Below are 57,671 nucleotides of genomic sequence, written 5' to 3' on the forward strand. Positions count from 1 at the left end.
GCGCGCAGCGCCCCGTCCCGCTCGGTCACCGACACCGGCACCTCGCCGGCCCGCGTCGCGAACACCAGGTCGCCCGGGCCGGTCCGCTCGCCCAGCGCGACGGCCGCCGCGACCGTGGCGTGCCCGCAGAACGGGACCTCCGCGACCGGGCTGAAGTACCGGACGGTGAACGCCCGCCCCGGCTCGCCCAGGCCCTCGGGCGGCGGCGTCAGGAAGACGCTCTCGCTGTAGCCCAGCCGGGCGGCGACCGCCAGCATGTCCGCGTCGTCCAGACCGGTGGCGTCCAGGACGACACCGGCCGGGTTGCCGCCCGCCGGGTCGGCGGAGAACGCGGTGTAGTGCAGGATCTCGGGGGTGCCCTCGCCGGTCGTCATGATCCCCGCAACCCGCGCGTGCCCCCCGTTTGTTCCCGGCCGGGCCCGCTGTTCCCGGCTGCCCTCCGCCGTTCCCGGCCGGCCCCGCCGTTCCCGGCCGTCCCGGCTGTTCCCGGGCGGCCCCGCTGTTCTCTGCTGTTCCCGGCCGGTTCCGCTCGGCGGCGGGTGTCAGCCCCGGCCCAGGTACGGCATCCCCGTCGCCATCACCGTCACGAACGGGATGTTCGCCTCCAGCGGCAGCGACGCCATGTGGACCACCGTCCGCGCCACGTCCGCCGCGTCCATCACCGGCTCCGGGGCGAACGTGCCGTTCGCCTGGAGGATGCCCTCCTCCATGCGCCGCGTCATCTCCGTCGCCGCGTTGCCGATGTCGATCTGGCCGCAGGCGATGCCGTACGGGCGCCCGTCCAGCGCCAGCGCCTTCGTCAGGCCGGTGACCGCGTGCTTGGTCGCCGTGTACGCCACCGAGTGGGGGCGCGGCACGTGCGCCGAGACGGAGCCGTTGTTGATGATCCGCCCGCCGCGCGGCGACTGCTCCTTCATCTGTCGGTACGCCGCCTGCGCGCACAGGAACGCCCCCGTCAGGTTCACGTCCACCACCTGCCGCCACGTCGCGGGGTCCAGCTCCTCGACGGGCGTCCCGCCGCCGGCGAAGGAGCCCGCGTTGTTGAACAGCAGGTCGACCCGGCCGAACCGGTCGCGGACCGCCGCGAACAGCGCCGCCACCTCCTCGGGGGACGTGACGTCCGTCGGGACGCACAGCACCCCGCCGCCCGCCGCCCCCGCCAGCTCCGCCGTTCCCGCCAGGGCCTTTGGGCGCCGCCCGGCCAGGGCGAGCGACCACCCGGCCTCCGCCAGCGCCACCGCCACGCTCCGGCCGATGCCCGAACCGGCCCCGGTCACCACCGCGATCCTCCGCACAGCGTCCATGGGCGCGCAGCGTACGGGACGGTCCGGCACCCGGACCTCACGCGCCCGCCATGTGGATGTCGCGTCCCGGACGATCCGCGGCGGTGTACTCGGCGCATGACGTCCGACACCTCCGAACTCCGCGCAGCCGCCCGCCACTTCGGCAGACGCGGTTTCCTCGCCGGCACGGGCGCGGCCGCCGCGCTCGCCTTCGCCGTCGGCATCCCGGCCGCGGGCGCCGCCCAGGCCGCCGAACTCGACGGGCGCCGGATCGCCGACGACCCGTTCACGCTCGGCGTGGCCTCCGGCGACCCGCACCCCACGTCCGTCCTGCTGTGGACGCGCCTCGCGCCCCGCCCGTACGAGCCCGGCGGCGGCCTGCCCGCGGCGCGCGTCCCCGTCCACTGGGAGCTCGCCCACGACGAGCGGTTCACCCGCGTCGTCCGGCGCGGACGGGCCACCGCGCACCCCGAGTTCGACCACACGGTCCACGTGGAGGTGGCCCACCTCGAACCGGGCCGCGTCTACCACTACCGGTTCCGCGCCGGCACCTGGACCAGCCCCGCCGGCCGCACCCGCACCGCCCCGCACCCGGGCGCCCGCCCGGCCGCGCTGCGCATCGCCGCCGTCTCCTGCCAGGCGTACCACGACGGGTACTTCACCGCGTACCGCCACCTCGCCGACGAGCCGGACCTGACCGCCGTCGTCCACCTCGGCGACTACCTGTACGAGTACGCCGTCAACGCCACCGGCGGCGCCCGCGCCTACACCGACCGCCGCCTGCCCGCCCACTTCAACCGGGAGACGGTCACGCTGGAGGACTACCGGCTCCGGTACGCCCTCTACAAGACCGACCCGGACCTGCGGGCCGCCCACGCCGCGCACCCCTTCGTCGTCACCTGGGACGACCACGAGACGGAGAACAACTACGCCGGCGGCACCCCCGAGAACGACGTGCCGCCCGAGGAGTTCCTGCTGCGCCGCGCCGCCGCGTACCGCGCGTACTGGGAGAACCAGCCGCTGCGCCCGCCCCAGCGGCCCACCGGCCCCGACATGCGGGTCCACCGCCGGCTGCGCTTCGGGCGGCTCGCCCAGTTCGACGTGCTCGACACCCGCCAGTACCGCTCCGACCAGGCGTACGGCGACGGCTGGCGGGTCCCCGGCCCGGAGTCGCAGGACCCCTCGCGCACCATGCTCGGCGCCGAGCAGGAGCGTTGGCTGCTCGACGGCTGGCGGGCGTCGGACGCGCTGTGGAACGTCGTCCCGCAGCAGGTCGTCCTCGCCCAGCGGCGCAACGTCCCCGGCCCGGACTTCAAGCTCTCCATGGACGCCTGGGACGGCTACCCCGCCGCCCGTCGCCGCTTCCTCGACGGGGCGCGGGCGGCGGGCGTGGACAACCTGGTGGTCCTCACCGGCGACGTCCACGTCGGCTACGCCCTCGACCTGAAGGCCGACTTCGACGACCCCGCCTCGCCGACCGTCGGCACCGAACTCGTCGCCACCTCCGTCAGCAGCGGCAAGGACGGCGCCGACCGGCCCGCCAACTGGGGCGACCTGACCGCCGCCAACCCGCACATGAAGTACTACAACGGGCGGCGCGGGTACCTCCGCGTCACCTTCGACGAGCGGCAGGCCCGCGCCGACTACCGGACGGTCGCCGCGGTCACCGTCCCCGGCGCGCCCGTCGCCACGGCCGCCTCGTTCGTCACCGAGGCGGGCGCGCCCGGGCTGCGCCAGGTGTAGGCGCGGCTACTCGCCGGGGTAGCGGACGCCGATGCGGTCCCGGACCGCGTCGAGCGTCCGCATCACGGCGAGCGTGCCGTCCAGGGGCACCAGCGGCGACTCCTTCTCACCGGCCCGCAGGCAGCGCATCACTTCCGCCGCCTCGTACTGGTAGCTGTCCCGGCGGAGCTCCACCCGGAACTCCTCCGGCTCCCGGCCCTCCCGGTGCAGCGTGAACCCCTCCGGGAAGAAGAAGCCGCGCGGGAACTCGATCCGGCCCGCCGTCCCCGTCACCGACGCGGTCAGCGGGGTGTCCGCGACGACCGAGCAGGACAGCAGCGCCTGGGCCCCGGAGTCCCAGCCGAGCAGCACGCCCGTGTTCAGGTCGACGCCCTGCGGCGACAGCAGCGCGTCGGCCCGGACCCGGTCCGGCTCGCCGAGCAGCAACTGCGCGAACGCGACCGGGTACACCCCGAGGTCCAGCAGCGCCCCGCCGCCCGCGGCCGGGTCCCGCAGCCGGTGCCCCGGGTCGTCGGCCGTGACCAGGCCGAAGTCGGCGTGGACGGTGCGGACCTCACCGATCGCCCCGTCCCGCACCACCTCCACCAGCCGCCGCACGACCGGGTTGCAGTACATCCACATGGCCTCCATCAGGAACGTCCCGCGCTCCCGGGCCAGGTCCACCAGCTCCTCGGCCTCCCGCACGTTCAGCGTGAACGGCTTCTCGCACAGCACGGCCCGGCCCGCCTCCAGGCACAGCCCGGCCGCCGCCCGGTGCGCGGAGTGCGGGGTCGCCACGTACACGACGTCGACCTCGTCGTCGGCGGCGAGCTCCGCCCACGTCCCGTACGCGCGCGGGATCCCGAACCGCTCCGCGAACGCCTCCGCCGGGGCCGCCGACCGCGAGGCCACGGCCACCACCTCGGCCTCGTCCGGCATCTCCAGCAGGTCCCGCGTGAACGACGCGGCGATCCCGCCCGTCGCCAGCACACCCCAGCGCACCTTCCGCCCCACGCCCCGACCCCTTCGCTTGACGTTTAAACCATCCTGGTCGAGCTGAGAGCATAGGCGGGAACCACCCAGGACAGGAGACGAGATGCCGGAGAGCGGCCCGAGCACGCAGGGACAGACCGTCCGAGGACCGATACCCACCACCCGAGCCGAGACCCCGACCGCTCCGCCGCCCCCGGCCGCGCGCCGCGCCGTCGGCCTCCTCGTCACCCTCGTCCTCGGCGGGCTGACCGCGCTGCCGCCGCTCTCCATGGACATGTACCTCCCGGCCCTCCCGGAGGTCACCGGGTCCCTGCGGTCGCCCGCCGCGACCGTCCAGCTCACCCTCACCGCCTGCCTCGCCGGCATGGCGCTCGGCCAGCTCGTCGTCGGCCCGATGAGCGACAAGTGGGGGCGCCGCCGCCCCCTCCTCGCCGGCATGGCCGTGTACGTCCTCGCCACCGCCGCCTGCGCGCTCGCGCCGAACGTCGCGCTGCTCATCGCGTTCCGGCTGCTCCAGGGCCTCGCGGGCGCGGCGGGCATCGTCATCGCCCGCGCCGTCGTCCGCGACCTGTACGACGGCGTGGAGATGGCCCGGTTCTTCTCCACCCTCATGCTGATCTCCGGCGTCGCCCCCGTCGTCGCGCCGCTCATCGGCGGGCAGATCCTGCGGACCACGGACTGGCGGGGCGTCTTCCACGTCCTCACCGCGGTCGGCGCGCTGCTCACGTTCGTCGTGTGGAAGTGGCTCCACGAGACGCTGCCGCCCGCCCGGCGGCACGGCGGCGGCGTGGGGTCCGCCCTGCGCACCATGCGCGGGCTGCTCGCCGACCGGGTGTTCACCGGCTACATGCTGTCCGGCGGCTTCGCCTTCGCCGCGCTCTTCGCGTACATCAGCGCCTCGCCGTTCGTGGTGCAGGAGATCTACGGGGCGTCGCCGCAGACGTTCAGCCTCCTGTTCGGGATCAACTCGATCGGCCTGGTCGCCGTCGGCCAGATCAACGGCAAGCTGCTCGTCGGCCGCGTCAGCCTCGACAAGGCCCTCGCCACCGGCCTCGCCGTGATCGTCGCCGCCGCGACCGCGCTGCTCCTGATGACCGGCGGCGTCTTCGGCGAGGTGGGCCTCGTCCCGGTCGCCGCCGGACTGTTCGTCCTCATGTCGGCGATGGGCCTCGCCATGCCGAACACCAACACGCAGGCCCTGATGCGCACCCCGCACGCCGCCGGCTCCGCCTCCGCGCTGCTGGGCACCTCCTCGTTCCTCGTCGGCGCGATCGCCTCGCCGCTGGTCGGCATCGCCGGGGAGCACACGGCCGTGCCGATGGCCGTCGTCCAGCTCGTGTGCGCGCTGGCCGCCGTCGCCTGCTTCCTCGGGCTGTGCCGTCCCTGGCGGCACACCGGCACCCCCGCCGGCCCGCCTACCATGGGTCGGTGAACGCCACCCTCCCGACCTCGGACGCCCTGCGCGCCGCCCTCGCCGGGCTGCTCGACGGGCTGCCGCCCACCAAGGCGGCGCAGGCCGTCGACCGGCTCATCGCCAGCTACCGCGGCACCACCCCCACCGACGCGCCCGTGCTGCGGGACCGCGCGGACGTCGCCGCGTACGCCGCGTACCGCATGCCCGCCACGTTCGAGGCGGTGCGGTCCGCGCTGGCCGCCCTGCGCGATGCCGCGCCCGGGTGGCGGCCCGCCACCCACGCCGACGTCGGCGGCGGCACCGGAGCGGCGAGCTGGGCGGTCGCCGAGGCGTGGGGGGAGGAGGGCGGCGGGGCGCCCCGCACCACCGTCCTCGACTGGTCCGAACCCGCCCTCGCTCTCGGCCGGGAGCTGGCCGCCGCGTCCGGCGCGCCCGGCCTGCGCGGCGCCGAGTGGCGGCGGGCCCGCATCGGCGGGGCGCTGCGGCTCGACCCGGTGGACCTCGTCACCGTCTCGTACGTGCTGAAGGAGCTGGCCCCGGCCGACCGGGCGGCGCTCGTCGCCGAGACCGCCCGCGCCACCGCGGCCGTGCTGATCGTCGAGCCGGGCACCCCCGACGGGTACGAGCGGATCATCGCCGCCCGCGACCAGCTGACCGGGGCGGGCCTGCGGGTCGCCGCCCCCTGCCCGCACAGCGCCGCCTGCCCGATCGCGCCGGGCACCGACTGGTGCCACTTCTCGGCGCGGGTCAGCCGCTCGTCGCTGCACCGGCAGGTGAAGGGCGGCTCCCTCGCGTACGAGGACGAGAAGTTCGCGTACGTCGCGGCGGTCCGCTTCCCGGTGGAGCCGGCGGTCGCGCGGGTGGTGCGCAGGCCACAGATCCGCAAGGGGCAGGTCCTGCTCGACCTGTGCACCGCGGAGGAGGGCCTGCGGCGCGACACGGTCACCAAGCGGCACGGCGCGCGGTACAAGGAGGCCCGGGACGCCGAATGGGGCGACGCCTGGTAGGGCCCGCTCCGCCCCGGGGCGCCCAGGGGGTGCCGGGAGGACGGACGCCCAGCGCCGCGCGCCCGCGCGCGATCGTCCTCCCGGCCCCGCGCGTCCTCCCGGCCCCGCGTGCCTTCCGGCACCCGCATGCCCTCCCGGTCCCCGCGCGTCCCTCCGGCTCCACGGGGCGGACCACGGGGCGGCGCCCCGGCGCGCGTCGCACGCGCCTGACGGCCGCGCGCCCCTCGGCTCCCGGGCCGCCGCGTCAGGCCGCGCCGGACGGGGTGCCGCGCAGCTCCTGCGTGCAGCACTTCACGCTGCCGCCGCCCTTGAGCAGCTCGCCCAGGTCCATGCCGACGGGCTCGAACCCGCGCCGCCGCAGCGGCGCGAACAGGCCGACCGCCGCCTGCGGGAGCAGCACGTGCCGCCCGTCGCTCACGGCGTTCAGCCCGAGCGCCGCCGCGTCCGCCTCCTCGGCGACCAGCGCGTCGGGGAACAGCCGGGCCAGCACCCTGCGGCTGCCGGGCGAGAACGCGCCCGGGTAGTACATGACCTCGTCGGCCGCGTCGTCCAGGACGCACAGCGCCGTGTCCAGGTGGTAGTAGCGCGGGTCCACCAGGTCCAGCCCGATCACCGGCCTGCCGAAGAACTCCTGCGCCTCGTCGCCCGCCAGGGACGTCGAGCGGAAGCCCCGGCCGGCCAACAGGTAGGAGGCCGTGACGGCGAAGTCGCCCTCGCCCTCGTTGACGTGCTCGGGCTCGTGGACGTCCGGGTAGCCGCGGGCGCGGAACCAGGCGCGGTGCGCCTCCGCCTCGGCCGCCCGCTCCGGGTACAGGAAGCGGGCGCCCAGCACGCGGCCGTCGACGACGGTGGCGCCGTTGGCGGCGAACACCATGTCGGGCAGGCCGGGTCGGGGCTCCAGCAGTTCGACGGTGTGGCCGAGGGCGCGGTAGCGGTCCCGCAGGTCCTCCCACTGGGCGAGGGCGAGCGGGAGGTCGACCGGTTTCGCCGGATCCATCCAGGGGTTGATGGAGTACGTCACCCTGAAGTGCGTGGGTGGGCACATCAGGTAGCGGCGGGGTGAAGCGTCACGAGGCAACGGGGGCTCCTCACGAACGACCGGCGCACGCGGTGTGCGCGCACCGCCATGGTGCGCCGCGGAGCGCCCGCGCGCAGCGGACCGTACGCACGGTCACCGGAGGTTCACCGGAGCGGCCCGAGACGAGACGTACCGGTCCGCCCCCTTGGTAGATTGACCGCCATGTCCGAGCCCCCGGCGGCGTCCCCGCGGACGCCCGACGCCACGCGCCGCAGCGAACGCTCCCGCCGCGCCATCTTCGACGCCGCCCTCGCCCTCGTCGGCGAGGTGGGGTACGCCCGGACCACGGTCGAGGGCATCGCCGCCCGGGCCGGCGTCGGCAAGCAGACCATCTACCGCTGGTGGCCGTCGAAGGGCGCCGTCCTCCTCGACGCGTTCCTCGACCTGGCGGGCCGGTCCGGCGGGGCGGAGGCGGAGACGGCGGGCGGGCTGCCCGACACCGGGGACCTCGCCGCCGACCTCAAGGCGGTGCTGCGCGCCACCGTCGACGAGCTCAACGACCCCCGCTTCGAGGCCCCCACCCGCGCCCTCACCGCCGAGGGCGTCGTCGACCCGGAGCTCGGGGCCCGGTTCGTCGAGCGGCTCCTGGAGCCCCAGCTCCAGTTGTACGTGGAGCGCCTCACCGCCGCCCGGGAGGCCGGCCACGTACGCCCCGGCGTCGACCCGCGCATCGCCCTGGAGCTGTTCGTCGGCCCGCTCACCCACCGCTGGCTGCTGCGCACCCGCCCGCTCACCCACGCCTACGCCGACGAACTCGTCGAGTACGCCCTCCACGGCATCGCCGCCCGCTGAACCCGACGCGTGGACCACCTCACGGTGAACGACGGACGAACGGCAGGCATACCCGGACGAAATCCGGCAACCCGGCCGGTTCGGCGGCCCGCCCGGTCGCGACGGCCGCCCCCGGGTCGAGGAGTCCTGTCACCCGCGGCGCGGGATGGTGGGACCATGGCAGGGACCACAGGGGCTCGTACGCAGGTGTGAGGGGATAGATGGGCGACGGCATCGGCCGCTACCGCGGCACGGAGAGCAAACTCGCGCAGTGGCTGCGCCGCCGCCCGAGGAGGTCCGCCGCCGACACGCCGGGCCGGGAGGAACTGCTCCTGGCCGCGGCCGCCGCGGGACTGCCGCTCGCCCCCGCCGCGTACCCGGTCGGCTACCGCTGTTCGTGCGAGCGCATCGGCTGTCCCACGCCCGCCCGCCACCCCGTCTCCTTCGCCTGGCAGACGCAGTCCACCACCGACCGGGCCCAGATCGAGCGGTGGGCGCACGGCCAGCCGCAGGCCAACTTCATCACCGCGACCGGCATGGTCCACGACGTCCTGGACGTTCCGTTGGAGGCCGGTCGCGCCGCGTTGGAGCGGCTGCTCGCCGAGGGCGTCGAGGTGGGCCCGGTCGCGGAGTCGGGGGACGCGCTGGGCGGGGGCCGCGCGCTGTTCTTCACGGCCACGCGCGGCACGCCCGAGGACGAGGACGAGTGGTGGCCCTGCGAGCTGGACTGCCACCCCGAGACGATGGACGAGCACCCGGGCCTGCGCTGGCACTGCCGCGGCAGCTACGTCCTCGTACCGCCGGCGCGGCTGCCCGGCGACCACGCGGTGGAGTGGGTGCGGGGGCCCGAGCACCCGCTGCCGGACCCGCTGACCCTGCTGGAGGCGCTCACCGACGCCTGCGCCCGCCACGCCGAGCAGTACGACGACGAGCACGGCCACCACGCGGTGGCGTGGCCGCTGACCCGCTGACCCGCTGACCCGCCGGCGGCCGGCGCGCGTGCCGCTGACCCGCCGGCGCGCGTGCCGCCGGCGCACCGGGGTCAGGACGCACCGGGGTCAGGAGCCCTTGAGGGCCGTCACGCCCTGGATGCGGTTCACGATCGTCACCTGGTCCGCGTCGGCGGGGCCCGGCTTCACGAGGGCGGTCAGGCTCGTCACCCACTCCTTGGTGAGCGTGTCACGGACCTCGCCGGTGAGCAGCGGCTTCTCCTCGGGCGTCACCCGGGGCCGGTAGCCGCGGGCGGTGGTGGCCCGCTCGTAGACGCGGTTCGAGAAGAACACCAGCGCCCCGCCGTCCTCGGTGACCAGCCCCACCGGCGCGAACGCGCCCGTGTCCAGGGCCTGGTCGGCGAACTGGAGCGAGAGCCCCGGCCGGTTGGCGATCTTCGCGCGGTCCTCCCGCAGCCGCGAGGTGTGCGGGCCGTCCGCGAACACCTTCGGCTCGCCGGACTTCATGTACGCGGCGTAGTCCCGGCCCAGATCGCGGGGGGCCGCCGCCAGCGTCGCGCCGTCCGCCGGGGCGGGCGCGGCCCAGCCGTCCGCGTCGGTCCGGAACGCGGGCACCCGGTCGGGGGCGAGGATCGCGAGGTGCGCCGCCTCCCACATCCGGTCGGCCCCCTCGCGGACGAACAGCAGCAGCCAGCGGTTGTCGCCCTCGCCCTCGTCGGTGTCCCGGTTCGAGTCGGTGTCGGCGACGAACCAGCGGGGCCAGCCCGCCTTCTTGGGGATGACGAACTTGGCGTCGCCCAGCTCCAGCGGTTGGTGCCGGGGGTTGCCGTCCGGGTCCGTCACCGACCGCGCCTTCAGACCGGCCTGGTTGATGGCGCCGAGCGAGCCGGTCACCCGGTGCGCGTCGAGGGTCGGGTCGTACGCCTTGTCGGCGGCGTTGTACGCCTCGGTGAAGTCCTTCAGCGCCCGTGCGGCCTCATCGCGGGTCGCCGTCGGCACGACCGCCAGCTCGCCGTGCACCGTCACGCAGCCGCTCGCCGCCAGCGTCAGCGCCGCCACCGCCGCGACCGCCGACAGCGGACGCCGGCCCCTGCGGACCAACCCCCGGCCCAGCACCTTCACCAGCCCTCGCATCGGTTCTCTTCTGCTCCTCGACCCCGACCGGCACCGACCGACCGAACCCTACCGGTGACAGGGCGAGCACGAGTGCCGGCACCAGGTACAGGGCCCACACCGCGACCTGGAGCACCGACGGGTCGGGCCGTACGTTGAGGGCGCCCTCCAACAGCGCCCCCGGCCAGTGGTCCGGCGACACCGCGCCGCCCAGGTCGACCGCCCGGTCCGCGAGCAACCCGCCCAGCGGGCCCGCGTCCTGGAGGTCGCGCACCCCCCGCGCCAGCACCCCCGCCGCGACGACGAGCAGCGCGCCGCCCGCCCAGGCGCGGAACCGGGCCGGCGGCAGCCGCCGTACGCCGAGGTGGGCGGCCCAGCCGAGGAGCGCGGCGACGGCGAGGCCCAGCAGCACCATGCCCAGCGGGCCCGCCGACCCGGCCTCGTCGAGGGCCGCCGACACGGCCGCCCACACGAACAGCGCCGTCGCCAGGCCCTCCCGCGCCACCACCAGGAACCCGGCCGCGCCCGCGAGTCCGCCGCGCGCCCCGCACGGCCGGAACACCACCCGCGTGACGCACCCGGCCGCCGCCACCGACAAGACGCCCCCGAGCACCGTGCCCGCCTCCCGCGTCACCTCCCGGTCCCCGTACGTGAACAGCCATCCGAGGCCCAGGGCCAGCAGCGCCGCCGCTGCGGCCCCGCCCCACAGCGCCCGCCCGCCGCCGCCCGCCCGGCCGGGCGCCCCGGCGGCCCCCCGGCCGCGCCCGAGCCACGCGGCGAGCAGTCCGAGGAGCAGGGCGGCCTCCAAGCCGCCGCGCAGCCCTGCCAGATGGGAGCCGAGCACGGGGAGCCTTTCGACGGGTCTTCGACGGGTCCGGCACACGCGCCCGCCGACGACGTGCTCCGCGGCGGGTCCGCCCACCGTACCGACCGGGCCCCGTCCGCGGACGCCCGCCCCGCGTCCCGGCCCCGTGCTTGAATGCCCCGGTGAACACTGCATACGACGTCCTGGCCGTCTTCTGCGGCCCCGACGGGCGGCACGGCAACCGGCTCGGCGTCGTACGCGACGGCCGCGCCCGCCCCGACGAGGCGTCCCGGCAGGCGCTCGCGAAGGAACTCGGCCACAGCGAGACGGTGTTCGTCGACGACCCCGAGCGCGGCGTCCTCGACGTCTACACGCCGAGCGTCCGGCTGCCCTTCGCCGGCCACCCCGTCGTCGGCGCCGCCTGGCTGCTCGACCTGGAGGTGCTCGACCTCCCGGTCGGCGAGGTGTGGGCGCGCCACGACGGGGAGTTCACCTGGATCGGGGCGCGCCCCGAGTGGGCGCCGCCGCGCACCCTGCACCAGTACGGCTCCGCCGCCGAGGTGGAGGCGCTGGACGTGCCGCCGCCGGGGGTGGGGGCACCTCCCGCGGAGCGGGGGAGGTTGTACGCCTGGGCGTGGGAGGAGGAGGCCGCCGGGCGGGTCCGCGCCCGCGCCTTTCCCGGCCGGGGCGACGGCGTGGACGAGGACGAGGCGACGGGCGCGGCGGCGCTGCTGCTGACGGCGCTGCTGGGCCGGGCCCTGAACATCACGCAGGGCCGAGGCTCGCAGATCATGACGGCCCCGGGCCCCGACGGCGTGATCGAACTGGGCGGACGGGTCCGCCACCTCGGCTCCGGGCCGCTCACGCGCTGAGCGGGTACTCCTCGCCCAGCTCGCGGAAGACGGCCGTGTTGAAGGCGAAGGCGCGCCTGCACTCGTCGACGATCCGCTGCTTCTCCAGGTCGTCGACGTCCACCGAGTCCAGCAGCTCGCGGTAGGCGCGCTTGAACGCCGCCGGGTTGGCGATGGCGTCGAAGACGTAGAAGCGGACGCCGTCGCCCTTGCGCGCGAAGCCCCACTGGCGCTCCGCCCGGTCGCGGATGACCTGGCCGCCGGAGAGGTCGCCGAGGTAGCGCGTGTAGTGGTGGGCGACGTACCCCGCCGGCCAGGTGCGGGCGCACTCCTCGACGCGGGCGGCGTACGCGGCGGTCGACGGCAGCGGCGAGGCGAGGGTCCGCCAGCCGGTGCCCCGCAGGTGCGCGAGGTCCCGCTCCAGCTCCCGGGTGCGGTACAGCTCGGGCCGTATGAAGGGCCCGGCGACCGGGTCGTCGGCCAGCCCGTCCGCGGCGGCCTCCAGGGCCCGGTACACGAACCACAACTGCTCGGTGTAGCGGGCGAAGGCGTCCACTCCCAGGCGACCGCCGAGCAGGTCGCTCATGAAGGTCGAGTTCTCGGCCTCCGTGTGCGCTCCCTGGGACGCGGTGCGGATGAGGGTCGAGAAGGGGATGGCGGCGGGGGTGGCGCTGGCGTCCAAGGCGGGCCTCCGGGGACCGATGGGGCGGAAAGTCGCGTGGTGGACGAGCGGGCGTGCGGCGCCGGCGCGCGCTGTCACGCGTGCGCGCCGGGGCGCCGCCGCACCCGATCCTCCTGCTCGGGCGTGCCCAAGTCACCTGCTTTCCGACGGCCTGTCGGTAAAACGGTACCCCTCGGGGACGTCAGGGCAACGTGAGGATCTCCGCCCCGCCGTCCGTCACCACGAGCGTGTGCTCGAACTGCGCGGTCCGCTTGCGGTCCTTCGTCACCACGGTCCAGCCGTCCTCCCACATGTCGTACTCGTGGGTGCCCAGCGTCAGCATCGGCTCGATCGTGAAGGTCATGCCGGGCCGCATCACGGTCGTGGCGTGCGGCGAGTCGTAGTGCGGGATGATCAGGCCGGAGTGGAACGACGTGCTGATGCCGTGCCCGGTGAAGTCCCGCACGACGCCGTAGCCGAAGCGCTTGGCGTACGACTCGATGACGCGCCCGATCACGTTGACCTGCCGGCCCGGCCTGACGGCCTTGATGGCCCGGTTGAGCGCCTCGCGGGTCCGCTCGACGAGCAGCCGCGACTCCTCGTCGACGTCGCCGCACAGGTACGTGGCGTTGTTGTCGCCGTGGACGCCGTGGATGTACGCCGTGACGTCCAGGTTCACGATGTCGCCGTCCCGCAGGACGGTCGAGTCGGGGATGCCGTGGCAGATGACCTCGTTGACCGAGGCGCACAGCGACTTGGGGAAGCCCCGGTAGCCCAGCGTCGAGGGGTAGGCGCCGTGGTCGCACATGTACTCGTGGGCGACGCGGTCCAGCTCGTCGGTGGTGACGCCGGGCGCGATGTGCTTGGCGGCCTCCTCCATCGCCCGCGCGGCGATGCGACCCGCGATGCGCATCCGCTCGATCGTGTCGGAGTCCTGGACCTCGGGGCCGTCGTACGGCTTCGGAGCGGGCTTCCCGACGTACTCGGGCCGCCGGATGGATCCGGGGACGGAACGGATGGGGGACAGCTCCCCCGGGACGAGCAGCGACTGGCCAGACATGCCAGCGAGTCTAACCAGGGCGGGCCGGGGCACCATGGCGACAGAGGAAGGAGCGGGACATGGCCCTGTTCAAGAAGCGCACGGCGGGCAAACCGGGCGAGTGGTACTACTGCCTGGAGCACCGGAAGGTGGAGGAGGGGCCGGAGTGCCCCGCGAAGGACAGGTTTGGCCCCTACGCGTCGCCGGAGGCGGCGGGGCACGCGATGGAGACCGCGCGCGAGCGGAACGCCCAGTGGGAGACCGACCCCCGCTGGCACGACACCCCCGGAGCGGGGCCCCGGGAGGGATAGCCGCGCCCGGACCGCCGGGCCGCCGGTGTGCCGGGCGGGCTCGGCGGGTGCGGCGGGCCGCCCCCGGCGCCCGTCCGGAGCGGCGGGGGCGGCCCCGTGACGCGCGGGCCGTCCGACGAGGTGGTCGCGGTGCCCGCCGGGGTCTCCCACCGGGCCCTACGGCGCCCCGGCCGCCCGCCGGCGCCGCGCGTCGGGGTCGGTCGCGGCGTCGTACGACACGAGCCGCGGCAGCGCCGCGGCCAGCAGCCCCACCGCCGCGACGCACGCCAGCCCGCCGCCCCACACGGCCCCGCGCGTGCCGGTCCACCCGGCCATGGCGCCCGCCCGCACCTGCCCCAGTTGCGGGCCCACGCTGTACGACAGCACCTCGATCCCGGCCAGCCGCCCCCGCAGGTGGTCGGGGATCGTCTGGTTCCAGATCGTCGACCGGCCGAGGCCGCTCAGCATGTCGCCCGCGCCCGCCACCGCCAGGCACAGCAGCACCACCCACACGTCGTCGAACCAGCCGGCGCCCGCGACCGCCAGCCCCCACCCGGCGGCGCCGACCACCACCATCAGCCCGTGCCGCCGCACCCGGGACGTCCACCCGCTCGTCAGGGTGAGCACCACCGACCCCGCGGACCCCGCCGCGTACATCAACCCCAGCGACCACGGGGCACCCAGCTCGTCCGCGAGGAACGGGTACAGCGTCGGCGGGTACGCCAGCAGCATCGCGGCGAGGTCGACCGCGTACGTGCCGAGCAGCACGGGCCGCGACCAGGCGTACCGCGCGCCCTCCGCGATGCCCCGCAGCGACGGCCCGCCCGCGCCGCTCACGGGCGGGGCGGGGGAGAGGCGCAGGCACAGCAGCACGGACACGGCGAAGCAGCACACCGTCGTGGCGTACGCCGTGCCGTGCCCCGCGTACGCCACGACGAGGCCCGCCAGCGCGGGCCCGGCGACGGCGCCCAACTGCCAGCGCAGCGCGTTGAGCGCGGCGGCGGCCGGGAGCTGGTCGTGCGGCACGATCCGGGCGATCAGCGCGTCCAGCGCGGGCCGCTGGAGCCCGGCCATCGCGGAGACCCCGGCCGCCACGGCGTACAGCGGCCACAGCATCGGCTCGGGCAGCAGCGCGTTCAGCAGCAGGACGGCGGCGAGCAGCGCCAGCCCCGCCTCCGTGGCGAGGATCATCCGCCGCCGGTCGACCGCGTCGGCGAGCGCGCCCCCGTACAGGCCGAACACGACCAGCGGGACCAGCTCGACCGCGCCCATGGCACCCACGGCGAACGGCGAACCGGTGAGCTCCTTGATCTGGAGCGGCAGCGCGACCATCGCCGTGAAACTGCCGAAGTAGGCGACGAGCCCCTGCACCCACAGCAGACGGAAGTCGCGCGAGGCCCGCCAGGGGGAGAGGTCGGGCAGCACGGCGGACAGCTTCGAGGTCACGGGGCGCCATGCTGCGCGCGGGCCGCTGCCCCGGGCAACCGGTTTTACCGGCGCGCGCCTACCAGCGCGTGGGCGGCGGCGACGTCAGGTGGTCGGCGAGCCGGGACAGCCGGTCGCGCAGCCGGGCTCGGCCCCGGGGCGCGGGCAGGCTGTTCTCCCCGGCCGCCGCGCTCACCAGGTGCTGCACCGTGTCCAGGTCGACGCCCTCGTCGCGCGCCGGGTCGACGGTGAGCGACTCGTGCGCCAGGCCGTGGACCTCCCGGTCGCCGCCGTCCAGCGACAGCACCGTCGCCCCGGCCCGCCGCGCCCCGTGCACCCGCTCCAGCAGGCCGCCGTCCGGCCGGTCCGGCGCCACGACCAGCAGCGTCGCGCCCCGCCCGGCCGCCTCCAGCCGACCCAGCCCCACCGCCAGGTGCGCCGGGTCCGAGGGCCGCACCCGGTGCCGTACGAGAGTGGGCGCCAACTCCGGAAGGCCCGCCCACATCGCCTCGTCCACCAGGTGCGCGGCCAGGTGCCACGGCTCGTACTCCGCGGTGCCCACCAGCAGCAGCCCGCCGCCGTGCCGCGTGACGGACGAGCGCAGCGCCCCCGCGAAGCCGCGCGCCGCCGCCGGCCACGCGGTCCCGGCGAGCACGTCACGGAGCAGGGCGACCCGTACGGCATCCATGGCGCCGCATCCTGCCCGCCCCGGCCCGCCCGGCGCGGCGCTTCGCGGGGCTGTCACCCGTACGGGGGCGGTGGCACGTAGTGTCGGCACCATGAGTGAGACGGAGACCAAGAAGCCCGCCCGGGACCCCTGGGACCTGCCCGACGTGTCCGGCCTCGTCGTCGGCGTCCTCGGCGGCACCGGCGACCAGGGGCGCGGCCTCGCCTACCGGCTGGCCCGCGCGGGCCAGAAGGTGATCATCGGTTCGCGCGCCGCGGAGCGGGCCCGCGAGGCCGCCGCCGGACTGGGCCTCGGCGTCGAGGGCGCCGACAACGCCGAGTGCGCCCGTCGCAGCGACATCGTGATCGTGGCCGTGCCCTGGGAGGGCCACGCCGCGACCCTCGCGGCGCTGCGCGAGGAGCTGCGCGGCAAGCTCGTCGTCGACTGCGTGAACCCGCTCGGCTTCGACAAGCAGGGCGCGTACGCGCTCAAGCCGGAGGAGGGCAGCGCCGCCCAGCAGGCCGCCGCGCTGCTCCCCGAGTCGCGGGTGACCGCCGCGTTCCACCACCTGTCGGCCGTGCTGCTCCAGGACGAGACGGTCGACGAGATCGACACGGACGTGATGGTCCTCGGCGAGAAGCGCGCCGACACGGACCTCGTGCAGGCCCTCGCCGCCCGGATCCCCGGCATGCGGGGCGTCTACGCGGGCCGGCTCCGGGGCGCCCACCAGGTCGAGTCGCTCGTCGCCAACCTGATCGCCGTCAACCGCCGCTACAAGGCCCACGCCGGGCTGCGCGTCACCGACGTCCAGGAGACGCGGGACCGCTGAGCGGGCCACCGGGGCGCATGGGGGACACTGGACGGGACCGCCCCCCGCACCGGACAGGAGCCGACCCCCATGCCCCGCCTCGCCCTCTACGCGCTCGCCGTCTGCGTCCTCGCCGCCGTCGCGGCCGTGGTCTCGTTCGTCCAGGGCAACTGGCTCGGCATCGTGTGGGTGCTGCTCGCCGGTGTCTCCTCCAACATGTCCTGGTACTACTGGCGGCGCTCCCGCCAGGTCACCGGGTGACGTCCACGAGGAACGCGCAGACCGGGTCGGCCTCCTGCCAGAAGCGGTAGAGGTCCCGTCCGCAGGACGACTCCGCCCCGGCGACGCCCAGCGCGCCGAGCACCCCGTCGACCAGGCCGAAGAACACCTGGTTCACCTCCGGCGCGAGCAGCAGCACGAACACGGCGAGCAGCCCGTACGGCGCGAACGGCTCGACCCCCCGCCGGACCCGCTCCGGCAGCCACGGCTCCACCACCCCGTACCCGTCGAGCCCCGGCACCGGCAGGGCGTTCAGGACCGCCGCCGTCACCTGGAGCAGCGCCACGAACGCCAGCGCGAACCGGAAGCCCACCGGGGCGCCGTCGAGCGCGCCCAGCCAGAACGGCGCCGCGCACCCGAGCGCGAACAGCGCGTTCGCCAGCGGCCCCGCCGCCGAGACCAGGCTGAGCCGCAGACGGCCCCGGATGCGGTGCCGCTCGATGAACACGGCCCCGCCCGGCAGCCCGATCCCGCCCATCACCAGGAACAGCACCGGCAGCAGGACGCTCAGCACGGCGTGGGTGTACTTCAGCGGGTCCAGCGTCAGGTAGCCCCTCGCCGCCACGGACGCGTCGCCGCCGTGCAGCGCGGTCCGGGCGTGCGCGTACTCGTGCAGGCACAGCGACACGACCCACGCCCCGGTGACGAACAGGAACACCGCGACGCCGAGCCCGGGTCCGGCCCCGGGGCGGCCCCAGACCGCCCATCCGGCGACCGCGGTGACGGCGGCGATCCCGAGGAACACGGGGCTGATCCGGCGGGATGCTGCGACGGCCACGGGCGGAGCCTCCTCGGTCGGGGACGACGACCGTACCGCCCCGCGCCGGAGGGCGGACCGGGCCGGAGGGGCCCCTCGCCGGCGGCGGGGCCGCGGCGTGCCGACAGCCCGCCGATGGGGGAAGTCGGCGGGCTGTCGTCCGTGCCGCAGTGGCTCGGTGGAGGGTGTGCTCCTCGACGGGGCGGGGCGGGGCGGTTCGGTGGAGGGTGCGCTCCTCGGCGGGGCGGCTCAGTGGAAGGTGTGCTCCTCGGCGGGGAACGCGCCGCCGGCGACGTCCTGCGCGAACGCCTGCGCCGCGTCGCCCAGGGTGCGGCGCAGATCGGCGTACTGCTTGGTGAAGCGCGGCACCTTGCCGCCGGTCAGGCCGGCCATGTCCGTCCACACGAGGACCTGCGCGTCCGTGTCCGGGCCCGCGCCGATGCCGATCGTCGGGATGTGCAGGGAGCGGGTGACCTCGGCGGCCAGCTCGGCCGGTACGAGCTCCAGGACGACCGCGAACGCGCCCGCGTCCTGCGCCGCCTTGGCGTCCCGCAGCAGCCGGTGCGCGTCCTCGTCGGCGCGGCCCTGCACCCGGTAGCCCATGGTGTTCACGGACTGCGGGGTCAGGCCGAGGTGGGACATCACCGGGATCCCGGCCTGGACCAGCATCCGCGTCTGGGGCAGCGAGCGCTCGCCGCCCTCCAGCTTGACCGCGCCGACGCCGGCATCCTTCACCAGCCGCGTCGCCGACCGCAGGGCCTGTACGGGGCCCTCCTGGTAGGAGCCGAACGGCAGGTCGCCGACGACGAGGGCGCGCTTGGTGCCCCGGACGACGGCGGCGGACAGGAGGGCCATCTCGTCCATCGTGACGGGCACGGTGGTCTCGTAGCCGAGGTGGCAGTTGCCCATGGAGTCGCCGACGAGGAGGACCGGGATGCCGGCCTCGTCGAAGACCGACGCCGTCATCGCGTCGTACGCGGTCAGCATGGGCCACTTCTCGCCGCGCTCCTTGGCGGCGGCGATGTCGTGGACGGTGATGCGGCGCGTGCCCTTACCGCCGTACAGCGCCCTGGGGTGGGTGGCGCCCTGCTCCGCGCTGCTGTCGCCGGGCTGTTTCCGGGCAGGCTGAAGCGTCATGTGAAACGGCTCCTTCGTCATCTCGAGGCGCCCTGACGGCGTCCCCGGACCACGTCCATGGTGGCACTTCGTGCCGTACGGGGGGAAGTGGGGGAGCACGCGGGGGGAGCAATCCGGGACGGCGCCGTCCCGGAATCCGTCCTACGGTGGGCCCATGGACCGGCCCCCGCCCCCGCCGCACGCCCCGCGCCCCTCCCACGACGGCGTACCGGACCGGGTGCCGGAGGTGCCGCCGGACGTGCACCGGCGCCGCTGGGCGATCCTCGCGGTGCTGATGCTGAGCCTGCTGTTCGTGGTGCTGGACAACTCGATCCTCAACGTGGCGGTGAAGACCGTCGCGAGCCCGCCGCCCGTCGGGATCGGCGCCACCCAGAGCCAGCTGGAGTGGGCCGTCAACGCGTACGCCTTGGTCTTCGCGGGACTGCTGTTCACGGCGGGCCTCCTCGGCGACCGGTTGGGCCGCCGCAGGACGCTGCTGTTCGGCACGGTGGTCTTCGGGATCTCCTCGGCGCTGGCCGCCTTCGCGGACTCGCCGGTCGAGCTGGTCGCCTACCGGGCGGTGATGGGGTTCGGGGCCGCGTTCGTGATGCCGGCGACGCTCGCCATCCTGATGAACGTCTTCGAGCGCGACGAGCAGCCGCGGGCCATCGGCGTGTGGGTCGGCGCGGTCGGCGTGGCCATCGCGGTCGGCCCGGTCCTGGGAGGGCTCCTGCTGGAGCACTTCTGGTGGGGGTCGATCTTCCTGGTCAACGTGCCGGTCGTGGCGGTCTCGCTGGTCGCCGTGGCGCTGCTGGTGCCGGAGTCCCGCGACCCCGCGCCCGGGCGGGTCGACCCGGGCGGGGTGGCGCTGTCGATCGTCGGCCTGGTGCTGCTGGTGTTCGGCATCATCCGGGGCGGCGAGCTGGCCGACCTGACCGAGCCGACCGTGCTGCTGCCCGTCGTGGGCGGGGTGCTGGTCCTGGCCGGGTTCGTCGTCCACGAGCGGCGCAGCCCGCACCCGGCGCTCGACATGGCGTACTTCCGCAAGCCCGTCTTCTCGGCGGCGGTGGGCGGGATCGCGCTGGTCTTCTTCGCCCTGATGGGCGTGACCTTCGTCTCGGTGTTCTACCTGCAGAGCGTGCGCGGCTTCAGCCCGCTCCAGGCCGGGCTGCTGCTCCTGCCGCTGGCGGTGACGCAGCTCCTGTTCGCGCCGCGCTCCCGGCTGGTGGTGCGGCGGTTCGGGGCGCGCACGGTGTGTGCGGCGGGGCTGTTGGTGGTGGCCGCGTGCCTGGCCGCGTTCGCCGGTTTCGACACGGGCACGCCGGTGTGGGTGGTGGAGCTGGTGCTGTTCGCCCAGGGCGCGGGCATGGCCCACGTCATGCCGCCCGTGACGGTCGCCGTGATGCAGGCCCTGCCGCGCGAGAAGGCCGGCTCCGGGTCGGCCGTCAACAACACGTTCCGGCAGATCGGCGGGGCGCTCGGCGTGGCCGTGCTCGGCTCGCTGTTGTCGGCCGTCTACCGGGGCCGCATCGAGGGGCACCTGGGCGCCGTGCCGCCGGGCGAGCGGGCGGCGGCGGGCGAGTCCGTCGAGGCCACCCTCGCCGCCGCGCGGCAGCTCGGCCCGGCGGGGGAGGCGCTGGTCGCCCCGGCGCACGCGGCGTTCCTGGCGGCGATGCACGTGACGGCCCTGTGCGCGGCCTGCGTCGCCGCGCTGGGGGCGGCGGTGGTCGCCGCGTTCCTGCCGGGCCGCCGCCCGGCACCGGGGGGCCGGGAGCGGGCGGCGGAGGGCGGCGCGCGGGAGGCGGTCCCCCGGTAGCCGTACGCGCCGGGGGAGGCGTCCGGCGCCTTGTCGGCGTGGACGTCCTCGCGCCCGGCAGCCGTGTGCGCCCGGGGCGGCGCGGCGCGGACTCCACCGGCCCGGCCGGCCGGGCTCGGGGCAGCCGTACGCGTTCGGGAGGCGCCGCCGCGCCGCCCCCGCGGGTTCCCGGTCGGCCCTCTCGCGGATCCCGGTCCCTGCGGCCCCTCGTCCCGCCCTCGCGGGCCCTCGACCCGTCCTCGCGGATCCCGGCCCCGCGGGCCCTCGCCCCGTCCCGGCCACCGGTCCCGGTCGTGAATGTGCGCGTTTCGTTACAACCCGCCCGCTGCCCGTACCCCCAGGAACCCGCCCGGGGGCCGCCTTCGTCCCCCAAGCAGTACGGCCGTGCGGTGATCCCCGGACGATCCCCTAGGGTCGGGATCCGGCACGCGAAGGAACCAGAGGCACGTGAGGACGACGGAATGGCGCGGGTGGACGGCATGACGGAGACGGGGAGCGGCGCCGCGGAGGACCGGCGCGCGGGATCCCGGGTCCGCTCGGCGGTCGCCCGCCGGTGGCGGGGCCCCGGCGTCTGGCGGCGCGGCACGGTGCTGTCCGCGTGCGCGCTCCTGCTCGCGCTGCTGATGGGCCTGCACCGCCACATCCCCAACGCCATCGGCAACCTGGGCAGCCTCATCGAGACGTTCCTGCCCTGGTTCGGCCTGTGCGTGCTGTTCCTGGCCGGCCTCGCGCTGCTGCGCCGCTCGGCCACCGCGCTGATCGCCGTCCTCGTCCCGGCCGTCGTGTGGTTGAACCTCTTCGGCGGCCTCGTCACGGACAAGAACGGCGCCGGCGGCGACCTCATGGTCGTCTCGCACAACGTGAACGCCGACAACCCGGACCCCGAGGGCACCGCCCGCGCCGTCGCCGCCTCGGAGACGGACGTGCTGGCCCTGGTGGAGCTGAAGCCCGCGATGGTGCCCGTGTACGAGGAGGCGCTGGCCGGCGCGTACCCGTACCACTCGGTGCGCGGCACGGTCGGCCTGTGGAGCCGGTACCCGCTCGGCGACAGCCGCCCCGTCGACATCCGGCTCGGCTGGACCCGCGCCATGCGCGCCACCGTCTTCGCGCCCGAGGGGCCCGTCGCGGTGTACGTCGCCCACCTGCCGTCCGTGCGGGTCAAGCTGGACGCCGGGTTCACCGCCAACCAGCGCGACCGCAGCGCCGACCGGCTCGGCGAGGCCATCGCCGCCGAGCCCCACCGCCGGGTGATCCTCCTCGGCGACCTCAACGGCACCATGAACGACCGGTCCCTGAACGCCGTCACGTCCCAGATGCGCTCCACGCAGGGCGCCGCCGGCGACGGCATGGGCTTCAGCTGGCCGGCCGGCTTCCCGATGGCCCGCATCGACCAGATCCTGGTCCGGGGCGTCGAACCGGTCGCCTCCTGGTCCCTGCCGCGCACCGACAGCGACCACCTGCCGATCGCGGCCCGCGTCACGTTCTGACGCACCGCGGGCCGGCGCCCGCGGGGGCGTGCGGACGCGCGAAGGGGGCCTCCCACCGGCGGAAGACCCCCTTCGCGCGTGCCGTCAGCCCCGGGACGACGCCGTCGACTCGCGCCACCGGTTGGTGATGGGCAGCCGCCGGTCCTTGCCGAAGCCCTTCGCGGAGATCTTCGTGCCCGGCGGGTACTGGCGCCGTTTGTACTCGGCGGCGTCCACCATCCGCAGCGTCCGCGCCACCAGCTCCTCGTCGAAGCCCGCCGCGACGATCGCGTCCTTGCCCCGGTCCCGGTCCACGTACAGCTCCAGGATCCGGTCGAGCACGTCGTAGTCCGGCAGCGAGTCCGTGTCGACCTGGCCCGGGCGCAGCTCGGCGCTGGGCGGCTTGGAGAGGGTGCCCTCCGGGATCGGCGGGGTCTGGCCGCGCTCCTCGGCGGCCCGGTTGCGCCACCTCGCCAGCCGGAACACCGTCGTCTTGTACACGTCCTTGATCGGCCCGTACGCGCCCACCGAGTCGCCGTACAGCGTCGAGTAGCCCACCGCCAGCTCGGACTTGTTGCCCGGCGCGAGGACGATGTGGCCCTCCTGGTTGGAGAGGGCCATCAGCAGGGTGCCGCGCAGCCGCGACTGGAGGTTCTCCTCGGCGAGCCCCGTCAGCCCCAGCGACCCCATGTACGCGTCGAACATCGGCTCGATCGACACGGTGCGGAAGTTCAGCCCGGTACGGCGCGCCAGCTCGGCCGCGTCGCTCCTGGAGTGCTCCGACGAGTACTTCGACGGCATCGACACGCCGTACACGTTCCGCGCGCCCAGCGCGTCGCAGGCGATCGCGGCGACCAGCGCCGAGTCGACGCCGCCGGACAGGCCGATCAGCGCGGACCGGAAGCCGTTCTTCGCGGCGTACGCGCGCAGGCCCACGACCAGCGCCGTGTAGACCTCCTCGTCGTCGTCGAGGCGGTCCGCGTAGCCGCCGGTCAGCTCCGGCTCGTACGCGGGAAGCGGCTCCTCGGACAGCACGACGCGCTCGACGCGCAGTCCGTCGTCGACCCGCTGCCCGTGGGCGGCCGGCTCGCCGGCCGCGGCGGGCAGGTCGAGGTCGAGGACGACGCTGCCCTCGGCGAACTGCGGGGCGCGGGCGACGACCTCGCCGTGGGCGTCGACGACGATCGAGTCGCCGTCGAAGACCAGCTCGTCCTGGCCGCCGATCATCGCCAGGTACGCGGTGGTGCAGCCGGCCTCCTGGGCGCGCTTGCGGACCAGCTCCAGCCGCGTGTCGTCCTTGTTCCGCTCGTACGGCGAGGCGTTGATCGACACCAGCAGCCCGGCGCCCGCGCTGCGGGCGGCCGGGACGCGCCCGCCGTCCTGCCACAGGTCCTCGCAGATCGCCAGCGCCACGTCCACGCCGCGGACCCGGACGACCGGCAGCGTGTGGCCCGGCACGAAGTAGCGGAACTCGTCGAAGACGCCGTAGTTCGGCAGGTGGTGCTTGGCGAAGGTCAGAGCCACCCCGCCGCCGTGCAGCACGGCGGCGGCGTTCTGCGGCGCGCCGGCGGGCTGGCCGTACTTCGGCCGGGCCCGCTCGGAGCGGTCCAGGTAGCCGACGACCACCGGCAGGTCCCCGAAGCCCTCGGCGGCGAGCCGGGCGGCGAGCGCGCGCAGCCCGGCGCGCGACGCCTCCACGAACGACGACCGCAGGGCGAGGTCCTCGACGGGGTACCCGGTCAGCGCCATCTCCGGGAACACGACGAGGTGCGCCCCCTGCTCGGCGGCGTGCCGGGTCCAGTGCACGATCGTCTCGGCGTTGCCGGCGAGGTCGCCGACGGTCGAGTCGATCTGATTCAGGGCGAGGCGTAGTTGAGGCACGTCCCCAGTCTAATCGTCAAATCGACGCGATGTCCTGGGGAGGCGGGTCGGGGGAGCGGAGGGACACGGGCGGGCGCCGTGCCGCGCCCGCCCCCCGGGCCTGCGGTACGGGGGCTTCTGCGAGGGCCGTGTCGGGGTGGGGCGGGCGTCGTGTCGTGCCGTCCCCGGGCCTGCGGCGGTGCGGGGGCTTCTGCGAGGGCCGCACGCCGGGGCGGGGCGGGGCGGAGTGGGGCGGGGCGGGAGCCGTGGGGTGCCGGGCACCGGCTTCGCGGCAGGCCGCGGGCCCCGGCTCTGCGGCGGTCCGTGCGCACCGGCCCTGCGGGGGACCGTGCGCACCGGCCCTGCGACGGACCGTGCGCGCCGGGGTCGCGTGCCGCGCTCCGGCCGTGCCGCGAAAGCCGCAGCGCACCGGGTCCGGCCGGGGCGGCTCCGGGCGTGCCGATCGGGGCGGCTCCGGACGTGCCGATCGGGGCGGGGCGCACCGGGGCTGCATCCAAACCGCCCGGCGGCGCGTCTTCAGGGGCGTCAGGCGCCGGGGCCCCGTGCGCGGCCGGGACCCGGAGGACGCCGGGGCACCGGGCCGTGGGCGGGCGCCGCCACCGAGTGCGCACCCGCATGCTCCGAAGGACGGCCCCACGTGCGCATCGTCACGATGCCGAGCAGCAGGGCGGCGAGCAGCCCCCCGTACCCCGGCGCGCCGCCCGCGCGCCGTCCGCCCGCCCCGGTGGCCATGGGGCGAAGCCTGCCCCCGCGGGGCGTGCGGGGCGCGGGAGCCCGTCGCGCCACCGGGACCGCGCGCCCCGCCCCCGCCGGGCCGGGGGCACCGGGGCGGCCGGAAGCGCCGGGGCGGCCGGGATGGCCGGTCGCGGCCCTCCTCGTCCTGGGCGCCCTGTCCTACAGCGCCTGGGTCGTCGAACTGCCGCTCGCCACCGGCCTGGACCCCCTCCGGTCGTACGTCAGCGAACTGGCCGCCGCCGACCAACCGCTGGGCGCCCTGTTCCGCACCGCCGACCTGGTCGCGGGCGTCCTGCTGCTGGCCGCCGCGCTGCCCGGGCTGGCCGCGGCCGGGCGCCGGTTCTGGGCGGTCGCCGGATGGGCGGCCCTCGCCGTGTTCGGCGCGGCCACCGCCGTCGACTCCCGGCTGCCGCTCAGCTGCGCGCCCACCGCCGACGCCGCGTGCGCGGCCCGCGAGGACGCCGGCCTGGTCCCGGCCGCGCACGCCGCGCACGCCGTGAGCTCCGGCCTCGCGATGGCGGGCGCCGTCACGGCGGTCGTCGCGCTCACCGTCGCCGCCCGCCGCTACGGCTGGTGGCCGCCCCTCGCCCGTACGGGACCGGTCCTCGTCGTGCTGGAGCTCGCCGCCACGGCCTGGACGCTCGTCGCGGTCGCCGCGTTCGAGGCGGGGCGCGGCCACGGGGCGCTGGGCGCCGGGCAGCGCGCGCAACTGCTGCTGGTGGCGGTCTGGCTGCTCCTGCTGGCCCGGTCGCTGCCGCGCCGCACGGGGCGGCGCCGGTGAGCCGCTTCGTCCGGGTCGGGGGCGTGCCCCACCACGTGGCAGTCGAGGGCTCGGGGCCGGTGTGCGTGCTGAGCGCCGGGTTGGGGCTGTGCTGGTTCGACTGGGACCCCGTGGTGCCGCTGCTGGCGCCGCACCGCACGGTCGTCCGCTTCGACCGGCCCGGCCACGGGCTGAGCGGCCCGGCCGGGGCGGCGCCGACCGCGCGGGGCGAGGCGGACCGGATCGCGGCCCTGCTGGACGCGCTCGGGATGGGCGGCGAACGGGTGACCGTGGTCGGGCACTCCCTCGCCGGGCTCCACGCGGAGGCGTTCGCCCGGCTGCACCCGGCGCGGACGGCGGCGCTGGTCCTGGCCGACGCGTCCGTGGAGGAGCACGCGCGCCCGCCCGCCCCGCGCACCGCCGCGCTCCACACGGCCCTGGCCCGCACCGCGGGCGCCCTGCTCACCGCTACGGGCGCCCCCGCCGCGCTCGGCCCGTACGCCCGGCGCGCGCTGGTCCGCCTCTCCCGCGCGGGGCGCGCGCCCGACCCGGCCGGCCGCGAGCGGGTGCGCCGCTGCTACCGCACTCGCCGGGTCCTGGACGGCGCCCTCCTGGAGAACGCGCACTACCGGGCCGTCGCCGCCGGGGTGCTCGCCCTGCGCGCCCGCCGTCCGCTGCCCCGGGCGCTCCCCGTCACGGTGCTGGCCGCGCCGGACTCCCCGGACGGCACCGACCGCTGGACGGCCCGCCAGCGGGGCCTCGCCGCCGCGCTGGACGCCCGCTTCACCCTCGTACGGGGCGCGGGCCACCTGATGATGCTGGACCGCCCCGGCGCGGTCGCCGAGGCGGTCCTCCACCCGCCGGGCCGGTGAGCCGGACGGGGTGGGTGAGGCCGGACGGGGGCCCGCCGCGCCGGGACAGGTCCGTGCCGGGACAGGTCCGTACCGGGTCAGGCCCGCGCCGGGTCAGCCCCGCGCGTACACGCCCTGGGCGAACTCTGCGACCTTGTCCTGCGGCAGGTGCCGCGCGAGGTCGGCCTCGCTGATGATGCCGACCAGCCGCTTGTTGTCGATGACCGGGAGGCGCTTGATCCGGTGGCCCTGCATCTCGCGCAGCACCTCGTTCACGTCCGCGTTCGCGTCGATCCAGCGGGGGGTGCCCTCCGCCACGTCGCCGCACGTCACACGGGACGGGTCGTGGCCCGCGGCCACGCACTTGACGACGATGTCGCGGTCCGTGACGATCCCGCAGAGCCGCTCGTTCTCGTCGGCGATGGGCAGTGCGCCCACGCCCTGCTCGCGCATCACCTGCGCGGCACGGTCCAGGGTCTCGTGGGCGGGGATCCAGTGGGCCCCGGGGTGCATGATGTCTCGGGCGGTGGTCATGGGGTGCGTTCCTCCGTCAAGGGCGTACGTCGTCTCCCCGAGCCCCTCCATTCTGGACGCGCCCCTCCACCCCCGCGACCGCTGCGGCCGCCCGGCGCCCCGGCCCGGCGCCGTGACCGTGGCCCACCCCGCGAACGGCAGCGCCGACACCACCGCCCCCCGCCGCAGGCCGGACGACTCGACCCGGGCCCGTACGGGTCACCGTCCCGCCGTCCCGTTCGTCCCGCCCGTGCACGCCGCGCCCGGCTCGGGCGTCCACGGGCCCTGCGCGTATGCGGCGAGGAACCGGTTCACGCGCGGGTCGTCGGCTCGTCCACGGTGACCTGCTCGCCCCGCGCCGACAGCGTGATCGCGCCCGCCCGGTCCGGGACCGGGCTCATCGTCGTGCGCGTACGGCGTCCGGGCGACCTTCTCCTCCAGTGCCTCGACGGCGTCCTCCGGGGCCTTGCCGCCGTACGTCACCCCCACCGCGCCGTGCTCCGGCGAGTGGACGGCGTCCACCCCGGGGACGGGCTCCTCGTGGACGGTGCCGTCGCAGTCCGTCCAGACCTGGTGGGGGTCACCGCCGACCGGCGGCTTCATCGGGTACGTCACGGCCCGCGTGACGTGGTCGCGGCCCAGCTCCTTCGCGTCCCACGGCTTCCCGTCCCACGACTTCCCGTCCTCGATGGGGCCTGGCCGCGGCCTCCTGCTGCCGCTCCTCCCGCGACTCCTCGTCGAGCACGTACGCGCCGAAGCCGAATGAAGCCGATGAAGCCGACGAAGCCGGCCAGGCCGGCGACGGCAGCGGCGCTCAGGGGCGGGGTGAGGACGCGGGTGCGACGCTCAGTCGCGGGGACTCACCCGCAGCGCCAGCAGCGCCACGTCGTCGACGATCTCGCTGGTGTACGACGACAGGTCCCGCCACACGGACCGCACCAGCGCCACGGGGTCGAGTTCCGGCCGGATCCGCTCCATCAGCGGGTAGAACTGCCCGGCCGCGTTGCGCGCCTCCGTCACCCCGTCCGTGTGCGCCAGCAGCACGCACGACGGCTCCAGCGGCACGGTCACCGGCACCGGTGCCGCGAACTCCGTCAGACCCAGCCCGAGCGGCGGGCCCGACTCCACCTCGACCTCCCGCGCCCCTCCCCGCGTCACCAGGAGCGGAGGGGGGTGGCCGCAGCTCAGCACCCGCGTCGTGACCCTCCCGCCCGACCCGTCGCCCGGCTCCCCGTCCGGCCCGTCGCAGGGGATCTCCATCAGCACGGCCGTGGCGAACAGTTCCGTCTCCTCCCCCCGCGAGGAGTCCACCACCAGCCGCCGGTCCAGCCGCGCGGCCACCCCCGCCAGTTCCGGCTCGTCCAGCACCGCCTCCCGGAACGTGCCGAGCAGCGCCGCCACCGTCGAGACCGCCGACAGCCCGTGCCCCTTCACGTCCGCCACGATCGCCCGCACCCCGTACGGGCCCGGCTGCACGTCGTACAGGTCCCCGCCGACCAGCGCCGTTCGCACCGCCGCCCGGTACAGCGCCCCGCACCGCACCGGCCCCACCTGCGGCGGCAGCGGCGGCAGCACCGCGTACTGGGCGGCCTCCGCGACCGTGCGCACCGTCACCAACTGGGCCTCGCGCCGGGCCCGCGCCCACGCGAGCAGCACGCTCACCGCCCCGATCAGCCCGAGCGCCAGCAGGTCGCCGCCGCTCACGTGCGCGGCCCGCGCGTAGGGCACGACCAGCGCCAGCATGACCGCCGCCGCCACCAGCGACGTGCCGCGCACCCCGTACGCCAGCGAGGCCAGCGGCGCGACCACGGCGAACGCGAAGCTGAGCTGCACCGTCTCGGGCGTCAGGAACTGCGCCGCGAGCACGCACAGCAGCAGCACCCAGGGCAGTACGCGCAGCCAGCGCGGAGGCCGGGCACCGGGCAGTTCCTTCGGGACACGGTCCATGGCCCCAGTCTGCGCGAACCCCGGGCCGCCCGCCCTCCACGGCCCCTGGCGTTACGCGTGCCACACCCGGCCGGGCACTATGGGTTCGCAACGCGCACGAAACCATGTGGTGGCATGCTGGCCGTGATCAGCGAGGATGGGTGTGGAAATGGACAAGCAGCAGGAATTTGTGCTCCGAACCCTGGAGGAGCGCGACATCCGCTTCGTGCGCCTGTGGTTCACCGACGTGCTCGGCTTCCTCAAGTCGGTCGCCGTCGCCCCCGCCGAACTGGAACAGGCGTTCGACGAGGGCATCGGCTTCGACGGCTCCGCCATCGAGGGCTTCGCGCGCGTGTACGAGTCCGACATGATCGCCAAGCCGGACCCGGCCACCTTCCAGATCCTCCCGTGGCGCGCCGAGGCCCCCGGCACGGCCCGGATGTTCTGCGACATCCTCATGCCCGACGGCTCCCCGTCGTTCGCCGACCCCCGCTACGTCCTCAAGCGCATCCTCGCGAAGACCTCCGACCTCGGCTTCACCTTCTACACCCACCCCGAGATCGAGTTCTTCCTGCTCAAGGACAAGCCCGTCGACGGCTCGCGGCCGACCCCCGCCGACAACTCCGGCTACTTCGACCACACCCCGCAGAACGTCGGCATGGACTTCCGCCGCCAGGCCATCACGATGCTGGAGTCCATGGGCATCTCCGTGGAGTTCTCCCACCACGAGGGCGCCCCCGGCCAGCAGGAGATCGACCTGCGCTACGCCGACGCCCTGTCGACGGCCGACAACATCATGACGTTCCGCCTGGTCATGAAGCAGGTGGCGCTGGAGCAGGGCGTCCAGGCGACGTTCATGCCCAAGCCCTTCTCGGACTGCCCCGGCTCCGGCATGCACACCCACCTCTCCCTCTTCGAGGGCGACCGCAACGCGTTCTACGAGTCCGGCGCCGAGTACCAGCTCTCGAAGGTCGGCCGCTCCTTCATCGCGGGCCTCCTGCGCCACGCAGCGGAGATCTCCGCCGTCACCAACCAGTGGGTCAACTCGTACAAGCGCATCTGGGGCGGCTCCAGCCGCACCGCCGGGTCGGGCGGCGAGGCCCCCTCGTACATCTGCTGGGGCCACAACAACCGCTCCGCGCTGATCCGCGTCCCCATGTACAAGCCCGGCAAGACCGGCTCGTCCCGCATCGAGGTCCGCTCCCTCGACTCCGGCTGCAACCCGTACCTCGCCTACGCCGTCCTCCTCGCCGCGGGCCTGCGCGGCATCGAGGAGAACTACGAGCTCGGCCCCGGCGCCGACGACGACGTGTGGGCCCTCTCCGACGGCGAGCGCCGCGCGATGGGCATCGAACCGCTCCCGCAGAACCTGGGCGAGGCGATCTCCCTGATGGAGCGCAGCGAACTGGTCGCGGAGACCCTGGGCGAGCACGTCTTCGACTTCTTCCTCCGCAACAAGAAGCAGGAGTGGGAGGAGTACCGCTCCGAGGTCACCGCCTTCGAACTCCGCAAGAACCTTCCTGTGCTGTAGCCGCAGGTCGGAGGCGGTACCCAGCAGAATCGACAACCCGGGCCGGCGGCGGTCGGCCGCTGGCCCGGAGCCGCCTCGACGGCCCTGGGCCGCCCCGGACCGCCCCCGGGACCAGGCCGCCGGCGCACCGGGGCCCGGGCGCGCGGGCGTCCCGCGGTGCGGCGGGGGGCCCGGGGAGTCAGCATGGGGGAATGAGCAAGGTCTTCGTGAGCCTCGGCATGTCCCTGGACGGCTTCGTCGCCGGGCCGCACGCCGGGCCCGGCAACCCCCTCGGGGACGGCGGGGAGCGCCTCCACGCCTGGCAGGACGCCGTCGGGGCGTGGCGGGACCGCCGGGAGCCCGGCGGCGGGGAGACCGGCCGCTCCGGGCTGGTCGTCGCCGAGAACTTCGACCGCGCCGGGGCGTACGTCATGGGCCGCCGCATGTGCGACGAGGGCGAGCGGGCGTGGCCCGACCCGCCGCCCTTCCGGGCGCCCGTGTTCGTCCTCACGACCAGCGCGCGCGACGCGTGGGTCCGCGGGGGCACCGTCTTCACGTACGTCACGGACGGCGTCCACGCCGCCCTCGACCAGGCGCGCGCCGTGGCCGACGGCAAGGACGTGCAGATCTCCGGCGGGGCGCACACCGTGCGCCAGTACCTGAACGCGGGCCTCGTCGACGAGCTGGAGCTGCACGTCGTCCCGCTGGTGCTGGGCGCCGGCGTCCGCCTCTTCGACGGCGTCGACCCCGCGCTGCGGTTGGCGAAGGACCGGGTCGTCGACGCCCCGGACGTCACGCACCTGCGGTACCGGACCCTCCGCTGACCGGCGCGCGGACGGCCGCGGGCACCCCGCGCCACGGAGGCGGATAGGCTCGGGCCCAGCGTGAACGCGTGGAGGGAGAGGCCGACATGACGACGGCGCCGGGGCGTAGGAGCAGTACCTTCACACGGCTGCTGCGGCACGGCTTCACCGACGCGTCCACCGCCGAGAGGCTCCTCGCCGGCCCCGCCCTGGCCCCGGTCCGCGCCGACCCCGTCCTCCTCGACGCCCTCGGGGCGAGCGCCGACCCGGACCTCGCCCTGCGCGGCCTGGTGCGGCTCGCGGAGGCGCAGCCCGACGGGCCGCAGGAGCTGCTGTCCACGCTGGTCTCCGCGAAGCCGCTGCGCGACCGGCTCCTCGGCGTGCTCGGCGCCTCCGAGGCGCTCGGCGACCACCTGGCGCGGCACCCGCTGGACTGGCGGGCCCTCGTCACGTACGAGGCGGCCGACCTGCACCCCGGGGTCGCGGAGTTCGAGCGCGACCTCGCCGCCGCCACCGACCCGGTCTCCCTGCGCGTCGCCTACCGCCGCAGCCTCCTCGCCATAGCGGCCCGCGACGTGTGCGGCACCACCGACGTCGCCCAGACCGCCGCCGAGCTGGCCGACCTCGCCACGGCGACGCTCCGCGCGGCGCTCGCCCTCGCCCGCGCCGCCGCCCCCGAGGACGCCGCGCGGTGCCGGCTCGCGGTCATCGCGATGGGCAAGTGCGGCGGTCACGAGCTGAACTACGTCTCCGACGTGGACGTGATCTTCGTGGGGGAGGCCGTCGACGGCACCGACGAGCGGGAGGCGCTCCAGGCCGCCACCCGCCTCGCCTCCCACCTGATGCGGATCTGCTCGGAGACCACCGTCGAGGGCGCGATCTGGCCCGTCGACGCCAACCTCCGCCCCGAGGGCCGCAACGGCCCCCTCGTCCGCACCCTCTCCAGCCACGTCGCCTACTACCGGCGCTGGGCGAAGACCTGGGAGTTCCAGGCGCTGCTCAAGGCCCGCCCGGTCGCCGGCGACACCGAGCTGGGCGCCGCGTACGTCAAGGCGCTGTCCCCGATGGTCTGGCAGGCCGCCGAGCGGGAGAACTTCGTCACCGACGTGCAGAAGATGCGCCGCCGCGTCGTCGACAACATCCCGCCCGCCCACCTGGAGCGGGAGCTCAAGCTGGGCCCGGGCGGCCTGCGCGACGTGGAGTTCGCCGTCCAGCTCCTCCAGCTCGTCCACGGCCGCAGCGACGCGACGCTGCGCAGCGGCACGACCCTCGACGCGCTCGCCGCCCTCGCCGCCGGCGGCTACGTCGGCCGGGCCGACGCCGCGCAGCTCGACGCGGCGTACCGGTTCCTGCGCGCCATGGAGCACCGCATCCAGCTCCACCGGCTGCGCCGCACGCACCTGGTCCCGGAGGGCGAGGAGGACCTGCGTCGCCTGGGCCGCTCGTTGGGGCTGCGCGCGGACCCCGTCGCGGAGCTGCACCGGGAGTGGAAGCGGCACGCGTCCGTCGTGCGGCGCCTCCACGAGAAGCTGTTCTACCGGCCGCTGCTCGACGCCGTCGCCCAGCTCGCCCCCGGCGAGACCCGGCTCAGCCCCGAGGCGGCCGGGCAGCGCCTCGAGGCGCTCGGGTACGCCGACCCGGTGGCCGCCCTGCGCCACCTGGAGGCCCTGTCGTCCGGGGTGAGCCGCAAGGCCGCCATCCAGCGCACCCTGCTGCCGGTGCTGCTGGGCTGGTTCGCCGACTCCGCCGACCCCGACGCCGGTCTGCTCGGCTTCCGGAAGGTGTCGGACGCGCTCGGCACCACCCCCTGGTACCTGCGGCTGCTGCGCGACGAGGGCGCCGCCGCGGAGAACCTGGCCCGTGTGCTGTCCGCCGGCCGCCTCGCCCCGGACCTGCTGCTGCGCGCCCCCGAGGCGGTGGCGATCCTGGGCGCCCGGGAGGGCCTGGAGCCGCGCCGCCGCAGCCACCTGGAGCCGGAGATCCTCGCGGCGGTCGGCCGCGCCGACACCCCGGAGCAGGCGGTGGCCGCGGCCCGCGGGGTCCGCCGCCGGGAGCTGTTCCGCACGGCCGCCGCCGACATCATCGCGTCGTACGGGACCGAGGAGGCCCCGGCCCACCCGGACGCGGGCGCGCTGGTGGACCGGGTGGGCCGGGCCCTCACGGACCTCAACGCGGCGACCGTCGCCGGTGCCCTGCGCGCCGCCGTGCGCGCCGAGTGGGGCGACGCGCTCCCCACCCGCTTCGCGGTCATCGGCATGGGCCGCTTCGGCGGCCACGAGCTGGGCTACGGGTCCGACGCCGACGTGCTGTTCGTCCACGAACCGCGCGACGGCGTCGACGAGCAGGAGGCGGCCCGCGCCGCGAACCGGGTCGTCGCCGAGATGCGCCGGCTGCTGCAACTGCCGACCGCCGACCCGCCGCTGCTGATCGACGCGGACCTGCGCCCCGAGGGCCGCAGCGGGCCCCTGGTGCGCACGCTCAGGTCGTACGAGGCGTACTACCGGCGCTGGTCGCTGGGGTGGGAGAGCCAGGCCCTGCTGCGGGCCGAGCCGATGGCGGGCGACCCCGACCTGGGCCGCCGGTTCATCGAGCTCGTCGACCCGCTCCGGTACCCGGCGAAGGGCCTCGACGAGGCGGCCGTGCGCGAGATCCGCCGCCTCAAGGCCCGGATGGAGAACGAGCGGCTGCCGCGCGGGGCCGACCGCACCCTGCACACGAAGCTGGGCCGGGGCGGCCTGTCCGACGTGGAGTGGACGGTGCAGCTCATGCAGTTGCGGCACGGCCACGAGGTGCCGGGCCTGCGGACGACCGGCACGCGCGGGGCGCTGGCCGCCGCACGCGACGCGGGGCTGATCAGCGAGCGGGACGCGCGGACCCTCGACGAGGCGTGGGTCCTGGCCACCCGCGTCCGCAACGGCGTGATGCTGGTGCGGGGCCGCGCCGGCGACATGTTCCCGGCCGACGCGCGGGAACTGGCCGCCGTGGGCCGCTACCTGGGGTACGAGCCCGGTCACGCCGGGGAGATGGTGGACGACTACCGGCGGACGACGCGCCGCGCCCGGGCCGTGGTGGACGAGCTGTTCTACGGGGGGTGAGCCCCGGCCGCGCGCCGGGCGCGGGCCCGCCGCCCTACGGCGCGTGGGCCGCGCCCACCGCGGACGCCGCCGGGTCCCCGGAGCCGCCCGCGCCGATGGCGGGCGCGGCGACCGGCTGTGCACCGGCGCCGGCGTCCCCCCGCGCGGTGCGACCGTGCGCGTACCGCGGCAGCCGGTGCGGCAGCGCCCCGTACCAGGCGTACACGAGGCCGAGGCCGAAGCCGAGGCAGAGCATGCCGCCCACGGCGTCCATCCAGAAGTGGTTGGCGGTCGCGACGATCACGACCAGCGTGGCCGCCGGGTACAGCAGCCCCAGGATCCGCGCCCACGGCGCCTTGGCGAGGGCGAATATCGCCAGCCCGCACCACAGGGACCAGCCGATGTGCATCGACGGCATCGCGGCGTACTGGTTCGACATGTGCTTCAGGTCGCCCGAGGCCATGGACCCCCAGGTCTGGTGGACCAGCACCGTGTCGACGAAGTCCTCGCTCTCCATCAACCGGGGGGGAGCGAGCGGGTACAGGTAGTAGCCGAGCAGGGCCACGGCGGTGGTGGAGAACAGGATCATGCGGATCGCCGCGTAACGGCCCGGGTGCCGGCGGTAGAGCCACACCAGCACGCCGATGGTGACGATGAAGTGCAGGGTCGCGTAGTAGTAGTTCATCGACACGATGAGCCAGTCCACCGAGTTCACCGCGTGGTTGACCGCCTTCTCGAAGGCCAGGCCCAGGCGGTGCTCGGCGTGCCAGATCCAGTCGGCGTTGCGCAGCGCCTTCGCCTTCTGCTCCGGTACCGCGTTGCGAATGAGCGAGTACACGCCGTAACTGACCGCGAGGAGCAGGAGCTCGACCCAGATGCGCGGATGGCGCGGGGAGCGCAGCCGGCGCCACGCGGCCGGGCGCCCCGCCGAACGGCCTTCCAACGTGGTCAAAATCCTGTCACCCATGAGCGGAGAGTCCGCCAGAAAGGCCCTGTAGGTCGATCATCCTTCAATCGGATTCTCGTCGCCATCAGTCCGCCTTCCGGAGGACCGCTGACCCCGGGGCCCCGCGGCCGTCGAGCCACGCACGACCAGCTCGGGCATGAAGACGAACTCGCTGTGGGGGGCGGGCGTACCGCCGACCTCCTCCAGCAGCGCCCGCACCGCCGCCTGCCCCATCGCCTGCACCGGCTGCCGGATCGTGGTCAGGGGCGGGTCGGTGAAGGCTATGAGGGGCGAGTCGTCGAAGCCGACGACGGACACGTCCCCCGGCACCCGCAGCCCCCGCTGCCGGGCCGCGCGGATCGCGCCGAGCGCCATCATGTCGCTGGCGCACACGATCGCCGAGCAGCCCCGCTCGATGAGCGCGCCCGCCGCCGCCTGCCCGCCTTCGAGCGTGTACAGGGAGTGCTGGATCAGTTCCTCGATCCGCTCCGGGGAGAGGCCGAGCCGCTCCCGCATCCCGGCGTGGAAGCCCTCGATCTTGCGCAGGACGGGCACGAACCGCTTCGGCCCGACCGCGAGGCCGATCCGGGTGTGGCCGAGGGAGGCGAGGTGCGTGACGGCGAGCTTCATCGCGGCCCGGTCGTCGGGGGAGACGAACGGCGCCTGGATCTGCGGCGAGAAGCCGTTGATCAGGACGAACGGGACGCCCTTGCCGCGCAGCTGGTCGTACCGCTGCGTGTCGGCGGTCGTGTCGGCGTGCAGGCCGGAGACGAAGATGATGCCGGAGACGCCGCGCTCGACGAGCATCTCGGTCAGCTCGTCCTCGGTGGATCCGCCCGGCGTCTGCGTGGCGAGGACCGGCGTGTATCCCTGACGGGTCAGGGCCTGGCCGATGACCTGGGCCAGCGCCGGGAAGATCGGGTTGTCCAGCTCGGGTGTGATCAGCCCCACGAGTCCGGCGCTGCGCTGCCGCAGCCGCACCGGCCGCTCGTAGCCGAGGACGTCCAGCGCGGCCAGCACGGACTGGCGGGTGGCCGCGGCCACACCGGGCTTGCCGTTGAGCACGCGGCTGACTGTGGCTTCGCTGACCCCCGCCTGGGCTGCGATGTCGGCTAGCCGCGCGGTCATGTGGTGGGACTGTACCGGGCGCACGTCAGATTGCCCACCAGGAGCAGGAGTCGGGGGCGGCCACGACGGTGTCCGCCGGGCCGTCCGGACCGTCCTCGGGCGCGGTCTCCCCCTCCGCGGCGCTGGTCAGCAGGGGCCGCCCGCCGGGACCGCCGGGGCGGGGGATCTCCACCGCGCGGTCCGTGGTGTTGGCGACGCACACCACGCCGCCGCCCCGGGCGACCCGCCGGAACGCGAGGAGCCCGCGCGGTACGGGGAGCCACTCCACCGGGCCGCCCGCGCCCAGCGCGGGGTGTCCGCGGCGCACGGCCAGGGCGGTCCGGTACAGCTCCAGCGTCGACGCCGGGTCGCCGGTCTGGGCCGCCACCGACAGCGCGCCCCACCCCTCGGGCTGCGGCAGCCAGCTCCCGCCCGGCCCGAACCCGTACGAGGGCCCGTCCGGCGTCCACGGGATCGGCACCCGGCAGCCGTCCCGCAGTCCCCCCTGCCCTTCGCCGCGGTGGAACGCCGGGTCCCGGCGCAGCTCGTCCGGCAGGTCCGTGACCTCCGGCAGCCCCAGCTCCTCGCCCTGGTACAGGTAGGCGGAGCCGGGCAGCGCCAGCATCAGCAGCGCCGCCGCCCGCGCCCTGCGCAGGCCGCCCAGCCGCGTCGCGTGCCGCACCACGTCGTGGTTGGACAGCACCCAGGTCGCGGGGGCGCCCACCGACGCGGTCGCGCGGAGCGACGCGTCGATCACCGCGCGCAGCGCGTCGGCCTCCCACGGGCACCGCAGGTAGGGGAAGTTGAACGCCTGGTGCAGCTCGTCGGGGCGTACGTACAGGGCGATCCGCTCCGGTGTCGGCGCCCACGCCTCGGCGACCGCGATGCGTTGTCCCCCGTACGAGTCGAGGAGGCGCCGCCAGTCGCGGTGGATCTCGTGGACGCCGTCCTGGTCGAAGAACGGCAGCCGCTGCGCGCCGATCAGCCGGGCCTGCTCGCGGTGGCCGATGTCGGGCAGCCCCGGCGCCTTCACCATCCCGTGCGCGACGTCGACGCGGAACCCGTCGACCCCCAGGTCCAGCCAGAACCGCAGCACGGACGCGAACTCGGCCCGCACCTCCTCGTTCTCCCAGTTCAGGTCCGGCTGCTGCGGGGCGAACAGGTGCAGGTACCAGGAGCCGTCCGGCACCCGCGTCCAGGCCGGGCCGCCGAAGACGGACTCCCAGTCGTTGGGCGGCAGCGACCCGTCCGGGCCCTTGCCGGGGCGGAAGTGGTACCGGTCCCGGCCCGTGCCGGCGAGGGCCTCCTGGAACCAGGGGTGCCGGTCGGACGTGTGGTTGGGGACGACGTCGACGATCACCCGCAGGCCCAGCTCGTGCGCCGCCCGGACCAACTCGTCCGCGTCCGCCAGCTCCCCGAAGACCGGGTCGACCGCGCGGTGGTCCGCCACGTCGTAGCCGCCGTCCGCCTGCGGCGAGACGTAGAAGGGGGTGAGCCACACCGCGTCCACGCCCAGCCCCGCCAGGTGCGGCAGCCGCTCCCGCACGCCGCGCAGGTCCCCGATCCCGTCGCCGTCGCTGTCGGCGAAGGAGCGCACGTACACCTGGTAGATGACGGCGTCCCGCCACCAGTCGGGGCGGTCGGGCGGAGCGGGGTGCCGGTCCTGCGACGTCCGGGCCGGTGCGGTCAGCTCGTGGGCCATGGGCGCGGTGCCTCTCGTCCGGAACGCGACGTTCTGCAAGCGGTGTGAAAAGGCTTGCAGAGCCTTCCGGCGCTCCGCAAGGCCGGTTGCGGGGGCGCGTGGAAGGGCGCGAGGGCGCTCGCGCCTGGAGTGTCAAGCGATGCGACGGCAACTGTAGGGACACGTGGATGTAACGATCCCCTGGCCTTGCAGAAATTTGCCGCAAGGTCTTTCGGCTCGTTTTCATCCCTGTTACGTTCCTGGCAACCCGGCGCGCCGCGAAGGAGCGGTCGGCAGGTGGCAAGTCTTCGCAAGACCTTCCGCCTCGGTCTTCCCGGGATCAGTTGAAGGAGTTCACATGCGGCGTGGCATAGCGGCCACCGCGCTGGTCGCGAGCCTGGCCCTCGCGGCGACGGCCTGCGGCGGCGACAGTGAGGACAAGGCGGCCGGCGGCCCGGTCACCATCACCTGGTGGGACACCTCGGATGCCACGAACGAGGCGCCGACCTACAAGAAGCTGATCGAGAAGTTCGAGGCCGCGCACAAGGACATCAAGGTCACGTACCAGAACGTCCCGTTCGCCGAGGCCGAGCAGAAGTACAAGACCGCCGCCCAGGCCGGCAACGCCCCCGACGTGCTGCGCGCCGACGTCGGCTGGACCGCCGGCCTCGCCGAGAACCAGTACCTCGCCCCGCTCGACGGCACGCCCGCCACCAAGGAGATCGACTCCTTCAACCAGGGCCTGGTCGACGGCGCCAAGGTCAACGGGAAGCTGTACGGCGTCCCGCAGGTCACCGACGCCCTCGCGCTCCTCTACAACAAGGAGGTCTTCGCGAAGGCCGGCGTCCAGCCGCCGAAGACCTGGGCCGAGCTGAGCACCGCGGCGAAGACCATCAAGCAGAAGACCGGCGTCGACGGCATCTACCTCAACCCGGACAGCTACTTCGCCCTGCCGTTCCTCTACGGCGAGGGCGGCACGATGGTCGACACCGGGACCAAGAAGATCACCGTCAACGACGAGGCCGGCAAGAAGGCCCTCCAGACCGTCGTCGACATGGTCAAGAGCGGTGTCGCCGTCAAGCCGGACTTCACCGACGGCTACAACAACATGCAGGCCGCCTTCAAGGACGGCAAGGTCGCCATGGTCGTCAACGGCCCGTGGTCCACGGCCGACGACCTCACCGGCAAGGCGTTCAAGAACAAGGACAACCTGGGCGTCGCCCCGGTCCCGTCCGGCTCCGCCGGCAAGGCCGGCACGCCCACCGGCGGCCACAACCTGGTCGTCTACAACGGTGCCGACGCCGCCCACAAGACGGCCGCCCAGAAGTTCGTGGCGTTCATGACCTCCGCCGCGTCGCAGGAGTTCGCCGCCACCGAGACCGGCGTCCTGCCGACCCGTGACGACGCCTACACCGTCAAGGTCGTCGCCGACCCGATCCGCGCCTCCTTCAAGAACGTGCTGGCCGACTCCACCGCGCGTCCCGCCGTCTCCGGCGTGAGCGACATGTTCACCGAGTGGACCAAGCAGTACATCGAGATCCTCAAGGGCAACACCACCGTCGAGAAGGGCCTCGACACCACCGCCGAGAAGTGGAAGACCAACATCAACTCCCTCAAGGAGTACTCGGTCGACTGAGCCCCTTCGGCCCGGACCGGCACCGCGAGGACGCGGACGCCGGTCCGGGCCGGACCCGTACGCACTGAGGGAAAACAACTTCCATGAAGACAGCCACCGCAGATCCCGCCACGGCCGCGCGGCCTGCCCGGGCCGGGCTGCTCACCCGCATGAAGCGTTCGTACGACCGGCACTGGTACGCCTGGGCCATGGTGCTGCCGGTGGTGCTGGTCATCGGCGTGCTGATCGCCTACCCGCTGGGCCGGGGCGTCTACCTGTCGTTCACCGACGCCAACGAGCTCAACGTCGCCAAGCAGCTCGGCGCGACCGAGATCCCGGCCACCTACCAGTTCGTCGGCTTCGACAACTACTGGCGGGTGCTGTCGGGTGCCGACGGCGAGTTCTACCCCAAGCTCTTGTGGACCGTGGTGTGGACCGCGTCCTGCGTGTTCCTCCACTACACGATCGGCCTGGGCCTGGCCCTGCTGCTCAACCGCAAGCTCAAGGGCCGCTCCCTGTACCGCGTGCTGCTCATCCTGCCGTGGGCGGTGCCGGCCTTCGTCGCCACCTACGTCTGGCGCATGATGTACAACTCCGAGTCCGGCATCTTCAACGCCGTCCTCGGCCAGTTGGGCATCGGCCCCGTCGACTGGCTCGGCGACACCTTCATGCAGAAGGTCGCCGTCATCGGCGTCAACGTCTGGCTCGGCGTGCCGTTCATGATGGTCGCGATCCTCGGCGGCCTCCAGGCCATCTCCAGCGAGCAGTACGAAGCCGCCGAGATGGACGGCGCCACCCCCTGGCAGCGGTTCCGCCACGTCACCCTGCCGGGACTGCGCCCGGTCAGTGCCACGGTGATCATGCTGGGCACCATCTGGACGTTCAACATGTTCCCGATCATCTACCTGATGCTCGGCGAGGCGAACGCCCTGCACAGCGAGATCCTCGTGACCTACGCCTACCGGCTCGCCTTCGGCTCCGTGCGCGACTACGCGGGCGCCGCCACGTACGGGATCCTCATCCTCTCCATGCTCCTCGTCTTCGCCGTCTTCTACCGCCGGATCCTCGACCGTCAGGAGGCCGTCCGATGAGCACGGTGACCGAACCCCGGAAGAACGCCCCGGCGGCCCGCGCCGCGGCCGGCGCGCCCGGTGCCGCCGGCTCCGGCTCCGGCGGCACCCGCCCCCGCAAGGTCCGCGGCCGTGAGGAGCGCTCCCCGCTCGCCTCGGCCGGACTGCACGGCGCGCTGGTCCTCGCCAGCCTCGTCGCGGTCTTCCCGATCGCGTACATGGTCTTCATCTCGCTGCGCGGCCGGAACGGCTGGACCAGGCCGACCAGCGCCGAGGGCGGCCTGGAGATCAGCAACTACGCGTACGTGCTGAGCGAGACCGAGTTCCCGCGCTGGTTCGCCAACTCGCTGCTCGTCGCCGCCGGCACCACGCTCGTCGGCGTCTTCGTCGCCGCCTCCACCGGCTACGCCATCTCCCGGATGCGCTTCCCCGGCCACAAGTCGCTGATGTGGGTGCTGCTCATCACGCAGATGTTCCCCGTCGCCGTGCTGATCGTCGCCCTGTACAACATCCTCGGCAGCATGGGCCTGCTCGACTCGTACCTGGGCCTGATCCTCACGTACTGCTCGGTGTCGGTGCCGTTCTGCGCCTGGATGATGAAGGGCTACTTCGACACGATCCCGCACGAGATCGACGAGGCCGGCCGGGTCGACGGGCTCACCCCCTTCGGCACCTTCTACCGGCTGATCCTGCCGCTGGCCAAGCCCGGCCTCGCCGTCACCGCGTTCTACTCCTTCCTCACCGCGTGGGGGGAGGTCGCCTTCGCCCGCGCCTTCCTCTCCACCGACTCGATGCTCACCCTCTCGGTCGGCCTGCAGAGCTTCATCGGCCAGCACAAGGCCGAGTGGGGCTACCTCACGGCCTCCGCGGTGATCATCACGATCCCGGCGGGCCTGGTGTTCCTCCTGGTCCAGCGCAACCTCGTCGCCGGCCTCACGGCGGGCGGCACCAAGGGCTGAGCACCGCCCGGACCCGTCCCCACCGGGACCCGTCCGACCCGCCCGCGCCCCCAGACGGCGGTGCCGGTCCGGCCCGACAGCCCCGTCGCCGGACCCGGCACCGCCCCCATCCCACTCCACCCAGGGAAGACATGACCCAGCACCTTGCCGCCCCCGCCGCCCCGACCACCGGCACGGACACCGGCTGGTGGAGAGAAGCGGTGATCTACCAGGTCTACCCGCGCAGTTTCGCCGACGGCAACGGCGACGGCATGGGCGACCTGGAGGGCGTCCGCAGCCGCCTGCCGTACCTGAAGGAGCTCGGCGTCGACGCCGTCTGGCTGAGCCCCTTCTACGCGTCGCCGCAGGCCGACGCCGGGTACGACGTCGCCGACTACCGGGCCATCGACCCGATGTTCGGCACCCTCCTCGACGCCGACGCCCTCGTCCGCGAGGCCCACGAGCTGGGCCTGCGCATCATCGTCGACCTCGTCCCCAACCACTCCTCCGACCAGCACGAGTGGTTCCAGCGCGCCCTGCGCGAGGGCCCCGGCTCCCCGCTGCGCGAGCGCTACCACTTCCGCCCCGGCAAGGGCGAGAACGGCGAACTCCCGCCCAACGACTGGGAGTCCATCTTCGGCGGCCCCGCCTGGACCCGCGTCGAGGACGGCGAGTGGTACCTCCACCTGTTCGCCCCCGAGCAGCCCGACTTCAACTGGGACCACCCCGCCGTCCACGACGAGTTCCGCTCCATCCTGCGGTTCTGGCTCGACATGGGCGTCGACGGCTTCCGCGTCGACGTCGCCCACGGCCTGGTCAAGGCGCCCGGCCTGCCCGACATCGGCGCCCACGACCAGCTCAAGCTCCTCGGCAACGACGTGATGCCGTTCTTCGACCAGGACGGCGTCCACGAGATCTACCGGAGCTGGCGCAAGGTCCTGGAGGAGTACGACGGCGAGCGCGTCCTCGTCGCCGAGGCGTGGACCCCCACCGTCGAGCGCACCGCCAACTACGTGCGCTCCGACGAGATGCACCAGGCGTTCAACTTCCAGTACCTGGGCGCCCACTGGGACGCCGTCGAGCTGCGCCGGGTCATCGACGCGTCCCTCGCCGCGATGCGCCCCGTCGGCGCCCCCGCCACCTGGGTGCTCTCCAACCACGACGTCACCCGGCACGCCACCCGCTTCGCCAACCCGCCCGGCCTCGGCACCCAGCTTCGCGTGCCCGGCGACCGCGAGCTCGGCCTGCGCCGCGCCCGCGCGGCGACCCTGCTGATGCTGGCCCTGCCCGGCTCCGCGTACGTCTACCAGGGCGAGGAGCTCGGCCTGCCCGACGTCACCGACCTGCCGGACGAGGTCCGCCAGGACCCGTCGTTCTTCCGCGCCAGCGGCCAGGACGGCTTCCGCGACGGCTGCCGCGTCCCGATCCCGTGGACCGTCGAGGGCAGCTCGTACGGCTTCGGCTCCGGCGGCAGTTGGCTGCCGCAGCCCGCCACCTGGGGCGCCCTGAGCGTCGAGGCGCAGACCGGCGTGCCCGGCTCCACCCTGGAGCTGTACCGCGCCGCCCTGCGCGTCCGCCGCGAGCAGCCCGGCCTCGGCGCGGGCGGGGCGGTGGAGTGGCTGGAGGCGCCCGAGGGCGTCCTGGCGTTCCGCCGCGAGGGGTTCGTGTGCACCGCGAACACGACCGGCGAGCCGGTCCGCGTCGACGCGCCCGGCCGGGTCCTGCTCTCCAACGAGCCGGTCCGCACCAGCGTGGACGGCACGGTCGAACTGCCCGCCGACACGACCGTCTGGTGGGCGGTGTGACCCTTCCCCCGTCGCGGGGCGCCGGCGACCTGACCGTCGGCGCCCCGCGGCTCGCGGACATCGCGGCCCAGGCGGGGGTGAGCGAGGCGACCGTCAGCCGGGTCCTCAACGGCAAGGCGGGCGTCGCGGGACCCACCCGCCACCGCGTGCTCGCGGCGCTCGACGTGCTCGGCTACGAGCGTCCCGTACGGCTCAGGCAGCGCAGCGCGGGCCTCATCGGGCTCCTCATCCCCGAGTTGACCAACCCCATCTTCCCGGCGTTCGCCCAGGTCATCGAGCAGGTCCTGGCCGGCTACGGGTACACGCCGGTGCTGTGCACGCAGATGCCGGGCGGGGCCACCGAGGACGAGCTGGTCGAGCAGTTGGAGGAGCGCGGCGTCACCGGCATCGTGTTCCTGTCCGGCCTGCACGCCGACACGTCGGCGGACCCCTCCCGGTACGAGCGGCTCGCCGCGCGCGGCGTCCCGTTCGTCCTGATCAACGGCTTCAACGAGCACATCGACGCCCACTTCGTCTCGCCCGACGACCGGGCCGCGGCCCGCATGGCCGTGCGCCACCTGGTGGAGCTGGGCCACGAGCGCGTCGGCCTCGCCATCGGCCCCACCCGGTACGTGCCCTCCCGCCGCAAGGCCGAGGGCTTCGTCTCCGCGCTGCACCGGATGCTGGGCGTGGAACGCGAACGGGCCGAGGCGTACGTCCAGCCGACGCTGTTCGGCGTGGAGGGCGGCCACGCGGCGGCGAGCGTCCTGCTCGACCAGGGCTGCACGGGCATCGTGTGCGGCAGCGACCTGATGGCCCTGGGCGCGATCCGCGCGGTCCGCGCCCGCGGGCTCGACGTGCCGTCGGACGTGTCGGTGGTCGGCTTCGACGACTCGCCGCTGATCGCCTTCACGGACCCGCCGCTGACGACCGTGCGGCAGCCGGTGCGGGCGATGGCGACGGCGGCGGTGGACGCGCTGCTGGAGGAGATCGAGGGGAACCCGGTGCAGCGCACGGAGTTCGTCTTCCAGCCGGAACTGGTGGTCCGCGGCTCCACGTCGGCCCCGCCGAGGTAAGCGGCCGGGGCCGCCCGAGGACGGCGGGCCGGTCGGCATGGCGTACGGCCACTGCCTCGGAGCCGACACGGTCTGGTGGGACCGGCTCGTGGAACCCGTGTCCGACGACATGCGCCGCGAGGACGGCCACCGCACCTTCGGGCTCATGGAACTCGCCGTACGGAGGCCCTGGCGCGGGCGGGGCGTGGCACGCCGGCTGCACGCGACGCTGCTCGACGGCGTCGGGGCCGCCCGCGTGCTGCTCAACGTCCACCCCGGGAGCAGGGCCGCTTCGGCCGCCTACCGGGCGTGGGGGTACCGCAAGGTCGGTGAGGCGCGCCCGTGGCAGGGTGCCGACCTCCACGACGTGATGCTGCTCGACCTGCGCTGACCGCGCCCGCGCGAACCGTGCCGCACGGTTCGTCATCTTCGGAGGGTGGCAGGCGCGCTGACCGCGCCCGCGTGGGTGGTGCCCGGCGCCTGGTGGGGTCGGGGGTTCCGGTGGCGCGAAGCCCGTCGTGTACGTTCGCGTGCCCGGAGCACGGCCGGGAGGGGCGGACGCGCGGTGAGGAGGCCCGGGGCTGCCCTTGCGGGGCGGCGGGGGCTTTTCGTGCCCCGGGCCTCCCGGTACGCGACCGGCCCGGCCGGCCGGGCGCGTGGGGCCGGCCGGAGCGACCGGACCCCCGGCCGACCGGACCGGAGTCGTGAGGGAACGTAACACTGCTGCAATACCTTGCGAAAGCCCTTGCAAGCCTCTGAACGCGCTGGTTTCCGTGTTGTGACCCGGAAGTAAGTGGAGTGTGTCGGAGGGGTTGACCTTGCGCCGGGGGGCTCGTACGGTCACGACCGAAAACTGTTGCTGCCGTCTTGCAGCAAGAAGATTCAACCGGCCTTGCGGGCATGGCGCGTTGCCGTACGAGGCTGCCCCCACCGCATCCGCACCTCCCCTCCCCAGGAGGAAACATGGCCAGAAGAACCGTGGCCGCCGCACTCGCCCTCGTGGCGGGAGCCGCAGTCGGCGTCACGGCGCCGAGCCAGACCGCCCAGGCCGCCGCGCCCGGAGACAAGGACGTCACCGCGGTGATGTTCGAGTGGAAGTTCGCGTCGGTCGCCAAGGCGTGCACCGACACGCTCGGCCCCGCCGGGTACGGCTACGTGCAGGTCTCGCCCCCGCAGGAGCGCATCCAGGGCTCCGCGTGGTGGACGGCGTACCAGCCCGTCAGCTACCGCATCGCCGGCCCCCTCGGCGACCGCGCCGCCTTCAAGAGCATGGTCGACACCTGCCACGCCGCGGGCGTCAAGGTCGTCGCCGACACGGTCATCAACCACATGACCTCCGGCAGCGGCACGGGAACCGGCGGGTCGTCGTACACGAAGTACACCTACCCCGGCACCTACTCCGCGACCGACTTCGACAACTGCACCGCGGAGATCAACAACTACCAGGACCGCTGGAACGTCCAGCAGTGCGAGCTGGTCGGGCTCGCGGACCTGGACACCGGCGAGGAGTACGTCCGCGCCCGCATCGCCGCGTACATGAACGACCTGCTGTCGCTGGGGGTCGACGGGTTCCGCATCGACGCCGCCAAGCACATGCCGGCCGCCGACCTGGCGAACATCAAGTCCCGGCTGACCAACCCCAACGCCTACTGGAAGCAGGAGGCGATACACGGCGGCGGCGAGGCCGTCTCCCCGAGCGAGTACCTCGGCAACGGCGACGTGCAGGAGTTCCGCTACGCCCGCGACCTCAAGCGGGTCTTCAACGGCGAGAAACTCGCCCACCTGAAGAACTTCGGCGAGGCGTGGGGGTACATGCCCTCCGGCCAGTCCGGCGTCTTCGTCGACAACCACGACACCGAGCGCAACGGCGACACCCTCAACTACAAGAGCGGCGCCACCTACACCCTCGCGAACGTCTTCATGCTCGCCTGGCCCTACGGCTCCCCGGACGTCCACTCCGGCTACGAGTGGTCCCACAAGGACGCCGGCGCCCCGGCCGGCGGGCAGGTCAACGCCTGCTACAGCGACGGCTGGAAGTGCCAGCACGCCTGGACCGAGATCAAGTCGATGGTCGCCTTCCGGAACGTGGCCCGCGGTCAGGGCGTCACGAACTGGTGGGACAACGGCAACAACGCCATCGCCTTCGGGCGCGGCACCAAGGCGTACGTGGCCATCAACCACGAGACCGGCCCGCTGACCCAGACGTTCCAGACCTCGCTGCCCGCCGGCACGTACTGCGACGTCCAGAGCGGCAAGCCCGTCACGGTCGACGGCTCCGGCCGGTTCACCGCCACCCTCGGCGCCAACACGGCGCTCGCCCTCCACACCGGCGCCACGTCCTGCGGCGGCGGCTCCACCGACCCCACCACCCCGCCGCCCGCCACCAGCGGCGCCTCGTTCAACGTGACGGCCACCACGACCCCCGGCCAGAACATCTACGTCACCGGCGACCACGCCGCCCTCGGCAACTGGAACCCCGGTAGCGCCCTCAAGCTCGACCCGGCCGCCTACCCCGTGTGGAAGCTCGACGTGAACCTGCCCGCGGGCACCGCGTTCGCGTACAAGTACATCCGCAAGGACGCCGCCGGAAACGTCACCTGGGAGAGCGGCGCCAACCGCACCGCCACCGTCCCGGCGAGCGGCAAGGTGACGCTCAGCGACACCTGGCGCAACTGACCCCGCACCACCGAGCCCCGCACCCGCCCGGGTGCGGGGCCTCCTCTCCGTACCACCCTCACCGAGGAGAACCCGCCTTGACACGCCTGAGCCCCCCGGCACGCCACCGGCGGCGGCGCCCGACGCACAGATCGGTGGCCGCCCTCGCGGCGGCGGCGATCACCGCGCTCGCCGTCCCCGCCGCCGCCCCGGCCAGCGCCGCGCCCCGGCCCCCGGAGCCCCCGTCCGACCGACGGCTGGCCGCCGAGCCCGCGCGGCACGACCTGACCCGCGAGCAGTTCTACTTCGTCCTGCCCGACCGGTTCGCCAACGGCGACCGGGGCAACGACCGCGGCGGGCTCACCGGGACCCGGCTCACCACCGGCTACGACCCCACCGACAAGGGCTTCTACCAGGGCGGCGACCTCAAGGGCCTCACCGAGCGGCTCGACTACGTCAAGGGCCTGGGCACCACCGCGATCTGGCTCGCCCCGATCTTCAAGAACCAGCCCGTGCAGGGCACGGGCGACAGCGCCTCCGCCGGCTACCACGGCTACTGGATCACCGACTTCACCCAGGTCGACCCGCACTTCGGCACCAACGCCGACCTGGAGCGGCTCATCGACAAGGCCCACGCCAAGGGCATGAAGGTCTTCTTCGACGTCATCACCAACCACACCGCCGACGTCGTCGACTACGAGGAGAAGTCCTACGAGTACCTCTCCAAGGGCGCCTTCCCGTACCTGACGAAGGACGGCCGCCCCTTCGACGACGCCGACTACGCCGACGGCACGCGCCGCTTCCCCCGGACGGACCTCGACTCCTTCCCGCGCACGCCCGTCGTCGCCGCCGACAAGAAGGACCTGAAGGTCCCGGCGTGGCTCAACGACCCGTCGATGTACCACAACCGGGGCGACTCGACCTTCGCCGGCGAGTCCTCCACCCACGGCGACTTCGTCGGCCTGGACGACCTGTGGACCGAGCGCCCCGAGGTCGTCGAGGGCATGGAGAAGATCTACCAGCGCTGGGTGCGCGACTTCGACATCGACGGCTTCCGCATCGACACGGTCAAGCACGTCAACACCGAGTTCTGGACCCAGTGGGCCACCGCCCTCGACGCGTACGCCGCCGACCGGGGCCGCGACGACTTCTTCATGTTCGGCGAGGTGTACTCCTCCGACACCTCCGTCACCTCGCACTACGTGCGCGAGGGCCGCCTCGACGCCACCTTGGACTTCCCGTTCCAGGAGGCCGCCCGCCAGTACGCCTCCCAGGGCGGCTCCGCGGCGAAGCTCGCCGCGCTGTTCGGGGACGACCACAAGTACACGACCGACAAGGCCAACGCCTACGAGACGGTCAACTTCCTCGGCAACCACGACATGGGCCGCTTCGGCGCCTTCCTCAAGCAGGACAACGCCGGGGCGTCCGACGCGGAACTCCTCAAGCGGTACGTCCTCGCCAACGAGCTGATGTTCCTCAGCCGCGGCAACACCGTCGTCTACGCGGGCGACGAGCAGGGCTTCACCGGCCCCGGCGGCGACAAGGACGCCCGCCAGACCCTCTTCGCCTCCAGGACCGCCGACTACCTCGACGACGACCAGATCGGCACCGACCGCACCCACGCCGCCGACGCGTACGACCCCCGCCACCCGCTGTACCGGCAGATCGCCGCGCTCGCGAAGCTCCGCGAGGCGCACCCGGCGCTCGCCGACGGCGTGCAGATCGAGCGGCACGCCGACCGGGGCGCGGGCGTGTACGCGTTCTCCCGCATCGACGCGAAGGCCCGCACCGAGTACGTCGTGGCCGTCAACAACGCCACGGGCCCGAAGACCGCCGAGCTGGCCACCGAGTCGGCCGGCACCGCCTTCCGCCCCGTCCACGGCGACACCGGCGCCGTGACCAGCGGCGCCGACAAGAAGATCACCGTCACCGTCCCGGCGCTGTCGGCCGTCGTCCTCAAGGCCGCCAAGCCCCTCGCCGCCCCGGAGGCCGCGCCCTCCGTCGAGCTGAAGGCCCCCGCCGCGGGCGCCTCCGGCACCGTCCAGGTCACCGCCGACGTCGACGGCGGACAGCTCAACCGGGTCGTCTTCGCCGCCCAGCAGGGCACCGGGAAGTGGCAGGTCCTCGGCACCGCCGACCACGCCCCCTACACGGTGAGCCACACGATCACCGCCCCGGCCGGCACCCCGGTCCGCTACAAGGCCGTCGCCGTCGACACGGCCGGCCGCACCGCGAGCGACCTCGCCGCCACCACCGCGGGCCGGGCCCCGGCCACCCCGGCCCCGACCGCCACCCAGCGCGACTACGCGATCGTCCACTACAAGCGCGCCGACGGCGACTACACCGACTGGCGCCTGTACGCCTGGGGCGACATCGCCGAGGGCGAGGCCACCCCCTGGCCCGAGGGCCACCCCTTCATCGGCCGCGACGCCTACGGCGCCTTCGCGTACGTCAAGCTGAAGCCGGGCGCCTCCAGCGTCGGCTACCTCGTCATCGACGGGGACGGCAACAAGGACGTCTCCGCCGACCGCGCCGTCGACCTGTCCAAGACCGGCGAGGTGTGGATCGAACAGGGCAAGGAGACCGCCCTCGACCAGCCGCCCGCCGGCGCCTACCCGCCGCAGGACACCTCCAAGGCCGTCCTGCACTACCACCGCCCCGACGGCGCCTACGACGGCTGGGGCCTGCACGTCTGGAACGGCGCCGCCGCCCCCACCGACTGGTCGAAGCCGCTCCTGCCCGTCCGCACCGACGCGTACGGGGCGGTCTACGAGGTGCCCCTCGCCAAGGGCGCCACGTCGCTGAGCTACATCCTCCACAAGGGCGACGAGAAGGACCTGCCCACCGACCAGTCCCTCGACCTCACCGCCGACGGCCACGAGGTGTGGATGCTCGCCGGACAGCAGAAGTACCTGCTGCCGCAGCCCAAGGGCGGCGGCGCGGCCCTCGACCTCGCCAAGTCCACGGCCGTGTGGATCGACGGGACGACCGTCGCCTGGAACGGCTCGCCCGCCGCGGCCTCCAGCCAGCTCGTCCACTCGCCCACCGGCTCCCTCGCCGTCGAGGACGGCGCCCTCACCGGCGAGGACCGCGCCCACTGGCTCCGCCTGAACCGCACGGCGCTCACCGACGCGCAGAAGGCCGCCTTCCCGCACCTGGCGAAGTACACCGCGTACTCCGTCGACCCGCGCGACCGCGACCGGATCCGCACCGCCCTGCGCGGCCAGCTCGTCGCCACCCAGCGCGCCGCCAACGGGGCCCTGCTCACCGCGACCGGCGTGCAGACCGCCGGCGTCCTCGACGCCCTGTACGGCGAGAAGGCCAAGGCGAAGGCCCTCGGCCCGGTCTTCCGCGGCGGCACGCCCACCCTCTCCGTCTGGGCTCCCACCGCGCAGTCCGTCGCCCTCGAACTCGACGGCCGCGCCGTCCGGATGAAGCGCGACGACACGACCGGCGTCTGGTCCGTGAAGGGCTCCCCGTCCTGGACCGGCAAGCCGTACCGGTACGTCGTCACGGTCTGGGCGCCCAGCGTCCAGAAGGTCGTCACCAACAAGGTCACCGACCCGTACTCCACGGCCCTCACCACCGACTCGGCGCGCAGCCTCGTCGTCGACCTGTCCGCCCCCGAGCTCGCCCCCGAGGGCTGGGCGACGCTCCGCAAGCCCGCCGCGGTCCCGCTGCGTGACGCGCAGATCCAGGAGCTGCACGTCCGCGACTTCTCCGCCTCCGACCCCACCGCGAAGCACCCCGGCGGCTACCTCGCCTTCACCGACCGCGACTCGGACGGCATGAGGCACCTGGCGAAGCTGGCCCGCAGCGGCACCTCCCACGTGCACCTGCTCCCGGCCTTCGACATCGGCACCGTCCCCGAGCGGAAGTCCGGCCGGGCCACCCCCGACTGCGACCTGAAGGCGTACGCCGCCGACTCCGACGAGCAGCAGAAGTGCATCGCGAAGGTCGCCGCGAAGGACGCCTTCAACTGGGGCTACGACCCGCTCCACTACACGGTGCCCGAGGGCTCGTACGCCTCCGACCCCGAAGGCACCCGCCGCACGGTCGAGTTCCGGCGGATGGTCCAGTCCCTCAACGGCACCGGCCTGCGCACCGTGATGGACGTCGTCTACAACCACACCGTCGCCGCCGGCCAGGACGACAAGTCCGTCCTCGACCGGATCGTGCCCGGCTACTACCAGCGGCTCCTCGCCGACGGGTCCGTCGCCACCTCCACCTGCTGCGCCAACACGGCGCCCGAGAACACGATGATGGGCAAGCTCGTCGTGGACTCGGTGGTCACCTGGGCCAAGGAGTACAAGGTCGACGGCTTCCGCTTCGACCTCATGGGCCACCACCCGAAGGAGAACATCCTCGCCGTCCGCGAGGCGCTGGACGCCCTGACCGTCGAGAAGGACGGCGTCGACGGGAAGAAGGTCATCCTGTACGGCGAGGGCTGGAACTTCGGCGAGGTCGCCGACGACGCCCGCTTCGTCCAGGCCACGCAGAAGAACATGGCCGGCACCGGCATCGCCACCTTCTCCGACCGGGCCCGCGACGCGGTCCGCGGCGGCGGCCCCTTCGACGCCGACCCCGGCGTCCAGGGCTTCGCCTCCGGCCTGTACACCGAGCCCAACGGCTCCGCCGCCAACGGCACCCCGGCCGAGCAGAAGGCCCGCCTCCTGCACTACCAGGACCTGATCAAGGTCGGCCTCAGCGGCAACCTCGCCGACTACACCTTCACCGACACGTCCGGGAAGCGCGTCAAGGGCTCCCAGGTCGACTACAACGGCGCCCCCGCCGGCTACGCCACCGCCCCCGGCGACGCCCTCGCCTACGCGGACGCCCACGACAACGAGACCCTGTACGACGCGCTGGCGTTCAAGCTCCCGGCCGGCACCTCCCCGGACGACCGGGCCAGGATGCAGGTCCTCGCCATGGCCACCGCCGCGCTCTCCCAGGGCCCCGCCCTGTCGCAGGCCGGCACCGACCTGCTGCGCTCCAAGTCCCTGGACCGCAACTCGTACGACAGCGGCGACTGGTTCAACGCCCTCCACTGGGACTGCCGCCTCGGCAACGGCTTCGGGCGCGGACTGCCGCCCGCCGCCGACAACCAGGACAAGTGGGCGTACGCGAAGCCGCTGCTGTCCTCGCCGTCCCTGAAGGCGGGCTGCCCGCAGATCGAGGGCGCCTCGGCCGCCTACCGGGACCTGCTGCGGATCCGCACCACGGAACGGGCGTTCAGCCTCGCCACCGCGGACCGGGTCCAGTCGGACCTGTCGTTCCCGCTGTCCGGGCGGGACGAGACGCCCGGCGTGATCACCATGCGCCTCGGCGACCTGGTCGTGGTCTTCAACGCCACGCCCGAGCGGCAGCGGCAGACCGTCCCGGCCCTCTCCGGCAAGGGCTACGCCCTGCACCCGGTGCAGGCCGGCGGCGCGGACGCCGTGGTGAGGACGGCCGCGTACGACACGGCCTCGGGCACCTTCACGGTCCCGGCGCGCACGGTCGCGGTCTTCACCGCCCGCTGACCCGCCCCGCCACCGCGGCGCCCCGCCTCCCGCACGGGAGGCGGGGCGCCGTTCCGACATCCGGGCGGCGCTTGTGCCGGGGAGCCGGGCGGGGTGAAGGTGGGGCCATGCCGCAGATCACCGTGGACTACTCCGCCGCCCTCGACGACGCCTTCGACCGGAAGGGCTACGCCAGGGCCCTGCACCCCGTCGTCGCCGACACCGTCGCCACCCGCGTCGAGGCGTGCAGGACCCGCACCCGCCGCATCGACGACTTCACCGCCGGGGACGGAACGGCCGACGCCGCCATCGTCTACGTGGAGATCGCCCTCCTCGCGGGCCGCACCGACGAGGCGAAGGCCCGCCTCGCCGAGGCCGCCGCCGCCCTCGCCCGGGACTTCCTGAAGCCCGACGACGAACTCACCGTGTACGTCTCCGCGGAGATCCGCGACCTCGACGCGTCCTACCGCAAGGCCTGAGCCGGCACGGCCGGCGTGCCCGCGAGGAGCGTCACGAGCCGCCCGACGAGGTCGCCGAACGGCCCGTCGGCGGGCTCGTCCGCGAGCAGGCCGGCCATGAGGCCCGCCATCTCCCCGTCGTACGCGGCGCTCACCGCGACCAGCGCCCCGAAGTCGTGCACCAACTGCCGCTCCAGCTCGGCGCGCGGGACGCGCCGCCCGTCCAGCCAGAACAGCGCCGTCGACTCGGCCAGCGCCACCCACGACCGCACCACCAGGTCGAGCCGGGCGGGTGGCCGCCCGCGCACCCCGAGGTGCGCCACGACGTGGTCGTACGCGGCCTGCCGTACCCCGTCGATCACCGCGTGCGCGGTCGGCGCCGCACCGGCCGGGCGGGCCGTACCGGTGGAACGGCCCGTACCGGTGGGGCGCGTGGGGCCGGTGGGGCGCGTGGGGCCGCCGCGCATCAGCGCAGCGAAACCCGGCCCGTGCTCCTCGACGAAGTCGAAGAACCGGCCCGTCACCCGCAGCAGCCGCGCACCGAACGGTCCTTCGCGCGGCTCCACGAACCGGCTCGCCAACTCGTCCGCCGCCTGCCGCAGCGCCGCCTCGTACAGGCTCTGCTTGCCGGGGAAGTAGTGGTAGACGAGCGGCCGGGAGATGCCCGCCGCGGCGGCGATCTCGTCGATGGACACCTCTTCGGGGGAGCGGTGGCCGAACAACTCCAGCGCCACGTCGATCAACTGCTGCCTGCGCTCCTCGACGCCCATCCGTCGGCGCACCCCGGTCGTCATGCGAACAGCCTAACGGCGCCCTTCGAACAGCGGTGGACACGCGGTCCGTTACGCTCCGGGACATGACCACAGCGGACCAGGACCCCCCCGGTACGGCGGACGCCCCGGACACTCAGGGCACCCCGGACCTCCCGGAGGCGGCGGCGCCGGAGCCCGCCGGGGACGACGCGCCCGAGCAGTCCCACGACGGCCTCACCCCGCGCCAGGCGCGCCGGCTGCGGATCGTCGTCGCGACGGTCCTGCTGGTCACCCTCGCCGCCGTCCTCGCGCTGCGCCTGGCGAGCCGGACGTCGGTCCTCGTCGTCGGCGTGTACGGGCTGGCGATGATCCTGTGCGGAGTGGTGATCGAGCTCAGCCGCCACGGCCGCACCCGCCTGGGCACCTGGCTCCTCGGTACGGGCCTCCTCGCCGCCCTCGCCGCCGACTGGCTCCTGCTGCCCTAGCCACCCGGCGGAACCGCCGGGGCCGTTCAGCGCAGGGTGCCGATCCGGGTCCCGTCCTCCAGCCTCCCGGTCAGCTCCGCCCGCGCGCCCGGCTCCGCCTCGACCGCCAGCAGCCGCCCCTCGGCGCCGCCCTCGACGCCGCCGGACGTGGCCAGCGACGCCACCCGCGGGCTGCCCGCCGCCAGGACGTACCACCGGCCGCCCGGGCCCTTCCACAACACCCCGGCCAGTACGTGCGGTTCGCGCGTGCCGCAGGCCGGGGAGTCCTCCGCCTTCGCCGCGAGCGCCCCGGCCGCGAGCGGCTCGCCCGGCCCGGCGTCCGGCGCGGGCGCCTGGAACTGCGCCAGCACCCTGCTGCCCGGCCCCCGCCACGTCTCCGCGCGCGTACACAGCCACGCCGCCGTCCCGGTGCCCGAACCGGGCAGGTCCTGCTCGGCGAACCGCCACGAGTTCACCGACCGCACGCCCCGCGCCCGCATCACCGGCAGCAGACACGCCGTACGCGCCCACTCCCGCAGCGCGCCCCGGTCCGTCACGTCCACGGGCTTCGCCGGCGGACCCGACGTGAGCCGCGCCGGAGTCAGCTCGCCCAGGTCCGTCAGGACCCGCGTCGCCACCCCGTCCCGCACCTCCAGCACGTCCCACGACCGGCAGTCCCGCGTCGCGGCCGGGCTCTGCATCGGCGCGGTCACCCCGGTCGCGTCCCGCTCCAGCGGTCGCGTGCCCCCGTCCGGCACCAGCAGGTCCCGCACGGCCACGCCCCGCACCCACGGCGCCGTCAGGTACCGCACGTTGGCGTGGGTGCGCCCCACCACCAGGGCCGCCGACGCGGCCGTGTCCGCCCCGTCCGTACGGGCGAAGTCCAGCGCCGCCACCTCCGTGCCGTCCGTCGGCTCCGCGTACCGCACCGCGCGCAGCCCGTCGTGGAACAGCACCACCCGCGCGCCGTCCACCTCGTCCGCGAACAGGAGCTGCGGCGGGCCCATCGGCGGACCCGGCAGCGTGCCCGGCGTCGCCGACGCCCGCACCCGCGAGCCGGGCCGCGCCCACACCGCGAGCGCCCGCCGCAGCAACGCCTCGTCGCCGGTCAGCCCGCCCCGCGCCGGCCACACCGAGAAGTCCGTGCGGGACGAGCGCTGCCACGCGGCCGGCGCGATCCGCCGCAGCTTCGCCGGGTCCAACGCCGCCTCCGACACCGGGTTGCGCGCGTACGGCGGCGCCGCCGCGCCGTCCCGCCCCCAGCCCTCGCCCGGCAGCCCCAGCAGCGCCCCGCACACGACGGCCGCCGTGCCCGCCGCGAGCGCCGCCTTCGCGTGCTGCCGCCGCCGCATCAGGTCCGTGGGCCGCGCCTGGAGCGTGCACGGGTCGAACTCCGGCGACTCCAGCAGCGCCCCGCCGTCCGCCCCGCCCGCCGCCCCGACCCGGTCCGCCTCCGCCAGGGCGGCCCTCGGGTCCGCGACCCCCGCCGCGGCCAGCATCCGCCGCACCTCCGCGTCGCCCTGCCGCTCCAGGCAGCGCAGCACGTACGCGGCCCGGCCGGCACCCGACAGGGCCGCCATCCGCTGGTCCAGCGCCAGCTCGTCGGCGCCGCCCGACCGGGGGAACAACCGCAGCCCCCACACCATCGGCAGCAGCGGCGGCAACTGCGCCCGCTTCGGCCACGCCCGGCGCCAGAGCGGCAGTCCGGCCTCCAGGGCCTGCCGCAGCACCCGCCCGCGCACGTACGCGTACCCCGGGTCCACGACGTCCTCCGGGCGCCGCCGCTGCACCGGCATCGCCGCCTCGTCGCCCACCGCCGTGCGGCGCCGGGGCAGCGACCGCTGGACCAGCGCGTGCGCGGTGAGGACGCGCCGGTTGCGGCCGAGGGACGGCGGCAGCACCAGATAGGCGATGCGGACCAGCCGCGGGTAGTGCTCGACGAGCGCCGCCTCGGCCTGCTCCACGTCGACGGGAGCGACGGCGCAGGCCGCGACGCCCGGCTCCGCGGCCTTTCGGGTGTGCTGGGCTTCCTGGGTGCTCACGCCCAACGCAACGAGCGACGGTGGGGTTGGTCACCTCGCCCCCTCACGCCCCCCACCCCGCGAGCCCGCCGAACACCGCCGTGCCGCGCGCCCCGCTCCCGCCGTGCGCGGCCGTCATGAACACCCCGGCGTCCTGGACGGGCGCCGCCCGCACCCCGGCGGCCGGCACCGCGGCGACGGTGCGCCACGTCGTGCCGCCGTCCGCCGAACACGCCCCGGTGAAGACGCCCGACGACCGCGACAACCGCAGCAGCGCCGGCGCCGCCACCCCCGGGAGCTGCCGGTACGCGTCGAGGGCGCCGTCGCCGTCGGCGTCCCACGCCAGCACCGCGCCCCGCGCCGGCGTCACCGCCAGGTACAGGAACCCGGGCGCCCCCGGCACGCCCAGCGCGTCGCGCACGGCGATCCCGGCGCGCGCCCACGGCCCCGTCGCCGTCTGCGCCTCCACCCGCGCCTCCAGCACCCCGCCCTCCGCGAGGGCGCCCTCCCGGTAGGACACGCCGAACTCCGCGACGCGCCGCCACAGGTCCCGGCCCTCGCCGTTGACCGCGAACCGCCCGCCCAGCCGCCCGAACACCGCGTCGTTCGACGTGTGGGTGCGCCACGTGTCGCCGAGCGGCCCCGCCACGTACAGCTCGCCCCGCCGCACCGCCGTCACCGGCGGCCCGCCCCGGTGCCGTACGTCGCGCGCACCGTGTAGGGCAGCGGCTCGACCGGGTCGGTGAGCGGCCGGGCGGGCGCGGTGACCCGCCAGGACGCCGCGGCGGACCCGGCGGCGGGGACGGGGCCGGTGCGGTGCGGCGGCAGCCCGCCGGGCGCCGGGCCGTCGAGGACCAGGTCGACGGGGCCGGTGCCGCCCAGGCCGCTGGTGTTGCGGAACGTCACGGTCACCTCGGCGGTGCCGCCCGGCGCGAGCGCCGGCGGGTCGCAGGTGACGGTGACGGCCCCCTGGTGGGGGGCGCGGGCGAGCACGTCGCGCACGCGCAGGGCGGTGCGGTACGGGTCGCCCGACGGCCGCAGCGGATACGGCTCCGTGCCCCGGCTCCAGGTCTCCTCGGCGGCGTACCAGTCGGCCGGCCGGGGTTCGCGGCCCTCGGCGAGCGCGTCCTGGAGCTCCTCCAGGTACGCCCGCCAGCGCGGCAGGTACACGTCCGCGATCAGCCCCGACCAGTCCCGGTTGGCGTAGCCCGTGAGCCGCCCGCCGTCCGCCGCCGCCCGGTTCGCCCACGACGTGACGAG

46 protein-coding genes and 2 pseudogenes (2 of these 48 running past the window's edge) are annotated in these 57,671 nt (G+C 74.8%); 26 read left to right on the top strand and 22 right to left on the bottom strand.

Going from position 1 to position 57,671, the window contains the following annotated elements; all coding sequences use genetic code 11:
- Together AC07D6_RS02425 and AC07D6_RS02430 are read right to left on the bottom strand one after the other, a co-directional pair.
- On the bottom strand, nt 1-374 hold the 5' portion of the coding sequence (locus AC07D6_RS02425) for a PhzF family phenazine biosynthesis protein (RefSeq protein WP_479041297.1). Its footprint begins 496 nt before the window's first position; only the first 374 of its 870 coding nucleotides appear in the window; the start codon lies at nt 372-374; its stop codon lies beyond the left edge, outside the window.
- A 168-nt stretch (nt 375-542) separates the two neighbouring features.
- Nucleotides 543-1,304, bottom strand: a complete 762-nt coding sequence (locus AC07D6_RS02430; RefSeq protein WP_479041299.1) for an SDR family oxidoreductase — start codon at nt 1,302-1,304, stop codon at nt 543-545.
- A gap of 96 nt (nt 1,305-1,400) precedes the next feature.
- Here AC07D6_RS02430 and AC07D6_RS02435 point away from each other — a divergent pair, with 96 nt between their 5' ends.
- A complete protein-coding gene (locus AC07D6_RS02435; protein ID WP_479041301.1) occupies nt 1,401-3,026 on the top strand; it encodes an alkaline phosphatase D family protein in 1,626 nt (541 codons plus the stop codon).
- A gap of 6 nt (nt 3,027-3,032) precedes the next feature.
- Here the strand turns inward: AC07D6_RS02435 and AC07D6_RS02440 are convergent, their stop codons facing one another.
- On the bottom strand, nt 3,033-4,019 hold the full coding sequence (locus AC07D6_RS02440) for a Gfo/Idh/MocA family protein (protein ID WP_315878695.1): 987 nt from the start codon (nt 4,017-4,019) through the stop codon (nt 3,033-3,035).
- 82 nt (nt 4,020-4,101) lie between these two features.
- Here AC07D6_RS02440 and AC07D6_RS02445 point away from each other — a divergent pair, with 82 nt between their 5' ends.
- The gene (locus tag AC07D6_RS02445) at nt 4,102-5,430 is read left to right on the top strand and encodes a multidrug effflux MFS transporter (protein ID WP_479041304.1); all 1,329 of its coding nucleotides are present in this window, start codon (nt 4,102-4,104) and stop codon (nt 5,428-5,430) included.
- Entirely contained in the window at nt 5,427-6,419 is a 993-nt protein-coding gene (locus tag AC07D6_RS02450) for a small ribosomal subunit Rsm22 family protein (RefSeq protein ID WP_479041306.1), read from the top strand. The genes AC07D6_RS02445 and AC07D6_RS02450 overlap by 4 nt, the downstream gene beginning before the upstream one ends.
- A gap of 244 nt (nt 6,420-6,663) precedes the next feature.
- Here AC07D6_RS02450 and ddaH read toward each other — a convergent pair whose 3' ends face one another.
- Nucleotides 6,664-7,497, bottom strand: a complete 834-nt coding sequence (ddaH, locus tag AC07D6_RS02455; protein ID WP_479041308.1) for a dimethylargininase — start codon at nt 7,495-7,497, stop codon at nt 6,664-6,666.
- Between the two features lie 162 nt (nt 7,498-7,659).
- Here ddaH and AC07D6_RS02460 point away from each other — a divergent pair, with 162 nt between their 5' ends.
- Together AC07D6_RS02460 and AC07D6_RS02465 are read left to right on the top strand one after the other, a co-directional pair.
- The gene (locus tag AC07D6_RS02460; RefSeq protein WP_479041310.1) at nt 7,660-8,289 is read left to right on the top strand and encodes a TetR/AcrR family transcriptional regulator; all 630 of its coding nucleotides are present in this window, start codon (nt 7,660-7,662) and stop codon (nt 8,287-8,289) included.
- 200 nt (nt 8,290-8,489) lie between these two features.
- Nucleotides 8,490-9,239, top strand: coding sequence for a bifunctional DNA primase/polymerase (locus tag AC07D6_RS02465; RefSeq protein ID WP_479041312.1), 750 nt, complete (start codon nt 8,490-8,492; stop codon nt 9,237-9,239).
- 87 nt (nt 9,240-9,326) lie between these two features.
- Here AC07D6_RS02465 and AC07D6_RS02470 read toward each other — a convergent pair whose 3' ends face one another.
- Both AC07D6_RS02470 and AC07D6_RS02475 read right to left on the bottom strand, forming a co-directional pair.
- On the bottom strand, nt 9,327-10,277 hold the full coding sequence (locus tag AC07D6_RS02470) for an SCO2278 family lipoprotein (protein ID WP_315878754.1): 951 nt from the start codon (nt 10,275-10,277) through the stop codon (nt 9,327-9,329).
- A complete protein-coding gene (locus AC07D6_RS02475; RefSeq protein ID WP_479041314.1) occupies nt 10,195-11,175 on the bottom strand; it encodes an FTR1 family protein in 981 nt (326 codons plus the stop codon). Before AC07D6_RS02475 ends, AC07D6_RS02470 begins: the two co-directional genes overlap by 83 nt.
- Nucleotides 11,176-11,318: 143 nt before the next feature.
- Here AC07D6_RS02475 and AC07D6_RS02480 point away from each other — a divergent pair, with 143 nt between their 5' ends.
- Nucleotides 11,319-12,008, top strand: coding sequence for a PhzF family phenazine biosynthesis protein (locus tag AC07D6_RS02480; RefSeq protein WP_479041316.1), 690 nt, complete (start codon nt 11,319-11,321; stop codon nt 12,006-12,008).
- Here the strand turns inward: AC07D6_RS02480 and AC07D6_RS02485 are convergent.
- Nucleotides 11,998-12,669 (bottom strand): biliverdin-producing heme oxygenase, encoded by a 672-nt coding sequence (locus AC07D6_RS02485; RefSeq protein ID WP_479041318.1) that lies wholly within the window; start codon nt 12,667-12,669, stop codon nt 11,998-12,000. The two genes, AC07D6_RS02480 and AC07D6_RS02485, sit on opposite strands and share 11 nt — an antisense overlap.
- A gap of 181 nt (nt 12,670-12,850) precedes the next feature.
- Nucleotides 12,851-13,708, bottom strand: a complete 858-nt coding sequence (gene map, locus AC07D6_RS02490) for a type I methionyl aminopeptidase (RefSeq protein WP_479041320.1) — start codon at nt 13,706-13,708, stop codon at nt 12,851-12,853.
- A gap of 59 nt (nt 13,709-13,767) precedes the next feature.
- Between map and AC07D6_RS02495 the strand changes: the two genes are divergently transcribed.
- A complete protein-coding gene (locus AC07D6_RS02495) occupies nt 13,768-13,998 on the top strand; it encodes a hypothetical protein (protein ID WP_479041322.1) in 231 nt (76 codons plus the stop codon).
- 156 nt (nt 13,999-14,154) lie between these two features.
- Here the strand turns inward: AC07D6_RS02495 and AC07D6_RS02500 are convergent, their stop codons facing one another.
- The gene (locus tag AC07D6_RS02500) at nt 14,155-15,423 is read right to left on the bottom strand and encodes an MFS transporter (protein WP_315878684.1); all 1,269 of its coding nucleotides are present in this window, start codon (nt 15,421-15,423) and stop codon (nt 14,155-14,157) included.
- A gap of 58 nt (nt 15,424-15,481) precedes the next feature.
- Nucleotides 15,482-16,090 (bottom strand): hypothetical protein, encoded by a 609-nt coding sequence (locus AC07D6_RS02505; RefSeq protein ID WP_315878683.1) that lies wholly within the window; start codon nt 16,088-16,090, stop codon nt 15,482-15,484.
- A gap of 91 nt (nt 16,091-16,181) precedes the next feature.
- On the opposite strand from AC07D6_RS02505, the gene npdG reads away from it, so the two are divergent.
- On the top strand, nt 16,182-16,898 hold the full coding sequence (gene npdG, locus AC07D6_RS02510) for an NADPH-dependent F420 reductase (protein ID WP_479041324.1): 717 nt from the start codon (nt 16,182-16,184) through the stop codon (nt 16,896-16,898).
- A gap of 69 nt (nt 16,899-16,967) precedes the next feature.
- Nucleotides 16,968-17,138, top strand: coding sequence for a hypothetical protein (locus tag AC07D6_RS02515; protein ID WP_315878681.1), 171 nt, complete (start codon nt 16,968-16,970; stop codon nt 17,136-17,138).
- Here the strand turns inward: AC07D6_RS02515 and AC07D6_RS02520 are convergent.
- Both AC07D6_RS02520 and panB read right to left on the bottom strand, forming a co-directional pair.
- Nucleotides 17,128-17,934, bottom strand: coding sequence for a site-2 protease family protein (locus AC07D6_RS02520; RefSeq protein WP_479041326.1), 807 nt, complete (start codon nt 17,932-17,934; stop codon nt 17,128-17,130). The two genes, AC07D6_RS02515 and AC07D6_RS02520, sit on opposite strands and share 11 nt — an antisense overlap.
- 228 nt (nt 17,935-18,162) lie before the next feature.
- Nucleotides 18,163-19,050, bottom strand: a complete 888-nt coding sequence (gene panB, locus AC07D6_RS02525; RefSeq protein ID WP_479041328.1) for a 3-methyl-2-oxobutanoate hydroxymethyltransferase — start codon at nt 19,048-19,050, stop codon at nt 18,163-18,165.
- A gap of 154 nt (nt 19,051-19,204) precedes the next feature.
- Between panB and AC07D6_RS02530 the strand changes: the two genes are divergently transcribed.
- Both AC07D6_RS02530 and AC07D6_RS02535 read left to right on the top strand, forming a co-directional pair.
- Entirely contained in the window at nt 19,205-20,845 is a 1,641-nt protein-coding gene (locus AC07D6_RS02530) for an MFS transporter (RefSeq protein WP_479041330.1), read from the top strand.
- A gap of 461 nt (nt 20,846-21,306) precedes the next feature.
- Nucleotides 21,307-22,332, top strand: a complete 1,026-nt coding sequence (locus AC07D6_RS02535; protein WP_479041332.1) for an endonuclease/exonuclease/phosphatase family protein — start codon at nt 21,307-21,309, stop codon at nt 22,330-22,332.
- Nucleotides 22,333-22,416: 84 nt separating this feature from the next.
- Here the strand turns inward: AC07D6_RS02535 and AC07D6_RS02540 are convergent, their stop codons facing one another.
- Nucleotides 22,417-24,192, bottom strand: a complete 1,776-nt coding sequence (locus tag AC07D6_RS02540; RefSeq protein ID WP_479041334.1) for an NAD+ synthase — start codon at nt 24,190-24,192, stop codon at nt 22,417-22,419.
- A gap of 880 nt (nt 24,193-25,072) precedes the next feature.
- Between AC07D6_RS02540 and AC07D6_RS02545 the strand changes: the two genes are divergently transcribed.
- On the top strand, nt 25,073-25,708 hold the full coding sequence (locus AC07D6_RS02545; RefSeq protein WP_479041575.1) for a DUF998 domain-containing protein: 636 nt from the start codon (nt 25,073-25,075) through the stop codon (nt 25,706-25,708).
- Nucleotides 25,705-26,559 carry an alpha/beta fold hydrolase gene (locus AC07D6_RS02550; RefSeq protein WP_479041336.1) on the top strand — a complete coding sequence of 285 codons (855 nt, stop codon included), beginning with the start codon at nt 25,705-25,707 and terminating at the stop codon, nt 26,557-26,559. The genes AC07D6_RS02545 and AC07D6_RS02550 overlap by 4 nt, the downstream gene beginning before the upstream one ends.
- 93 nt (nt 26,560-26,652) lie before the next feature.
- Here the strand turns inward: AC07D6_RS02550 and AC07D6_RS02555 are convergent, their stop codons facing one another.
- From AC07D6_RS02555 to AC07D6_RS02565, 3 genes are all read right to left on the bottom strand, one after another.
- Nucleotides 26,653-27,072 (bottom strand): CBS domain-containing protein, encoded by a 420-nt coding sequence (locus tag AC07D6_RS02555; RefSeq protein WP_479041338.1) that lies wholly within the window; start codon nt 27,070-27,072, stop codon nt 26,653-26,655.
- Between the two features lie 198 nt (nt 27,073-27,270).
- The gene (locus AC07D6_RS02560) at nt 27,271-27,654 is read right to left on the bottom strand and encodes a DUF3105 domain-containing protein (RefSeq protein ID WP_479041577.1); all 384 of its coding nucleotides are present in this window, start codon (nt 27,652-27,654) and stop codon (nt 27,271-27,273) included.
- Nucleotides 27,655-27,897: 243 nt separating this feature from the next.
- On the bottom strand, nt 27,898-28,998 hold the full coding sequence (locus AC07D6_RS02565) for a PP2C family protein-serine/threonine phosphatase (RefSeq protein ID WP_479041340.1): 1,101 nt from the start codon (nt 28,996-28,998) through the stop codon (nt 27,898-27,900).
- 148 nt (nt 28,999-29,146) lie between these two features.
- Here AC07D6_RS02565 and glnA point away from each other — a divergent pair, with 148 nt between their 5' ends.
- The 3 genes from glnA to AC07D6_RS02580 all read left to right on the top strand — a co-directional run bounded on the left by glnA (nt 29,147) and on the right by AC07D6_RS02580 (nt 34,385).
- Nucleotides 29,147-30,508 carry a type I glutamate--ammonia ligase gene (gene glnA / locus AC07D6_RS02570; protein WP_315878672.1) on the top strand — a complete coding sequence of 454 codons (1,362 nt, stop codon included), beginning with the start codon at nt 29,147-29,149 and terminating at the stop codon, nt 30,506-30,508.
- Nucleotides 30,509-30,699: 191 nt separating this feature from the next.
- Nucleotides 30,700-31,311 carry a dihydrofolate reductase family protein gene (locus tag AC07D6_RS02575; RefSeq protein WP_479041342.1) on the top strand — a complete coding sequence of 204 codons (612 nt, stop codon included), beginning with the start codon at nt 30,700-30,702 and terminating at the stop codon, nt 31,309-31,311.
- 86 nt (nt 31,312-31,397) lie between these two features.
- Nucleotides 31,398-34,385: a bifunctional [glutamine synthetase] adenylyltransferase/[glutamine synthetase]-adenylyl-L-tyrosine phosphorylase gene (locus AC07D6_RS02580; RefSeq protein ID WP_479041344.1), complete on the top strand. Its 2,988-nt coding sequence runs from the start codon at nt 31,398-31,400 to the stop codon at nt 34,383-34,385.
- A 34-nt stretch (nt 34,386-34,419) separates the two neighbouring features.
- On the opposite strand, the gene AC07D6_RS02585 is transcribed toward AC07D6_RS02580, so the two are convergent.
- Genes AC07D6_RS02585 through AC07D6_RS02595 form a run of 3 tightly spaced genes read right to left on the bottom strand, consistent with a single transcriptional unit; the run spans nt 34,420 to nt 38,119 of the window.
- Complete coding sequence (locus tag AC07D6_RS02585; protein ID WP_479041345.1) at nt 34,420-35,331, bottom strand: phosphatase PAP2 family protein; 912 nt, start codon at nt 35,329-35,331, stop codon at nt 34,420-34,422.
- A gap of 36 nt (nt 35,332-35,367) precedes the next feature.
- Nucleotides 35,368-36,438, bottom strand: a complete 1,071-nt coding sequence (locus AC07D6_RS02590; RefSeq protein WP_315878668.1) for a LacI family DNA-binding transcriptional regulator — start codon at nt 36,436-36,438, stop codon at nt 35,368-35,370.
- A 25-nt stretch (nt 36,439-36,463) separates the two neighbouring features.
- Nucleotides 36,464-38,119 (bottom strand): glycoside hydrolase family 13 protein, encoded by a 1,656-nt coding sequence (locus AC07D6_RS02595; RefSeq protein WP_479041347.1) that lies wholly within the window; start codon nt 38,117-38,119, stop codon nt 36,464-36,466.
- Nucleotides 38,120-38,456: 337 nt separating this feature from the next.
- Here AC07D6_RS02595 and AC07D6_RS02600 point away from each other — a divergent pair, with 337 nt between their 5' ends.
- From AC07D6_RS02600 to AC07D6_RS02640, 9 genes and pseudogenes are all read left to right on the top strand, one after another.
- Nucleotides 38,457-39,734, top strand: a complete 1,278-nt coding sequence (locus tag AC07D6_RS02600; protein WP_315878666.1) for an extracellular solute-binding protein — start codon at nt 38,457-38,459, stop codon at nt 39,732-39,734.
- 83 nt (nt 39,735-39,817) lie between these two features.
- Nucleotides 39,818-40,804 carry a carbohydrate ABC transporter permease gene (locus AC07D6_RS02605; RefSeq protein WP_315878665.1) on the top strand — a complete coding sequence of 329 codons (987 nt, stop codon included), beginning with the start codon at nt 39,818-39,820 and terminating at the stop codon, nt 40,802-40,804.
- Entirely contained in the window at nt 40,801-41,742 is a 942-nt protein-coding gene (locus tag AC07D6_RS02610) for a sugar ABC transporter permease (protein ID WP_479041350.1), read from the top strand. Before AC07D6_RS02605 ends, AC07D6_RS02610 begins: the two co-directional genes overlap by 4 nt.
- A gap of 131 nt (nt 41,743-41,873) precedes the next feature.
- Nucleotides 41,874-43,526, top strand: a complete 1,653-nt coding sequence (locus tag AC07D6_RS02615; protein ID WP_479041352.1) for a glycoside hydrolase family 13 protein — start codon at nt 41,874-41,876, stop codon at nt 43,524-43,526.
- Nucleotides 43,514-44,581, top strand: a complete 1,068-nt coding sequence (locus tag AC07D6_RS02620; RefSeq protein ID WP_315878662.1) for a LacI family DNA-binding transcriptional regulator — start codon at nt 43,514-43,516, stop codon at nt 44,579-44,581. The genes AC07D6_RS02615 and AC07D6_RS02620 overlap by 13 nt, the downstream gene beginning before the upstream one ends.
- A 19-nt stretch (nt 44,582-44,600) precedes the next feature.
- A pseudogene (locus tag AC07D6_RS02625) lies at nt 44,601-44,951 on the top strand (GNAT family N-acetyltransferase); the annotation flags it as partial.
- Nucleotides 44,952-45,523: 572 nt separating this feature from the next.
- Nucleotides 45,524-47,236 (top strand): carbohydrate-binding module family 20 domain-containing protein, encoded by a 1,713-nt coding sequence (locus tag AC07D6_RS02630; RefSeq protein ID WP_479041355.1) that lies wholly within the window; start codon nt 45,524-45,526, stop codon nt 47,234-47,236.
- Between the two features lie 134 nt (nt 47,237-47,370).
- Entirely contained in the window at nt 47,371-52,737 is a 5,367-nt protein-coding gene (gene pulA, locus AC07D6_RS02635; protein WP_479041356.1) for a pullulanase-type alpha-1,6-glucosidase, read from the top strand.
- A gap of 107 nt (nt 52,738-52,844) precedes the next feature.
- The gene (locus AC07D6_RS02640) at nt 52,845-53,195 is read left to right on the top strand and encodes a 5-carboxymethyl-2-hydroxymuconate Delta-isomerase (RefSeq protein ID WP_479041358.1); all 351 of its coding nucleotides are present in this window, start codon (nt 52,845-52,847) and stop codon (nt 53,193-53,195) included.
- Here AC07D6_RS02640 and AC07D6_RS02645 read toward each other — a convergent pair.
- On the bottom strand, nt 53,180-53,968 hold the full coding sequence (locus AC07D6_RS02645; protein WP_479041360.1) for a TetR/AcrR family transcriptional regulator: 789 nt from the start codon (nt 53,966-53,968) through the stop codon (nt 53,180-53,182). The two genes, AC07D6_RS02640 and AC07D6_RS02645, sit on opposite strands and share 16 nt — an antisense overlap.
- Before the next feature lie 62 nt (nt 53,969-54,030).
- On the opposite strand from AC07D6_RS02645, the gene AC07D6_RS02650 reads away from it, so the two are divergent.
- Entirely contained in the window at nt 54,031-54,411 is a 381-nt protein-coding gene (locus AC07D6_RS02650; RefSeq protein ID WP_479041362.1) for a hypothetical protein, read from the top strand.
- Between the two features lie 26 nt (nt 54,412-54,437).
- Here the strand turns inward: AC07D6_RS02650 and AC07D6_RS02655 are convergent, their stop codons facing one another.
- Nucleotides 54,438-56,432 carry a hypothetical protein gene (locus AC07D6_RS02655; protein WP_391653548.1) on the bottom strand — a complete coding sequence of 665 codons (1,995 nt, stop codon included), beginning with the start codon at nt 56,430-56,432 and terminating at the stop codon, nt 54,438-54,440.
- 43 nt (nt 56,433-56,475) lie between these two features.
- Nucleotides 56,476-57,671, bottom strand: a pseudogene (locus AC07D6_RS02660) (alpha-N-acetylglucosaminidase) (it continues 1,875 nt past the right edge of the window).

The sequence above is a fragment of the Streptomyces sp. NPDC045287 genome, from assembly GCF_056432325.1.

Bases quoted from the DNA above. Each gene is read 5' to 3' on its own strand.
- AC07D6_RS02430 (WP_479041299.1), bottom strand. From the start codon at position 1,304: ATGGACGCTGTGCGGAGGATCGCGGTGGTGACCGGGGCCGGTTCGGGC.
- AC07D6_RS02435 (WP_479041301.1), top strand. From the start codon at position 1,401: ATGACGTCCGACACCTCCGAACTCCGCGCAGCCGCCCGCCACTTCGGC.
- AC07D6_RS02445 (WP_479041304.1), top strand. From the start codon at position 4,102: ATGCCGGAGAGCGGCCCGAGCACGCAGGGACAGACCGTCCGAGGACCG.
- AC07D6_RS02460 (WP_479041310.1), top strand. From the start codon at position 7,660: ATGTCCGAGCCCCCGGCGGCGTCCCCGCGGACGCCCGACGCCACGCGC.
- AC07D6_RS02465 (WP_479041312.1), top strand. From the start codon at position 8,490: ATGGGCGACGGCATCGGCCGCTACCGCGGCACGGAGAGCAAACTCGCG.
- map (WP_479041320.1), bottom strand. From the start codon at position 13,708: ATGTCTGGCCAGTCGCTGCTCGTCCCGGGGGAGCTGTCCCCCATCCGT.
- AC07D6_RS02495 (WP_479041322.1), top strand. From the start codon at position 13,768: ATGGCCCTGTTCAAGAAGCGCACGGCGGGCAAACCGGGCGAGTGGTAC.
- AC07D6_RS02505 (WP_315878683.1), bottom strand. From the start codon at position 16,090: ATGGATGCCGTACGGGTCGCCCTGCTCCGTGACGTGCTCGCCGGGACC.
- npdG (WP_479041324.1), top strand. From the start codon at position 16,182: ATGAGTGAGACGGAGACCAAGAAGCCCGCCCGGGACCCCTGGGACCTG.
- AC07D6_RS02515 (WP_315878681.1), top strand. From the start codon at position 16,968: ATGCCCCGCCTCGCCCTCTACGCGCTCGCCGTCTGCGTCCTCGCCGCC.
- panB (WP_479041328.1), bottom strand. From the start codon at position 19,050: ATGACGCTTCAGCCTGCCCGGAAACAGCCCGGCGACAGCAGCGCGGAG.
- AC07D6_RS02530 (WP_479041330.1), top strand. From the start codon at position 19,205: ATGGACCGGCCCCCGCCCCCGCCGCACGCCCCGCGCCCCTCCCACGAC.
- AC07D6_RS02535 (WP_479041332.1), top strand. From the start codon at position 21,307: ATGGCGCGGGTGGACGGCATGACGGAGACGGGGAGCGGCGCCGCGGAG.
- AC07D6_RS02555 (WP_479041338.1), bottom strand. From the start codon at position 27,072: ATGACCACCGCCCGAGACATCATGCACCCCGGGGCCCACTGGATCCCC.
- AC07D6_RS02560 (WP_479041577.1), bottom strand. From the start codon at position 27,654: ATGAAGCCGCCGGTCGGCGGTGACCCCCACCAGGTCTGGACGGACTGC.
- AC07D6_RS02565 (WP_479041340.1), bottom strand. From the start codon at position 28,998: ATGGACCGTGTCCCGAAGGAACTGCCCGGTGCCCGGCCTCCGCGCTGG.
- glnA (WP_315878672.1), top strand. From the start codon at position 29,147: ATGGACAAGCAGCAGGAATTTGTGCTCCGAACCCTGGAGGAGCGCGAC.
- AC07D6_RS02575 (WP_479041342.1), top strand. From the start codon at position 30,700: ATGAGCAAGGTCTTCGTGAGCCTCGGCATGTCCCTGGACGGCTTCGTC.
- AC07D6_RS02580 (WP_479041344.1), top strand. From the start codon at position 31,398: ATGACGACGGCGCCGGGGCGTAGGAGCAGTACCTTCACACGGCTGCTG.
- AC07D6_RS02585 (WP_479041345.1), bottom strand. From the start codon at position 35,331: ATGGGTGACAGGATTTTGACCACGTTGGAAGGCCGTTCGGCGGGGCGC.
- AC07D6_RS02590 (WP_315878668.1), bottom strand. From the start codon at position 36,438: ATGACCGCGCGGCTAGCCGACATCGCAGCCCAGGCGGGGGTCAGCGAA.
- AC07D6_RS02595 (WP_479041347.1), bottom strand. From the start codon at position 38,119: ATGGCCCACGAGCTGACCGCACCGGCCCGGACGTCGCAGGACCGGCAC.
- AC07D6_RS02600 (WP_315878666.1), top strand. From the start codon at position 38,457: ATGCGGCGTGGCATAGCGGCCACCGCGCTGGTCGCGAGCCTGGCCCTC.
- AC07D6_RS02605 (WP_315878665.1), top strand. From the start codon at position 39,818: ATGAAGACAGCCACCGCAGATCCCGCCACGGCCGCGCGGCCTGCCCGG.
- AC07D6_RS02610 (WP_479041350.1), top strand. From the start codon at position 40,801: ATGAGCACGGTGACCGAACCCCGGAAGAACGCCCCGGCGGCCCGCGCC.
- AC07D6_RS02615 (WP_479041352.1), top strand. From the start codon at position 41,874: ATGACCCAGCACCTTGCCGCCCCCGCCGCCCCGACCACCGGCACGGAC.
- AC07D6_RS02630 (WP_479041355.1), top strand. From the start codon at position 45,524: ATGGCCAGAAGAACCGTGGCCGCCGCACTCGCCCTCGTGGCGGGAGCC.
- AC07D6_RS02640 (WP_479041358.1), top strand. From the start codon at position 52,845: ATGCCGCAGATCACCGTGGACTACTCCGCCGCCCTCGACGACGCCTTC.
- AC07D6_RS02645 (WP_479041360.1), bottom strand. From the start codon at position 53,968: ATGACGACCGGGGTGCGCCGACGGATGGGCGTCGAGGAGCGCAGGCAG.
- AC07D6_RS02650 (WP_479041362.1), top strand. From the start codon at position 54,031: ATGACCACAGCGGACCAGGACCCCCCCGGTACGGCGGACGCCCCGGAC.